The organism is Bacteroidales bacterium (genome assembly GCA_021157585.1).
Classification (GTDB): Bacteria; Bacteroidota; Bacteroidia; order Bacteroidales; family UBA12170; genus UBA12170.
Map to the genome: position 1 here is coordinate 1 of JAGGWH010000105.1, position 45,413 is coordinate 45,413.

The 45,413-nt window shown below is 33.3% G+C and carries 41 protein-coding genes; 24 read left to right on the forward strand and 17 right to left on the reverse strand.

Translation table 11 applies throughout. The features are described from left to right. Window positions 1–392 precede the first annotated feature (392 nt). The 4 genes from J7K39_07460 to J7K39_07475 all read right to left on the reverse strand — a co-directional run bounded on the left by J7K39_07460 (window position 393) and on the right by J7K39_07475 (window position 5,218). Entirely contained in the window at window positions 393–869 is a 477-nt protein-coding gene (locus tag J7K39_07460) for a WbuC family cupin fold metalloprotein (protein MCD6179725.1), read from the reverse strand. 1 nt (window position 870) lies between these two features. Continuing rightward, window positions 871–3,021: a PAS domain S-box protein gene (locus tag J7K39_07465; GenBank protein MCD6179726.1), complete on the reverse strand. Its 2,151-nt coding sequence runs from the start codon at window positions 3,019–3,021 to the stop codon at window positions 871–873. A 92-nt stretch (window positions 3,022–3,113) separates the two neighbouring features. Next, entirely contained in the window at window positions 3,114–3,914 is an 801-nt protein-coding gene (locus J7K39_07470) for a methylated-DNA--[protein]-cysteine S-methyltransferase (GenBank protein MCD6179727.1), read from the reverse strand. A 137-nt stretch (window positions 3,915–4,051) separates the two neighbouring features. Then, the gene (locus tag J7K39_07475) at window positions 4,052–5,218 is read right to left on the reverse strand and encodes an ATP-grasp domain-containing protein (GenBank protein ID MCD6179728.1); all 1,167 of its coding nucleotides are present in this window, start codon (window positions 5,216–5,218) and stop codon (window positions 4,052–4,054) included. 340 nt (window positions 5,219–5,558) lie between these two features. Here J7K39_07475 and ggt point away from each other — a divergent pair, with 340 nt between their 5' ends. The 4 genes from ggt to J7K39_07495 all read left to right on the forward strand — a co-directional run bounded on the left by ggt (window position 5,559) and on the right by J7K39_07495 (window position 13,005). Continuing rightward, window positions 5,559–7,265 carry a gamma-glutamyltransferase gene (gene ggt / locus J7K39_07480; protein ID MCD6179729.1) on the forward strand — a complete coding sequence of 569 codons (1,707 nt, stop codon included), beginning with the start codon at window positions 5,559–5,561 and terminating at the stop codon, window positions 7,263–7,265. Between the two features lie 444 nt (window positions 7,266–7,709). Then, entirely contained in the window at window positions 7,710–9,338 is a 1,629-nt protein-coding gene (locus J7K39_07485) for an indolepyruvate ferredoxin oxidoreductase (GenBank protein MCD6179730.1), read from the forward strand. A 19-nt stretch (window positions 9,339–9,357) separates the two neighbouring features. Then, window positions 9,358–9,936 (forward strand): indolepyruvate oxidoreductase subunit beta, encoded by a 579-nt coding sequence (locus J7K39_07490; GenBank protein ID MCD6179731.1) that lies wholly within the window; start codon window positions 9,358–9,360, stop codon window positions 9,934–9,936. A gap of 258 nt (window positions 9,937–10,194) precedes the next feature. After that, on the forward strand, window positions 10,195–13,005 hold the full coding sequence (locus J7K39_07495) for an insulinase family protein (GenBank protein MCD6179732.1): 2,811 nt from the start codon (window positions 10,195–10,197) through the stop codon (window positions 13,003–13,005). Between the two features lie 73 nt (window positions 13,006–13,078). On the opposite strand, the gene J7K39_07500 is transcribed toward J7K39_07495, so the two are convergent. After that, window positions 13,079–13,312 (reverse strand): DUF2202 domain-containing protein, encoded by a 234-nt coding sequence (locus J7K39_07500; protein MCD6179733.1) that lies wholly within the window; start codon window positions 13,310–13,312, stop codon window positions 13,079–13,081. Continuing rightward, window positions 13,308–13,490 (reverse strand): hypothetical protein, encoded by a 183-nt coding sequence (locus tag J7K39_07505; protein MCD6179734.1) that lies wholly within the window; start codon window positions 13,488–13,490, stop codon window positions 13,308–13,310. The genes J7K39_07500 and J7K39_07505 overlap by 5 nt, the downstream gene beginning before the upstream one ends. A gap of 154 nt (window positions 13,491–13,644) precedes the next feature. On the opposite strand from J7K39_07505, the gene J7K39_07510 reads away from it, so the two are divergent. From J7K39_07510 to rnpA, 4 genes are all read left to right on the forward strand, one after another. Beyond that, window positions 13,645–14,508 carry a DUF3078 domain-containing protein gene (locus J7K39_07510; protein MCD6179735.1) on the forward strand — a complete coding sequence of 288 codons (864 nt, stop codon included), beginning with the start codon at window positions 13,645–13,647 and terminating at the stop codon, window positions 14,506–14,508. A gap of 83 nt (window positions 14,509–14,591) precedes the next feature. After that, entirely contained in the window at window positions 14,592–15,368 is a 777-nt protein-coding gene (locus J7K39_07515; GenBank protein ID MCD6179736.1) for a DUF4271 domain-containing protein, read from the forward strand. 42 nt (window positions 15,369–15,410) lie between these two features. Beyond that, window positions 15,411–16,163 carry a uroporphyrinogen-III synthase gene (locus J7K39_07520; protein MCD6179737.1) on the forward strand — a complete coding sequence of 251 codons (753 nt, stop codon included), beginning with the start codon at window positions 15,411–15,413 and terminating at the stop codon, window positions 16,161–16,163. 27 nt (window positions 16,164–16,190) lie between these two features. Further along, entirely contained in the window at window positions 16,191–16,574 is a 384-nt protein-coding gene (gene rnpA / locus J7K39_07525) for a ribonuclease P protein component (protein ID MCD6179738.1), read from the forward strand. 33 nt (window positions 16,575–16,607) lie between these two features. On the opposite strand, the gene J7K39_07530 is transcribed toward rnpA, so the two are convergent. Together J7K39_07530 and J7K39_07535 are read right to left on the reverse strand one after the other, a co-directional pair. Continuing rightward, window positions 16,608–16,778: a hypothetical protein gene (locus J7K39_07530; GenBank protein MCD6179739.1), complete on the reverse strand. Its 171-nt coding sequence runs from the start codon at window positions 16,776–16,778 to the stop codon at window positions 16,608–16,610. Between the two features lie 11 nt (window positions 16,779–16,789). After that, complete coding sequence (locus tag J7K39_07535) at window positions 16,790–18,247, reverse strand: NAD(P)/FAD-dependent oxidoreductase (GenBank protein MCD6179740.1); 1,458 nt, start codon at window positions 18,245–18,247, stop codon at window positions 16,790–16,792. Between the two features lie 190 nt (window positions 18,248–18,437). Here J7K39_07535 and J7K39_07540 point away from each other — a divergent pair, with 190 nt between their 5' ends. The 5 genes from J7K39_07540 to J7K39_07560 all read left to right on the forward strand — a co-directional run bounded on the left by J7K39_07540 (window position 18,438) and on the right by J7K39_07560 (window position 21,960). Next, window positions 18,438–18,752 (forward strand): hypothetical protein, encoded by a 315-nt coding sequence (locus J7K39_07540; GenBank protein ID MCD6179741.1) that lies wholly within the window; start codon window positions 18,438–18,440, stop codon window positions 18,750–18,752. Window positions 18,753–18,813: 61 nt separating this feature from the next. After that, window positions 18,814–19,317, forward strand: a complete 504-nt coding sequence (locus J7K39_07545; protein ID MCD6179742.1) for a hypothetical protein — start codon at window positions 18,814–18,816, stop codon at window positions 19,315–19,317. Window positions 19,318–19,441: 124 nt separating this feature from the next. Continuing rightward, window positions 19,442–20,023 (forward strand): sigma-70 family RNA polymerase sigma factor, encoded by a 582-nt coding sequence (locus J7K39_07550; GenBank protein ID MCD6179743.1) that lies wholly within the window; start codon window positions 19,442–19,444, stop codon window positions 20,021–20,023. A 98-nt stretch (window positions 20,024–20,121) separates the two neighbouring features. Beyond that, window positions 20,122–20,586 carry a hypothetical protein gene (locus J7K39_07555; protein MCD6179744.1) on the forward strand — a complete coding sequence of 155 codons (465 nt, stop codon included), beginning with the start codon at window positions 20,122–20,124 and terminating at the stop codon, window positions 20,584–20,586. A gap of 39 nt (window positions 20,587–20,625) precedes the next feature. Continuing rightward, window positions 20,626–21,960 (forward strand): MATE family efflux transporter, encoded by a 1,335-nt coding sequence (locus tag J7K39_07560; protein ID MCD6179745.1) that lies wholly within the window; start codon window positions 20,626–20,628, stop codon window positions 21,958–21,960. On the opposite strand, the gene J7K39_07565 is transcribed toward J7K39_07560, so the two are convergent. Continuing rightward, a complete protein-coding gene (locus J7K39_07565) occupies window positions 21,961–22,773 on the reverse strand; it encodes a 4-(cytidine 5'-diphospho)-2-C-methyl-D-erythritol kinase (protein ID MCD6179746.1) in 813 nt (270 codons plus the stop codon). Between the two features lies 1 nt (window position 22,774). After that, window positions 22,775–23,206, reverse strand: coding sequence for a hypothetical protein (locus J7K39_07570; protein ID MCD6179747.1), 432 nt, complete (start codon window positions 23,204–23,206; stop codon window positions 22,775–22,777). 189 nt (window positions 23,207–23,395) lie between these two features. Here J7K39_07570 and J7K39_07575 point away from each other — a divergent pair, with 189 nt between their 5' ends. Further along, window positions 23,396–25,135, forward strand: a complete 1,740-nt coding sequence (locus J7K39_07575) for a C69 family dipeptidase (GenBank protein ID MCD6179748.1) — start codon at window positions 23,396–23,398, stop codon at window positions 25,133–25,135. 111 nt (window positions 25,136–25,246) lie between these two features. Here J7K39_07575 and gldG read toward each other — a convergent pair whose 3' ends face one another. From gldG to J7K39_07590, 3 genes are read right to left on the reverse strand one after another with little or no spacing between them, the layout of a single operon-like run. Next, window positions 25,247–26,998, reverse strand: coding sequence for a gliding motility-associated ABC transporter substrate-binding protein GldG (gene gldG, locus J7K39_07580; GenBank protein MCD6179749.1), 1,752 nt, complete (start codon window positions 26,996–26,998; stop codon window positions 25,247–25,249). Next, window positions 26,992–27,723 carry a gliding motility-associated ABC transporter permease subunit GldF gene (gldF, locus tag J7K39_07585; protein ID MCD6179750.1) on the reverse strand — a complete coding sequence of 244 codons (732 nt, stop codon included), beginning with the start codon at window positions 27,721–27,723 and terminating at the stop codon, window positions 26,992–26,994. Before gldF ends, gldG begins: the two co-directional genes overlap by 7 nt. Before the next feature lie 23 nt (window positions 27,724–27,746). Then, the gene (locus tag J7K39_07590; GenBank protein MCD6179751.1) at window positions 27,747–28,529 is read right to left on the reverse strand and encodes an SAM-dependent chlorinase/fluorinase; all 783 of its coding nucleotides are present in this window, start codon (window positions 28,527–28,529) and stop codon (window positions 27,747–27,749) included. Between the two features lie 381 nt (window positions 28,530–28,910). Here J7K39_07590 and J7K39_07595 point away from each other — a divergent pair, with 381 nt between their 5' ends. The 3 genes from J7K39_07595 to J7K39_07605 all read left to right on the forward strand — a co-directional run bounded on the left by J7K39_07595 (window position 28,911) and on the right by J7K39_07605 (window position 33,456). Further along, window positions 28,911–29,876 (forward strand): PhoH family protein, encoded by a 966-nt coding sequence (locus J7K39_07595; GenBank protein ID MCD6179752.1) that lies wholly within the window; start codon window positions 28,911–28,913, stop codon window positions 29,874–29,876. A gap of 194 nt (window positions 29,877–30,070) precedes the next feature. Continuing rightward, on the forward strand, window positions 30,071–31,015 hold the full coding sequence (locus tag J7K39_07600) for a phosphoribosylaminoimidazolesuccinocarboxamide synthase (GenBank protein MCD6179753.1): 945 nt from the start codon (window positions 30,071–30,073) through the stop codon (window positions 31,013–31,015). Between the two features lie 125 nt (window positions 31,016–31,140). After that, complete coding sequence (locus J7K39_07605; GenBank protein ID MCD6179754.1) at window positions 31,141–33,456, forward strand: hypothetical protein; 2,316 nt, start codon at window positions 31,141–31,143, stop codon at window positions 33,454–33,456. Between the two features lie 46 nt (window positions 33,457–33,502). Here J7K39_07605 and cdd read toward each other — a convergent pair whose 3' ends face one another. The 3 genes from cdd to J7K39_07620 all read right to left on the reverse strand — a co-directional run bounded on the left by cdd (window position 33,503) and on the right by J7K39_07620 (window position 36,083). Continuing rightward, on the reverse strand, window positions 33,503–33,994 hold the full coding sequence (cdd, locus tag J7K39_07610; GenBank protein MCD6179755.1) for a cytidine deaminase: 492 nt from the start codon (window positions 33,992–33,994) through the stop codon (window positions 33,503–33,505). Between the two features lie 95 nt (window positions 33,995–34,089). After that, window positions 34,090–35,385: an adenylosuccinate synthase gene (locus J7K39_07615; protein ID MCD6179756.1), complete on the reverse strand. Its 1,296-nt coding sequence runs from the start codon at window positions 35,383–35,385 to the stop codon at window positions 34,090–34,092. A gap of 209 nt (window positions 35,386–35,594) precedes the next feature. Then, the gene (locus J7K39_07620) at window positions 35,595–36,083 is read right to left on the reverse strand and encodes a transcriptional repressor (GenBank protein ID MCD6179757.1); all 489 of its coding nucleotides are present in this window, start codon (window positions 36,081–36,083) and stop codon (window positions 35,595–35,597) included. Between the two features lie 274 nt (window positions 36,084–36,357). Here J7K39_07620 and J7K39_07625 point away from each other — a divergent pair, with 274 nt between their 5' ends. Continuing rightward, the gene (locus J7K39_07625; protein MCD6179758.1) at window positions 36,358–37,491 is read left to right on the forward strand and encodes a hypothetical protein; all 1,134 of its coding nucleotides are present in this window, start codon (window positions 36,358–36,360) and stop codon (window positions 37,489–37,491) included. 11 nt (window positions 37,492–37,502) lie between these two features. Next, complete coding sequence (locus J7K39_07630; GenBank protein MCD6179759.1) at window positions 37,503–37,862, forward strand: hypothetical protein; 360 nt, start codon at window positions 37,503–37,505, stop codon at window positions 37,860–37,862. Here J7K39_07630 and J7K39_07635 read toward each other — a convergent pair. Further along, window positions 37,859–38,443: a DUF3109 family protein gene (locus tag J7K39_07635; protein MCD6179760.1), complete on the reverse strand. Its 585-nt coding sequence runs from the start codon at window positions 38,441–38,443 to the stop codon at window positions 37,859–37,861. The two genes, J7K39_07630 and J7K39_07635, sit on opposite strands and share 4 nt — an antisense overlap. Before the next feature lie 150 nt (window positions 38,444–38,593). Between J7K39_07635 and J7K39_07640 the strand changes: the two genes are divergently transcribed. From J7K39_07640 to J7K39_07660, 5 genes are all read left to right on the forward strand, one after another. Then, window positions 38,594–39,505 carry a nucleotidyltransferase gene (locus J7K39_07640; protein MCD6179761.1) on the forward strand — a complete coding sequence of 304 codons (912 nt, stop codon included), beginning with the start codon at window positions 38,594–38,596 and terminating at the stop codon, window positions 39,503–39,505. A 181-nt stretch (window positions 39,506–39,686) separates the two neighbouring features. Next, complete coding sequence (locus J7K39_07645) at window positions 39,687–41,822, forward strand: elongation factor G (protein ID MCD6179762.1); 2,136 nt, start codon at window positions 39,687–39,689, stop codon at window positions 41,820–41,822. Window positions 41,823–41,955: 133 nt separating this feature from the next. Beyond that, window positions 41,956–43,263 (forward strand): glucose-6-phosphate isomerase, encoded by a 1,308-nt coding sequence (locus J7K39_07650; GenBank protein MCD6179763.1) that lies wholly within the window; start codon window positions 41,956–41,958, stop codon window positions 43,261–43,263. Window positions 43,264–43,489: 226 nt separating this feature from the next. Further along, window positions 43,490–43,957 carry a T9SS type A sorting domain-containing protein gene (locus tag J7K39_07655; protein MCD6179764.1) on the forward strand — a complete coding sequence of 156 codons (468 nt, stop codon included), beginning with the start codon at window positions 43,490–43,492 and terminating at the stop codon, window positions 43,955–43,957. A gap of 82 nt (window positions 43,958–44,039) precedes the next feature. Continuing rightward, on the forward strand, window positions 44,040–45,413 hold a 1,374-nt coding region (locus J7K39_07660; GenBank protein MCD6179765.1), incomplete at its 3' end, for a hypothetical protein.

Sequence of the window (45,413 nt, forward strand, 5' to 3'; positions counted from 1 at the left end):
ACACCCAAATATTTTGATATATATTTTTTATTTTTTTACTATAACTTAAAATTATCTAACGGATTATATATCTCCGTTTTTACATGCGTAATATTTTCGTTGTTTTACTCGAACCGTGTTATAATAGCTTCTGAATCAAATTACACCGCTATCAGATAGTGTGTTGCAAAGCTATGCTTTGGTAGGCTAGTGTAAAAGTAGTCTTATTTTTTGTTCTTTCCAAGGTTTTCTTAATTATATCTATATATAAACTATATATGCATAATTGAGGGCTAAAGTAGAGATATATCTTTTGACTAATCCACCGCTAAGCTTAATCAGAGATTAAGCTTGATTTAAAATACAATCTCCTGACCGAGCGAAGGATGAAAGATTAATATTAACCCTAATTTCTATAATTTAATTTTTAGTCTTTTCAGAATACTGCTGATGTAAGATGTACAATCATCATCACCTTCCGCAGGAGCCCATGGCGCAAAGTTTTTATCTATCGCAGCATTATAAGGACCATCTTTTACTTCATAAGCAACAGAGCCGGCTTCTAAACAAATAATAGTATGCCAGATTCGGGGAGCAATTTCGGCTCCATAATTTCCTTTTCCGGCTTCTAAAATAATATGGTCGCTTATATTTCCGTTATCGTCAAACTCTACAACTAATATACGACCGCGTAAAACAAAAAAGGCTTCTACTTTATCAGGATTCTCGTGTTTGTGAGGTTGAATATAAGTGTTTAACTCTAACGCATTTAACATGCGTTGTAGCCTTGCGTTATCTTCTTTATGGAAATTGAAATTCTGTCTGCGACGCCGACTAATTTTTGCTTTGTCGGATGTTATAGAAATAAATTCTTCGTTAATCTTAATCATTCTATGATAATATTGGAAAGGTAAAAATAACTTTTGTCCCTACTTCTTTTTTGCTTTCAATTTTTATACTTCCCTCGTGTTTCTTTACAAACTCGTTTACCAAAACAAGTCCTAAACCACTTCCTTTTTCTCCCTCTGTTCCGGCATTAGTAAAATCACTTTCGATTTTAAATAATTTATCTATATCGTTTTCATCAATTCCAATACCATTATCTTCAACGATAATTTCGATAAAATCCTTATCGTTCTTACTTATTGTTTTCCCTAAATAAATTTTAATCAGACCGTTTTTATGTGTGAATTTAACGGAATTACTAATTAAATTTCGGATAATAGTTTTAAGCATATTTTCATCTGCTAATAACTTAATATCACTATTTATATTAACCAATATATCTATTTTTTTTGAAGACACGACTTCTGATAAAAGGTCAATAGTATTTTGAACTAAAGCTTTTAATTCGACTTCTGTAGGATTAAAAGATATCGTTCCATTTTGAGTGCGCGACCATTCTAAAAGGTTTTCAATCAAATTATACAGGTTTTTAATGCTTTTATAAATCAATTGTATAAACCGAGTCTTTTTTTCCTCTTCAATAGTTTCCGGGTATAGAGCTATTATCTCCGTTAGACCTAAAAGACTATTAAACGGACCACGTAAATCATGAGCTAATATGGAGAAAAACTGATCCTTAGCAGCATTACTTTTACGCAAGCTAAGCTCAGATATTTTTAATGAATCTTCTAAAGCCCTTAAGTCTGTAACATCTTGAATAACAGATTCCACGAAAGGATTACCTTCGTTATCAATGTGTTTTTTACTGCTAAATTTAACTAATAATGGCTTTTCGTTTGTGTTTTTCCACAAAGTTTCACCCTCAATTCTATTAGACTTTTCTGAACTTAAATTATCTATAATCGTTTTGCGTTCCTCGGGCTTAACGTAAAAATCTTTAATATTATGAGTTTGTAATTCCTCCAAACTCTTACAATTTAGTAAATCTAAAAGCTTAGTGTTAGCTAATATAATTCTACCATCAAGTGTAGTTGTGATTATTCCTATATCAATTGTATTATAAATATGTTTATATCTCTCTTCACTTTCTGCCAATGCACCATGTTGGCTTTCTATGGTTATATTTTTAAAATAGATTACATAAAATAATATAGTAATTATCAATACTAATAAGCTTCCGACAATTATAAGCGTAATAAAACTATTTATATATCTGTTGGAATAATTATCTGATGTATAAGATATTATATAGGCTACGTATTCCTTTTTAATATTAATAATGGGAATAAACGAAATCACATACTTACTTTTTTTAAGATTAACAAAAACAGAAAATGCCTGACTTTCGTTGAGTTTGTTTTGATATTTTTTCTTAATTATTCGGTCTAATTTTTCAAGTGTTTCTTTCGTGAAATTTTCATCTGTATTATCATAATGCAAAAACTTTTTTTCTTCAACCCAATTATCGGAGAGCGCGCTTTTAACATAATTACTTTTCTCATCGTCAAACACGTTTTTGTCTAGTACCGATTTTTTAAGTATAAAAGCATAAACATTATTGGCTTGTTTATAAAGCATATCATTAACAGCCCCAAACGAGATACTGGTTTCAACTGTTCCTATATGTTTTCCTTTATATGACAGTGGGTATACAAAGCGAAAGCCATTATATATTTTACCATTTTCAAAACCTTGAACCGATATTTTTTTAGCATTGGCTATTCTTACAGATTCTCTAACATCCGTTAAATCATCACCAAATTTTTCTGGCCTATGGAAACGCAAAAAACTTCTATTATCGGGTAAATGAAAATGAAGATACTTAATAGCATTGGTTTTAAGACCAAGATAAACAGGATTTAACACTTGATAGAGGCTGTCTCTTATTTCTGCTTGTCGCTTTTCGTTGCTTTTGTAGGCGCGACTGTATAATGATAGTACTTCGGGTTTATTTATTATTTGTTCAAAAACAATATCAGAAGCTAATTCATAGGTGTTAAAGATAGATTCGTAGCTGGTTTTTAGTTGTATGGTATAATCTTCTAATATATGATTCCGCTTAGATTTAAAGTTAATACTCCCAACTAAAATAAGAAGACTTTCTCCAACAAAAAAAGCCAATATAAATAACCACACTGTATTTTTATGTATCTTTCTCATTTATACATTTGCAAAATATACATTGGTCAAATATAATTAAAAAATATAAATGTCCGTAAAGCACATAGTTAGAATAAACTCATTTGTTTAGATTCTAAATCAAGCAAGGATTGCTTTAGTTTAAGTCCGCCGGCATAGCCTGTTAAATCGCCTTCTTTACTTAGTACACGATGACAAGGGATAACAATCCAAATAGGATTACTGCTGTTTGCTAAACCTACTGCACGAGATGCTTTTTTATCACCAAGTTTACTGGCTATATCTCCATATGAACAGGTTTGTCCGTAGGGTATTTTTGCCAATCTATTCCATACTTTTCGTTGAAATTCAGTTCCTTTTAAGTGAACTTTAAGACTAAAAGTTTTTCGCTTACCTTCAAAATAGCCCTCTAATTGATTGTTTACTTTTTGTGCTTGTTTACTAAGCTTTCCCTCTGAAGTGTTTTTATTCGTCGTCTTTAGATAAGTCAAACCAAAACCATTAAATCGTAATTCTAATTTACCTATTTTACTATCAATAACGACAGATTCAGATTCTTTTAGAAGCTCTTTAAGAACTTTTTTAGTATTTGGTAAAATTTTTATCCCCTTTGGTAGAGACGAAATATTGTCATCTTCAGAAATAAAATAAGCCTTTTTATTTGCGGCAAAATAGAATTGCACAATGGTATACAAATCTTTATCGACTTTAAAAATTAATAATGCAGATGTGTTATTAACAAGTTCGCGAAGTTGTGAGCCTAAATTAGTTTTACTTAATTGCTTAGGAACCGATATTAATTTAATACCATAATCATTTGTTTTGGCTTCAAGATCGAGTGGGACTTCCTGAAAACCATATAATGCCAATGCCGAACCGGTGTTTATCATAAGTTAAATGCTGCAAGGTCAAAGTTAGTAGAATTATGGGGAAATAACAATATTAAATATCTAAGCAAATATAATTATAACACAAAAATATCAAGCCTTTTTAATTATGACAATATTATCTTTTGTTGGAGTATTTTTTAATTTACAAACTCGCTTAAATCCGATTGTAAAATGTATGCTAATTCTTTAAAGTTTTCCTCACGAGTTTCAGTAAATAAAAAACCAAATATCGGGTACTTTTTATAATCGAACTTTCTTAATTCCAATGGCTTTTCAAATTTAGCCAATAGTTTTTCATAATCAAAAGATTTGATTTCCTCCGACTTTTTTCCGGTAGAATTATCTAATATTATCAACCCGAATAATTTTTCGGATTTTCCTCTTAATATATCTTTCCAATCGGGCTTTAAATTTTGAAAGAAGGCAGCATAAGGATTAAAACCCCAGGCATAAGATGCTAAGTCGGCAGTAGTACAAAAGCCGCCAAAGCGAAGAGGGTTTACTTCAATTGGTATAAGCTTTCCTTTATCATCAACACGAACCTCAACATGCAAAGGGAAATTTTTTAAATTAATCAAGTTCCCGAGGTCATTTAAGAAATTTGTAAACGGAGACAAATATGTTTCCATAACAGATTTTGAAGTGGCATAAACACGATCGCTTACGTCGTTTACAGATGCAAACTCATGTTTCATAATATTAAGAATTACCGCTTCGCCTTTTTCATTGTAATAGGCATCAAAAGCAAACTCTACTCCCTGAATATAACCTTCAATAATTAGTTCTGTACTATCTAAAACTTCTGAGGGGAAAAGGAGAGCAGCTTCTTGTATTTCTCTTTTCAGTTTTTCTTTTATTTTTGGCCATTCCTCATTGCTTTGAACAGGATATACCGCCAAACTAAAAAAACCAATAGCAGGTTTTATAATAAAAGGCTTAGGTAGATCCTCAATTATAATACTATCCAAATCTTTGGGTTTTACCGATTTATAAAACATTTCGGGAAATAGCTTTTCTGTCAATTTTCTAAAAGCAAGCTTATTTTTAAACCAATTGATTTTTTCGTGTAAATCACTTTCTTTTAAATGCTGTGCTATCCATTGAATAGCATTCTCCGAATTGGTGTAAATGCGTGCATTTGGGGTGTTCTTATAATATTGTACGGCTTCTTCAGTAGAAAATAATAGTGTTTTGGAGTCCAAATTTAATTCTTGGCTATATTCATTGTCTAATACAGGGAAATCAAATTTAGTTACTGTTTCTTTCAGATAATCAGAAACGTAGGGTTTGTCTAATATTATCATTGAAAATTATTCGTTTTAAATTTATGAGCTGACAAAGGTAATAATTTCAATGTATTTAGTGTTGAGTGATAAAAAACGGCAGGTTTTTCTTGTGTTCTATTTTCTTTGTATCACTAACTGTATTACACATAAAAGATTACAGATAACACAAAGTCCTAAAGTTACAGCATTGATTATTAATCTTTATAACCGACTATAAACCTATTTACTAGTGGAAGCTGTTTTTTGTATCTAAAATAATTTAAATTTGTCGGAATTTGTTTTTAAACAATAAAAAATATTTAATGTGCCAAGTCTTAAAATTTAAGGACGACTTGTGTCTATATAAAATTACATTCCGATGAAAAAACTTAGCTATTTATTTTTGATTTTAATTACTTTTTCGTGCACATCAGGTCCGGAAAAACAGGTGAATCAATTGAATGTTAAACAGACTGTTGAAGCAAAAAACGGAATGGTAGCTACGGCTCATCCATTAGCATCGGAAGTTGGGGCACAAATACTAAGGCAAGGCGGAAACGCTTTTGATGCTGCTGTTGCTGTTCAATTTGCTTTGGCGGTAGTTTATCCTCGTGCCGGAAATATTGCCGGTGGTGGTTTTGCTGTTTACCGTAAAGCAAATGGAGAAACAGGGAGTTTAGATTTTAGAGAAAAAGCTCCGCTTACTGCAACTTACGACATGTATTTAGATGAAGATGAAAATGTTATACCAAAGTTATCTTCTTTTGGAGTGCTCTCTATCGGAGTTCCGGGTTCGGTTGACGGAATGATAGAATTGCATAAAAAATTAGGCTCTTTACCCTTCGAAAAACTTATTCAACCAGCCATTGATTTAGCAGAGAATGGATTTATATTAACGCAAAATGATGCTAAAAAACTGAACTATTATCAGAAAGATTTTTTAAATGCCAATGATAGTACAACCTATTTTTTTAATGGAGGTAAATGGCAGGTAGGAGATAAAATTGTTCTTCCGGAATTAGCTCATACTTTAAAATTAATTCGCGATAATGGACGCAAGGGCTTTTATGCCGGAGAAACAGCGCAAGAAATGTTGGATGAAATACATTCAAGCAATGGAATTATTAGTCAAGCCGATTTTGATGCTTACCATTCTATTTGGAGAAAACCTATTGAAGGTAAATACAAAGATTATAAGGTAATTTCTATGCCGCCACCATCAAGCGGAGGTATTGCTTTGCTTCAACTTTTAAAAGGAAGTGAGCAGTTTCGTTTTGCGGAATTTGGACATAATTCAACACAAAGTATACACTTGATGACAGAATTAGAGCGTCGTGTTTATGCTGATCGTGCAACTTATTTAGGCGATTCCGATTTTTATGATGTTCCTATAGATATGCTTTTAGACTCAGCTTATTTGGCAAATCGTTTTTCTGATATCCATTTGGATAGTAAAACAGATTCAAAGGATATAAAAGAAGGAAATGTTGAAATTATTGAAAGCATAGAAACAACACATTTTTCAATAGTTGATAAAGACCAAAATGCCATTGGTATTACTACAACTTTAAATGGTAATTTCGGCTCTAAAGTTTTTGTAGAAAAGTCGGGTTTCTTTTTAAATAATGAGATGGATGATTTTAGTGTAAAACCCGGTATTCCAAATCAGTTTGGTCTGGTAGGTGCCGAAGCTAATGCTATTGCGCCGGAAAAGAGAATGCTTAGTTCTATGACCCCTACAATACTTGAAAAAGACGGAAAACTGTTTATGGTGCTTGGAAGTCCGGGAGGAGCAACTATTATCACTGCCGTATATCAAACTATTTTAAATGTGGTGGAATACGGTATGGATATGCAGCAAGCTGTGAATGCAAGCAAAACGCACCATCAATGGTTACCCGATCGTATTTTGTATGAAAATAACGGTTTAGACTCTTTGGTTATCAAGCAACTGCAAAAAATGGGACATAAGATGGAGCCTCGGTCTGCTATTGGTAAAATGGATGCTGTTTTAATTTTACCTGACGGAACAATGCAGGGTGGTGCCGATCCAAGAGGTGATGATACTGCTGTTGGAGTTAAATAGGATTCTTTGAATATTATTTCTCACTAAGTCGCTAAGAGTCGTCAAGATTTTATTGGAGGTTTTTTTCGACCAAATTTTCTTTGTGTCTCTGCGCCTTTGCGTGATATTTTTCCTTAGTGATTTTGTGACTCTGTGGTTTCTTTTTACCGCTAAGACATCAAGCCACTAAGATTTTTATTTCTTCTCTGTTTTTCCTTTGTGACTCCGTGTCTCTGTGGTTTATTTTTCACCACCAAGCCAAAAGGCACTAAGTTTTTATATTTCTTTAAAATAAATCTAAATTTCGTTTTAGCAAAAAAAGCTTCCAATTGGAAGTAAATTTTATTGTAATTTTGTACAAAATCCTTAGGGGCGGGGATGCTCGATAAAGACACTTTCGAGAAGTTAAAAAATGCCCACAAGAAATCTCAAAATAGTTTTGAGATCACGAAATAACTTTTACCAATGCAAAAATTATTATTGTTAGGTGCTGAGGCTATCGCTCAGGGCGCTATTGATGGTGGTATGTCTGGTGTTTATGCATATCCTGGTACTCCATCGACCGAAATAACAGAATATGTACAGCATTACGAATTAGCAAAAGAAAGAAACATTCACAGCAAATGGTCAGTCAACGAAAAAACGGCTATGGAATCAGGTTTGGGAATGTCTTATGCTGGTAAAAGAGCCATGGTTTGTATGAAGCACGTAGGCTTAAATGTAGCTGCAGATGCTTTTATGAATTCGGCTATTACCGGAACAAATGGCGGATTATTGGTTACTGTTGCCGACGATCCTTCCATGCACTCTTCTCAAAATGAGCAAGATTCTCGCTATTATGGCAAATTTGCTCAAATCCCAATCTTAGAACCTGCCAGTCAGCAAGAAGCTTATGATATGGCTTATGTCGGCTTTGAGATGTCTGAACGCTTTCGTGTTCCTATTTTAATTCGTATCACAACCCGATTGGCACATTCACGTGCTGCCGTTGAAAGAAAAGTTTTACTTGATCAAAACTCAATTAGTCTTCCTTCTAATCCACACCAATTTGTACTCTTGCCTAATTTTGCTCGAGTTCAGTATAAAGGTCTTTTAAATAGTTTTTCCGGATTTATCGAAGGTTCAGAAGTTTCACCTTTTAATGAATATAGAGATGGTGAAGATAAGTCGCTTGGTATTTTAGCCTGTGGTTTATCTTATAATTATTTGATGGAAAATTTCCAGAATAAACCCTTGAAATATCCATTATTAAAGATTGGTCAATATCCTATGCCTCGTTCAAAAGTTGAAAAATTAATGAATGAATGCGATGTGGTTTTAGTTTTAGAAGATGGTTATCCGATGATAGAAGAGGTTTTAAAGGGATATACCGCTAAAGAAAATATCAAAGGGCGTCTCGATGGTACTATTCCTCGCGATGGTGAATTAAACCCAAATATCGTTGCGCAAGCACTTGGTTTTGAAGAAAAGAAAAAAGATTTACTCAGCGATGCCGATTTAAAAGAACTTTTAAAAGCTCGGCCACCCGCAATGTGTACGGGCTGTGGTCATATCGATGCTTATAATGCTTTAAATGAGGCTTTAAGTGAGTATTCAGCCGGTCGTGTTTTTTCTGATATTGGATGTTATACTTTAGGAGCTTTGCCGCCATTCAACGCTATTAATTCTTGTGTTGATATGGGAGCCAGTATTACTATGGCTAAGGGAGCTGCTGATTCCGGACTTATTCCGGCGGTGGCTGTTATTGGCGATTCTACTTTTACTCATTCCGGAATGACCGGCTTAATTGATGCAGTAAATGAAAGCTCACCTATAACGATTTTAATTTCAGATAATTTTACAACAGGAATGACAGGCGGACAAGATTCTGCTGCTCTTGGTAAGCTTGAAGATATTTGTGAAGGTATTGGTGTTGATCCTGCACATATCAAGGTTTTTGTTCCGATGAAGAAAAATCACGATGAAATGGTGAGGATAATTCGAGAAGAATTAGCTTATGATGGCGTTTCAGTGGTTATTCCTCGTCGCCAATGTATTCAAACTACACGCAATGTAGAACTGAATAAACGAATTACAGAATTAAACCTTCGCTAACTCTAAAATTATAAAAAAAATGAAAACAGATATTATATTAGCAGGTGTTGGCGGACAAGGAATTTTATCCATTGCAGCTACTATAGGAATGGCTTGTATAGCTAATAATTTACATATAAAACAAGCCGAAGTTCATGGTATGAGTCAGCGTGGTGGTGCTGTTCAATCGCACTTTAGATTGTCTTCCGATCCTATTTCTTCCGATTTAATCCCAAAAGGGAAAGCGGATATTATTCTTTCGGTTGAACCAATGGAAGCTTTGCGTTATCTTGACTTCCTGAAGCCCAACGGATGGATAGTTACCAATACCACCCCTTTTGTAAATATTACTAATTATCCTGAAATCGAAACAGTTTTAAATAAGCTAAAAAGCAGAAAAAATACTGTTCTTCTTGATGCTGATAAAATTGCAAAAGAACTTGGTTCTGCCCGTTCTTCAAATATTGTGATTTTAGGTGCTGCCAGTCCCTTTATCGATATTCCTTATAAATCTCTTGAAGAAGCAATTAAGGAAATATTCTTACGCAAAGGCGATAAAATAATTAACGTAAATATAAATGCTTTAAAAGCAGGACGTGAATTTGCAGAAAAACAATAGAGATTAAACAAATGAATAAACAAAGACTTGAAAAATATCGAGTCTTTGTTTTTTTATATCTAATTCGGCTTAATTGCTAATTTTAAAATTTTGTTAAAACCTTTTATTGTATAACCTATTTCACTAAGTTTGTGTGAAAAATAACTTTTAAATAAAACATTATTAATCTCATCCTTTTGTTTAGTACAGCACATATCGTTGCATCATTCGTTAACGAAAAACGATAAACTAAATCTCTAGATTTTAAAATTAATCTTTATGAAAAAAACAATTTTAATTTTAATCAATGTCTTTTTCCTTTCGGGAATAATATTTGCTCAAGATATTGATTTAACACAAAAAGTTCCTTTCGATCCCGAAATAAGGACAGGAACACTGGAAAATGGACTTACTTATTATTTAAAACATAATGAAGAGCCTAAAGAAAGGGCTAGTTTTTATATGATTCAAAACGTAGGTGCATTACTCGAAAATGATAACCAAAATGGTCTTGCTCATTTTCTTGAGCATATGGCTTTTAACGGAACAGAGCATTTTGAAGGCAAAGGAATCTTAAATTTTCTTGAAAAGAACGGCGTTGCTTTTGGGTCAAATATAAACGCTTATACCTCTTTTGCTGAAACGGTATATAATTTAAGTGACGTTCCAACTACAAAACCGGGTTTAGTTGACAGTTGCTTATTGGTTCTCCACGATTGGTCAGACTATTTACTTCTTACTGATGAAGAACTTGATGCCGAACGGGGCGTAATTTCAGAGGAATGGAGAACACGCAGAAATGCGAGTTTTCGTATTCGTGCTCAAATGTTTCCTGTTTTATTTAAAGGCTCAAAATATGCTGTTCGCGATGTAATTGGTGATCTTGATATTATAAATAATTTCGAATACGAAACGATTCGTAATTTTTACCACGATTGGTATCGTACCGATCTTCAGGCTATTGCTGTTGTTGGTGACTTTGATTTGGATGAAGTAGAAGCTAAGGTCATAGAGCTTTTCTCTGAAATTAAAGCCGTTGATAATCGTCGCGAACGCGAAGGCTATACAATTCCCGAACATGACGAAACCTATTATGTCCTCGCAACTGACGAGGAAGCATCTCAATCTTCTATCAGCATTTATATTGTGCGTGAGAACAAAGACGAGCAGGAAAAAACATTGAATGATATGCGTGAAATGTATATCACAGATTTATATAATACTATGTTTAGGATGCGTATTTCTGAACTATTGCAAAAAGGAACTCCTCCATTTATTATTGGGAGTAGTTCAAATGGTGGATTTGTCCGTCTGTATGATGCATATTCTATAAATGTTGTTGCTAATCCAAACAAGGAAGATGTCGCTTTGGAAGCTATCTTGACAGAAACAGAAAGAGTAAGACGATATGGCTTTGTTGAAACCGAATTGGAAAGAGCAAAAACAAACTTCCTTACACAAATGGAAAGTGCGTATAAGCAAAAAGATAAAATATCAAACGATCGTTATGCCCGTGAAATCCAACGTTATTTCTTAACAAAGGAGCCTACTCCCGGTTTTGATTTCGAAATGGATTTTATGAAAAAAATTATTCCGGAAATTACTGTGGAAGAAATAAATGCTAAAGCTAAAGAATGGATAGTTGATAAAAACAGAACTATTGTTATTTCAGGTCCCTCAGAAGGTGTTACGCATTTAACCGAAGCAGAAGCTCTTGCTATTATGGAAAAAGTAAAGCAGGCTGAAATTGCTCCTTATGTTGATGAAGCAGCAGCAGCCTCTTTAATCTCTGAAGATTTGAAAGGCTCAAAAATCATTTTCTCTAAAAAACTTCCTGCTTTTAATGCTGTTGAATGGAAATTAGGTAACCGTGTAAAAGTTGTTTTTCGTCATGCCGATTATGAAAAAGACAAGGTTAGCATACGCTCTTTTAGTAAAGGTGGAAGTTCTCTTTTTGGAGATAAATACGTGCCTTCTGCTATGATGGTAAATGAATTTGTAAATGCCTATGGCGTTGGCAAATTTGATGCGATTAGTTTACGAAAAATGCTTACAGGTAAAAAAGTAGAAGTTAGTCCAAGCTTGGGCGATTTAACAGAAGGAATTAACGGCACTTCAACACCTAAAGATATTGAAACCATGTTGCAATTGGTTTATCTTTATTTTGAACAACCACGCTTTGATGCTGATGCACATAATGCACTTAAAGGCAGATATGCAGCTTATATGGCTAATTTAGCTAACAACCCTCAAAAAATTATGCAAGACTCTTTGAGTATGATTTTAACAGATTATAATTCAAGGACAAGAATAATGAATACCGAATTTTTTGACGAAGTAAGTATTGAACTTATTGAAGAAATGTACAAAGACCGCTTTAAAGATGCAAGCGATTTCACTTTCTTTATTGTGGGTAATATTGATGAAAAAACACTAAAACCTCTTGTTGAAAAATATTTGGGTTCTCTTACCGATATCAAGCGTGAAGAAACATGGAAAGATAACCATGTGAATGCACCCGAAGGAAGAACCGAGAAAGAGATTGAAATCAATTTTGCTACTCCAAAAACTAATGTAAATGTAATTTACACAAAGGATTTTGAATATACTCAAAAGAATCGTTTGGGATTATCTATAATCAAAGCAGTTTTAGACCTTCGTTATACCGAAACTATTCGTGAAGAAGAAGGCGGAACCTATGGCGTGGGTGTGAGAGTACAAACTTCTCATTATCCGGAAAGTGAAGCCACGCTTTCTATGTATTTCGATTGCGATCCTAAAAAAGCAGATCATTTAAAATCTCTTTTGTATAAGGAAATAGATAAAATTATTGCGGAAGGTCCTACGGCCATTGATTTAGATAAGAGCGTGAAAAATATGCTAAAAATACGCGAGCAATCTAAATTGCATAATCAATATTGGTCATCAGCACTTTATAATTATTATTATCACGGTATTAATACAGATGACCCTGCTAATTATGAAGATATTCTAAAGGCTTTTACTATTGAAGACATCAAAGAAATTGCAGCGGAATTTTTTACTGATGCTGATGAAATTGATGTGATTTTTAAACCTGAATCAGAATAGGTTTTAAATATTTTTATTAAACAACAAGGGCTTATAGTTAATTCTACAAGCCTTTGTTTGGTTTTGGGAAATTTTAATTTAAAGTGAAGGATGTACAAAATTCATGATCGCCATACATAATCTCATCATAATGTTCTTGAGTGATATATTGCGGTGTATATTCTCCCCCTTGTGCTTCAAGCTGACCTAAAAATCCGCGTAAATGATTACGAGAGCCGCAATCTAAAAAGTCAAAAACGGAGATTATATCTGCATTTTGAGTGTTTTCAAGATATTCTTCTAATTCGTAAATATCTACATCTTCAATAGTGCAACCAACTTTTTTCTTCCATCATATAATGCATCATTTCTAATTCTGCCGTAGTTAACTCTACTTCAACAGCTGTTTCTCCCATAATTTCTACTGTATCATCATCTTTGCTACAGGATAAAACAACCAAGCCTAATAGCATAAAAAGAGGGATTGCAGTCTTTAATTTCTTCACAATATTTATTTTTTATATTTAGGTATTACGATACTAAAATGCGTGCCAAAAAATCAAAGGGCTTAAAAAATTTATAAAATTATTTTTAAATATCTGTTGTTTTAAATTTTGATTATAAGTGTATTTTTGCACCTAAATATTTAAATAAAAAACAATGAAAAAATTATTAATCACTTTTAGCGCATTTATATTTTCGCTTAGTATTTTTGCTCAAGCGGACACTACTTATTGGAAAACTGAAGGCGATTTTTCAATACAATTTAATCAGGTAAGTTTTAGCAATTGGGCTACCGGAGGCGATAATTCCTATGCCGGTGTAATAGGCCTTAACTACAGCTTTAATTATGCTAAAGACAAATCTACTTGGGATAATAAATTGATACTTGCTTATGGAATGCAAAGTCTTGATGGAGACCTTAGAAAAACAGAAGATAAAATTGATTTTTCCAGTAAATACGGACGTAAAATAAACGATAAAATCTATTTCGGAACTTTGTTTACTTTGAAAACACAATTTGCAAATGGATATAATTATCCTAATACAACAGATTATATATCACAGTTTGCCGCTCCCATTTATATTGGAATAGGGCCCGGAATTGATTTTAAGCCTAATAAGTTTTTGTCTATATTTGTCTCTCCTGCTACGGTACAATGGGTAATTATTTCAGATACTTATCTTTCTAATTTAGGCGTTTTTGGAAATGCTCCGGGCGAAAATGTTAGAACTCAATTTGGTGCTGCTGTTAAACTGCAGTTTAAAAAGGATATTGCTAAAAATATAAATCTTGATACTAAAGTCGAGTTATTTTCAGATTATCTTAACAACCCTCAGAATATTATTATCAATTGGGATGTAATATTAGACATGAAAGTAAATAAACTTATTTCGGCAAAAATTACTACGGGATTAATTTACGATCATAATATAATTATTATGGATGACGCTGGAAATCCTTTAGGCCCCAGAACTCAATTTAAAGAAATGTTTGGAGCAGGATTATCAGTTAAATTCTAATAACTATTAAAAAAATAGATTTAGCCTGAATCGTTTTTAGATTCGGGCTTTTTTATATCAAACAATATGTATTTTTGTAGCCGATGATTCAAAAAGATAGCGTAAATACAAGTTTATTGCCTAAAGAGCTTTCTATAGGTAAAAGTAGTGATAGTATTTCGCATTTCTTTACTAATAACTCTAAGGTTGAAATGCTGGAGATTAAGCGATTAGAATACGAGACTATTCCTTTATGGATTCATCTTAGCCTTTTCTTTTGGGTCATTGTCATAATAATTGCTCGTCAATCATATACACTTCGTTTGCGCCAGATTTTTATAGCTTTTCTAAAACCAAAACAAATAAAACAATTACATCGTGAGGGTAACTTGCTTAAACAGATTTTTCCTGCTCTTTTGTTACTTTTGTATGCTTTTGTAATTTCATTATTTACATTCTTATTCCTAAATCAGCATTTTATACAATCGTTTTATTTCTCTTCAGGAGAAGGTTTTTTGTTTTTGTATACAGCTGTAATTTTATACCATCTGCTAAAATTTATTACTATTAAATTTTTCGGAATATTGTTTGACACAGGCTCGTTAAGTACTCTTTATTTGTTAGATCATTTTGTGTTTTACATAAGTGGAGGAATTGTCCTTTTCCCATTAATTATTTTATATATTTATTCTGAAATACAAGCGTTTTTATATCTTGCTGTAATTGTGTTAATTACTTTGTGGGTATTTCGTATAATTAGGGCTGTTTTTATAGGATTAGACTGTATAAATTATTCACGGTATTATTTATTTTTATACCTTTGCACGCTCGAAGTATTACCTATTTTTTTATTGTATAAACTATTTTTTCAGTTTATGTGATAAAAATGGTAAAAGTGCTGTTGTATAATTAAATTTTTATCCGTGAAATTTAAAAACGTATTAGTCTCGCAACCTAAACCTGCTGATGTAGAGAAATCGCCTTATTATATTCTTGCAAAGAAATATAGGGTAAATATTGATTTTCATAAATTCATTAAAATTGAAGGTGTTAAAGCTATTGATTTTCGTAAGGATCGTATCCCTATTTTAGATCATACTGCTGTTATCTTTACCAGTCGTAATGCTGTTGACCATTTCTTTCGTTTATCTAAAGAGATGAGAGCGGAGATCCCCGATTCTATGAAATATTTTTGTGTTTCAGAAGCAATAGCTTTTTATCTTCAGAAATATGTACAATATCGTAAACGTAAGATTTTTTATGGTCGTCAGAGTTTTGCACAACTATTAGAAATTATTGTAAAGCATAAAACCGAGAATTTTTTATTGCCTTGTTCTGATGTTTCAGAGAAAGATTTATCGCAAATACTTAAAGACAATAAAGTTAAACACAGCAAAGCTGTAATGTATCAAACCGTGTCGAGCGATTTGTCAGATATTGAAATTGATAAATATGATTTACTCGTATTTTTTAGTCCTTCCGGACTGAAATCGTTATTTGCTAACTTTCCCGATTATAAACAGGGCGATACTCTAATTGCTGGTTTTGGTCCGGCAACTTGTAAAGCTGTTAGGGAATCGGGCTTGAAATTAAGTATAGAAGCTCCTACTAAAACAGCACCCTCTATGACTATGGCTATAGAGCAATATATTGAGAAATTAATGAAGACAAAATAAGGGATCTTCATAACAAAGACCCTAAAAATGTATACCCTTAATAAAAAGGAACGTCTTAATAGTAAAATAAATATTCATCGCCTTTTTGAGCATGGATCATCGTTTTTTAGCTACCCTTTTAAAGTTTACTATAATTTTGAAGAAATTCAAGAGGTAAGTCCAAGAGCTTCTGTTCTTTTTAGTATTGGAAAAAAACAATTCAAGCTTGCGGTAGACAGAAACCGTATAAAAAGATTATGCCGAGAATCTTATCGTTTAAATAAATCTTTATTGCTTGATATTCTTGAAGAAAAACATATAAAAGCAGAGGTTGCTTTTGTTTATGTAGGAAAAACAATACCTGATTTTCAAGATTTAGAAGCTAAAATGCAAAAGGCACTCCGACAATTATCACTTATTAAGCATAAATAGGAAAGCTATCCTGTAGATTTTGTATATAATTGATTAAGAGTGACCTCTAACAACCATCAACATAATTTTTAAGTTCAGTTTAAAGAATTGATAAACTTGATAGAAAAAATTGCGACGCCAATGCATAGTCCATTTTGATGGTCGTGTAGCAAAAGCCTGTCCGGAATACGGAGTATTTTTTAATCGATCGTGTATATTAGTCATAATCTTATTTTTTATTCGGGAATTAAAGACCAACCAAATTTTCCTTTGGCTTTATAAAGAAACATATAATGCATAAAAAGTTTCATCCAATGTCCGGCTAATCCAACAACACCAACGGTTCTTGAGATGTCCCTTCCGTATTCCGGATATTTATTCCAGTCGGGAACAATTGGTGAAACAGTCATAGTAGCTGCCTGTCCGGTAAAAGGACCATATCCTGCAGAAACAATACAAGCAGCACCCATCTTAGCCATAGTAGCATGGTGAGGATGTCCGCCTTTTCCTGTTTTGATACGATAAACTACATTTTGAGCAACAATTTTTCCAATTACACCCGATGGCATACCTGTTCTTGGTGGTGTTGGAAATATAGGTGTTCCGTTTTTACTTTTCTGAGGTTTAGACATGCCATGAGGAGGAGCAAATGCAATCCCGCTAGCGTATAGATTGTCGTATGCCGGACTTTGGTAAATTAAAGGCCAATCCGATGCCAACCATTCTTCAAATGGTTTACCTGAATAATCAGCATCAACTTTCATCATTCCGTTAGCAGCAAAAACAGTATTTGTTATATCATCTCCGGCGTTATTAAATGCTTTCATATCCGCACCCTTAAATCCGGGAATTAACATTGCATAATCAAATTCTTGCTCTAAATATTCGCCTTCTAAATTCTCGTAAAATGCTTTTCCTTCTTCTACTTTATAAACTCCGGCACGCTTAATCCAGCGAATACCATATTCAGCTAAAATAGATTCTGTGAAAATTTTAGTAGGTGTAATATAGCCTCCACGCTTAATGTAAGCACCACCCATACCAAAATCGCCCAACTCATATTCATTACTAATCCATACGATATCAGCTAACTTATTTAGTTTGCGTTTATTTACTTCAAAAGCAATGTTTAAAGCATATTCAAAAGCAGCACCCTGACAAGTAGCAAGTCCATGACCTGTTCCTATAAGGAAAGTTTGGTGTTCTCCATTCTCCATCTTTTCTAGAGCCAACTGAAGATTTTTCCAAGCATGTTCAGCATGGTCGTAAGTACATACCGATTGGGTGAATTTATCAGGTCCTAAACCTTCTGTAGCTGCAAAATTTAGTTTTGGTCCGGTAGAATTTATCAAGAAATCGTAAGTAACATTTTCTTCAAGACCTTGTTTCCCTTCTTCGACATAGCGTATTTTTACATAAGGACTTTCGATTTCATTATCGCCTTCGGGATGAATAGAGATTCCCATAGCTTGTTTATAAACAATTCCTTTTTTATCATAAACAGGCTTTAGTTTGAATTTTACCTGATCAGGTTTCATTAAGCCTACGCCCACCCAAATATTTGATGGTACCCACTGATAGTGGCTGTTTGGACTCACCATGATTATATCGTGTTTTTTACCCAACAGTTTTTTTAAATACATAACAGCAGTATGACCGGAAACTCCGGCACCTAAAACTAAAACTTTCGCCATAATAAAATCAATTTAGTTTTTCGTTTTTTAGGTATTTGATTACCTATATATTGTTGCTCATTTTGAGCTATTTACAAAGCTACATATATTTTTCACTTTAGCAAATAATAAAAATAAAAAAGGCAAAATGAAATCTCTAAAAAGTATTTAAGAAAAATAGATACCTTTAAAGTCTGTTTAGATAATCAATATGGAAATAAAAAAAAATCTTGGACTTATATTTATTTTTACCTTGTTTCTTTCTTTAACGGGAAGTTTTAGTTCTTGCAAATCTTTACATTTGGATCATGCATCCCGTATGGAAAAAAAGGCTATTCGTTCGGCAGAACGTAGTAAACGAAAAGCCAATAGAAAATTTACCAAACAGTATGATAAAAAGTATAAACACCAAACTAAGATACAAAACGAACAACAGCGTAATATGATAAAACAAAGTCGGAAAAAACCTAAAAATATGGGGAAACGCAGGCGTAGCTTTTTCTTATTTCGCTGGTTGGGTATTTAGTTTAAATAAACTCAAGCTTTTTCCTGTTATTTTATTTAACTTTACACCTTAAAATTATAAAATGGACGATTTTATTTATACGCTTTTATTTGTTGGATGGATAGTTTATAGTATTTATTCTGCCGTGAAAAAAAATAAGGCTAAAGTAAATAGCTCTCAAAGCCCACCTTCTCCAACATCTGAGTCTTCAGATATTATTGATAATGTTCTAGAATCTATGTTTCATCAAGAAAAACCTTCAACGGCTTCTGTTGCTCCTCATCCTTATTCGGAGGGTGATTTTGAAGAAGAAATTCTTGATACTTATCAAAATCAGGAAGAAGTATCTGATTATGAGGAAACAGATTATTTAGATACTGTTCCTGAAGCAGATGTAGAAAGCAAAATTGACACTTATTCAGGAACCGATAATGTAGAACCCTCTATTATTTTTGAAGAAGAAAAGAATGAAATACAAAAATCGGCAATTGATGATAATGAGGAGGATAAAAACACTAACTCTTTAGACTTTGATTTACGCCAGGCTGTTATTGCGCAAGCAATTTTAGAAAGACCATATGAATAGTATAAGCGGTTTGCTTACGTTTAATTATGAATATTAAACCCTCTTATATTAAAGCTTAAATTTTAAGCTTTTGTTTTGTAACCGAAAGCACTATTTTCCGTCCTATAAATGAAAACCAGGCAAAATGGCTTTTAAAGATGATAGTTTTTACATAGAGGAGGTGCTTAAAGGCAACAGCAGTGCGTATGCTCCTCTTGTTGAAAAGCATAAAGGAATGGTTTATACCATTTGCTTTAGAATTGTCAGAAAAGCCGAAGAAGCCGAGGAGTTGGCACAAGATACTTTTTTAAAAGCCTTTGATAAATTAGATAAGTTTAGAGGAGATGCCAAATTTTCGACTTGGTTATACAGAATAGCTTATAATGCGGCAATTTCAATGACTCGCAAACGTAGGTTAGAAGTTCATGCACTTGATGATTTTGTTATTTCAAATTATTCGGAAGATGATATACGTGAGGATTTGGATGCTGTTGATGCTGAAGAGCAACAAAAAATGCTTCAAACAGCTTTGCGTACTTTATCCGACGATGATTATTTAATTATTAATCTCTTTTATTTAAAAGAATTATCGGTTAATGATATTAGTTCAATAACAGGATTGTCGGCAGCTAATGTGAAAGTAAAATTACATCGTATTAGAAAAAAACTGTATGTTAAGATGCAAGAAGACTTAGTGAAAAATGAAGAGATTGTAAACAATTTATAAATTTGTAATGATGCAAAGAGTTATTATCGAGATTTTATAATACAGCAAAGGAATTAATAACTACTTACATCTTATCGTTAAGGTAAAATTATCAAAAGATGAAAACGATAGAAAAAACAGAAGGATATCAGGAGGTTGATCAAGACACTTTTTTAAAGTCATTGTTTAATGAAAATTATCTATTGTCGCCTTCTTTGAATTTTACAGCCAATATTATGGCTAATGTTCAACAAAAAGAGAGCTTAGCATCAGAGTATAGCGTTAGTGCCGTAGGTAAAAAAATTACTTTCTTAATCTTTGGCTTAATTGCTCTTATTAATCTAACTGTGGTGTTTATCATTTGGCCTTATATTTCTGTTTGGCTACCTGAAGAGGGGATTATTCGCTATTTATTGGAGAATGTAAATACGATATTTTTAGATTATGTTATTCGTATTTTTACTCGTACTTTTTCTTTGTCCTTAATATTTATTATTGCATTAGCATCATTCTCATTATTTGGCATTGATGATATTTTAAGAAAACGTTTCCGTATTTTACAGAACAACGGTTTTATGTTTTAAAAATCATATTTTGTCTCGAAGGAAAATCTAAATTGCAATATGAAAGAAGGCGTTCCCTCGTATAATAAAATTTGGCAGGTTTCTTATCCTATAATTCTAAGCTTACTTGCACAAAATATTATAAATGTTATTGATACAGCCTTTTTAGGTCGAGTGGGAGAGGTTGAATTAGGGGCTTCGGCTATTGCCGGATTATTTTATATTGCGATTTTTATGTTGGGTTTTGGTTTTAGTAACGGAACTCAAATAATGATTGCTCGCCGAAATGGCGAAAAAAAATTCAAACAAATAGGGAGTATTTTTGATCAATCAGTTTACTTTTTTCTACTGTTAGCGCTGATTATTTTTACGTTTGTTTATTTCTTTGGCTCTCCTGTTTTAAAACAAATTGTTTCTTCCGATAATATTTTTCAAGCCTCAAAAGCCTATTTGAATATCCGTATTTGGGGTATATTCTTTGCTTTTGGAAACTTGGCTTTTAGAGCCTTATTTGTTGGTGTAACCAAAACAAAAGCTTTGGGATACAGTGCTGTAATTATGGCTGTTACAAATATTATTTTTGATTACCTATTTATTTTTGGTGAGTACGGATTCCCACAAATGGGTATCGCGGGAGCCGCTTTAGCAAGCATAATAGCAGAAGCTGTTTCTTTAGTATTTTTTGTTTTTTATGCCCGCATCACTCTTAACTTTAAAAAATGTCAGTTGTTTCGTTTTCCTAAAATCGACTTTATTATTATAAAAAGTACTTTGTCGATATCTACTTATATTATGGTGCAATATTTTTTATCTGTTGCTACTTGGTTTATGTTTTTTGTAATTATAGAACAAATGGGAGAACGATCATTAGCTGTTTCAAATATAGTACGAAGTATTTATATGATTTTGGTTATTCCTATTATGGGATTAAGTACGGCAACAACAAGCTTGGTAAGTAATGCTATTGGCGAAGGCTTTACCGATAGCGTAATGAGTATTATTAATAAAATAGTAAAAATAAGTCTCTTTAGTATTATTCCATTCATCTTACTTATTTGGTTGATTCCCGGATTATTAATTAAAATATATACCGACGATCCCGGCTTGATTGCCGATACGCTTACTTCGCTTTATGTTATTAGTGGTGCAATATTAATTTTTGCCGTTGCCTTTGTTGTTTTTAGTGGGGTAAGTGGAACGGCAAATACTAAAACAGCTCTTGGAATAGAGGTGGTTACATTAGTTTTTTATATTTCGTATTTGTATTGGATAGTAATTTTGCGTAATGTGGATGTCGCTATTGCGTGGACTTCAGAATATGTTTATATGTCGGGGCTTAGCCTGTTTAGCTATTGGTATTTGATAAAAGGAAATTGGCGACAAAAAAAGATATAATTAAAAATTTAACCAATAATATCGATAGCGTTCGGGTAATTTTATAACAATTTTTTCAGAAAAAAAAGCATATATCCCTGAACCGCTTCCACTCAGGGATACGTAGATTGCTCCCTTTTGATAAAGTTTTTCTTTTATTTCTGCTAAAAGAGGGAAATCGGTAAATATTATATTTTCAAAATCATTTTTTAAAAGCTGCTTCCAATTTTTAATAGGTTTTTTAAGAACGTCTTTGGGTAGATTGTAATGTGTCTTTACTGTAACTTTATCATAAGTATTTTTGGTAGAAATAGAAATATCGGGAATTATTAATAAGAGCTTTAAGGGATTTAAGTTTAGCTTAAAAGGTTTTAAAAGTTCGCCTCTTCCTTTTGCATATTGTGTTTTTTGTATTAAAAAAAACGGACAATCGCTGCCAATTTTTAAGGCTAATTTTATTAAAGCATTCCGGTTAATGTTGAGATGAAAAAGCCGATTGATAGCCAAAAGAGTATGAGCCGCATCAGAACTTCCGCCTCCTAAGCCTGCTCCACTTGGAATCTGTTTGTGCAAATGAATTTTTATACTTGGAAAAGTATAGTGTTTTCGTAGAATAAGTACTGATTTCCAAACTAAATTGTCTTCGATTGATATATCGAGCGGAAAGCCTGTAAGTTTTAATTCGTCCTTATTTTGATTGGGATTTTCGATAATCTCTAAAATATCATAAAGTTTTATGGGCGATAAAAGACTCTCGATATTATGATATCCGTCAATACGTTGATTTAAAATGGCTAAACCTAAATTTATTTTGGCATAAGGAAACCAAAGCATACTAATTGTGTTTTTCTTTAGAGGAATGGTGATGCTTCTTTTTTCGTTTACGTTTATTAATATGGTCAATACCCATTCTTCTTAAAGAAGAATAACGAGTTAAATCAAATTTTACATCGCGTAATAAACGCCAGTTCTTTTGCCATTGTTGCTCTTCCTTATAATTTATCAGCGTCTTTATAAAATACGACAATCCAACAATAAATCCGGCTATTGCCAGATAAACCATCTCGCGTATATCACTAGAACCGTAAGACTTTGAAATTAAAATAGGTTCAAAAAGTAAGGAATAAAATAGAAGATAAGTAAAAATAAGCAGTCCTAAATACATAGTAAAAGTGAATACATTATAAGTGTATCTTTTTAACGTATTTATATTACGTTGTTTTTTACGGGCTTTATAACGTGACTTCTTGCTGGAATGACTCGACATAAAAACTCTATTTATTTAAATCAAAAATACATAATTATTTAAGACAGATATAATAATTCTTATTGTAAATTGTCCGGATGCTATTTTGAGTCGCACCGCGAATAAAAGATAAACGGCATTATCTTGTCCATATCCACAATTCCATTATTTTTGTATTCATTATCGAAAATAATTAAAACACAATTGAATATGAAGAAAAATTTATTCGTGCTAATGACAGCTATTCTGATGTCTATTACCACAATTAATCAGTCAAATGCTTGTACCAACTATTTGATTACAAAAGGTGCTTCAACCGATGGCTCTACTATGATTTCTTATGCGGCCGATTCACATGTTTTATTCGGAGAATTATACCATTGGCCGGCTGCAACTTGGGCAGATGATGCCATGTTGGATGTTTATGAATGGGATACTGGAAAATATCTTGGGGCTATCAAGCAAGCTAAACAAACCTATAATGTAGTAGGAAATATGAATGAATACCAGGTTGCTATTGGTGAAACAACTTATGGCGGACGTAGTGAATTACACGATCCAAATGCTATTATGGATTATGGTAGTTTGATATATATTGCGTTGCAACGTTCAAAATCTGCTCGTGAAGCAATTAAAAATATTGCCGATTTAATGGATAAATACGGCTATTATAGTTCCGGCGAATCTTTTTCTATTTCGGATGCCAATGAAGTTTGGATTATGGAAATGATTAGCAAAGGAAGTGTTGAAACAGGTGCTGTTTGGGTAGCTCGTATGATTCCTGATGGTTATGTTAGTGGTCATGCTAATCATGCTCGTATTGGAACTTTTCCAAAAGCCGATGGAAAAACCAGTATTACATCTAAAAATTTAGATAAAATATTTGATACTAAAATTACAACTGTATATGCTTATGATGTGATTGATTTTGCTCGTAAAATGAAATGGTATAAAGGAAAAGATAAAAACTTTAGTTTTTCTGAAACTTATGCTCCTGTCGATTTTGGTGGTGCTCGTTTTTGCGAGATCCGTGTTTGGTCTATGTTCGATCAGCTTGTTGACAATATGGACGACTATTGGGAATATGCAAAAGGAAATATTGAACATGGCGATAAATTAGCCAATGGCGATAAAAATGTTGATGGATATGCAACTAACCGCATGCCTTTGTGGATAAAGCCAAATAAAAAAGTTAGTGTTCAAGATATGATGCATTTTATGCGTAATCACCTCGAAGGAACTGAATTAGATATGAGTAAAGATGTTGGAGCAGGACCTTTTAACGTTCCTTATCGTTGGCGTCCACTGACTTGGGAAGTAGAAGGAGAGTCTTATTGCAACGAACGCGCAACAGCTACTCAACAAACAGGATTCTCTTTTGTAGCTCAATCGCGCTCTTGGTTACCCAACGAGATAGGCGGTATATTTTGGTTTGGTGTTGATGACGCATCAAGTTCTGTATATATTCCAATGTATTCCAGCATAACAAAAGCCCCACATACTTTTGAAAGAGACAATGGTAAAATGATGGTTTGGAGTGATGACGCTGCTTTTTGGGTGTTTAATCAATTAAGTAATTTCGCTTATACTCGTTATAATACAATTCATCCTGAAATTGCAGAAAAGCAAAAAGCCTTTGAAGATGGATTTGTTGCTGCAACTAAAGAAGTGGATAAGGTTGCTCTTACTCTTTTAGAGAAAGATACAAAAACGGCAGTAGAATACCTTACCAATTATTCTTGTACCGAAGCCGATAAGGTAACTTATGCTTGGAAAGAGTTTTACCACTACTTATTTATGAAGTATATGGATGGTAATATTAAAACAGCTGATCCCGGAAAACAAAATCCTAAGTTAAAACAACCAGGTTATAGTAAAGAATTTTTAAAACAAATTGTTGACGAAACTGGTGATAAATTAAAAATGCCAAAAGAAAAAGGCGGTCACTAAAACTTAATTAAGTCAGGGTTTCACTCTAAATGAAACCCTGACTAATTTTACATTTGAAGTGATAGAAAAAAGAAAGCCCTTGAAAATTAATTCAAGGGCTTTTGTTGTTTTCTATTTAACCGTATATCTCACTTTTTTGATATAGGTCAATATTAGACCTAAAAAAAGCATTAAAATCAAAGGAGTAAAAACATTAAATATCTGAATAAGAATTTTATTCTTTTCCACTTTGTTTTTGTCGAGCAGGCGTAAAGTAATTTCTCGTGATCGGATATTTATAAGTCCATTATCCTGACAAAGGTAATTCATAGCATTTATTATAAAATCTTTGTTTCCATAGGTTCGTCTTGTAAACTGATCGAAACCCAAAGGCAAAGGATAATGCTGATTATAATGTATTTGATTTTTAATTATATCGCCATCGGCACTTACCAGCATGCTTGTTTTTTCACTCTCATTTTTTCTTGGTGGAAGGCTAAATTTATCTTTTAAAGCAGGAGTAATTCTATTAGCAAACAGGCTCTTAAACCGTCCGTCTAAAAGCACCACAACGTCTTGAGGAGGAGCTTGGTAATTAGCCGCATCGGGTTGCTCTTCCAATAAAGCCAAATCAATAACAGCAGGCGTTGCCACCAATCGCGAATAAAGTGAAGACTTTAATAAAATAGTTTTTTTAACATTATTCACAGCTACTGTATCTAAAGTAGAAGGAAATTCCGTCATTATACTATTCAAATTTCGTACAATAGGATGCTGCGATTGCGGCATTAAAACCGGAAAATATAACCAAGGAAGCAGCTCTTGTTGGGCTTGTTTACCAATCATTCCTGTTACAATGGGAATAGAACGGGAATTAAGATCGAGTAATAAATTACTGTTTAAACGCACTCCGTATTTAAATAATTGATCGTCTAAATTAAGCTCGTTTTTAAGAGCAACTGTTTGACTGCTATTTTTTAAACTATCCATATTTGCAATAACAGGATCAATCAGCCAAAAAACTTTTCCACCATGCATTATGTATTGATCAATAACATATTTGTCACTTTCGGAAAATGCTTTAGTGGGTTGTGCAATAATTAAAGCATCTATTATAGGTTTATCCAATACTTTTTGGGTAATGGTATCAACGGCAAACACACTACTCATTCTACCATCTATTCTCAAACTACCCAAGATATAAAATTCGTTTAAAGATTTAACTATATCTGCAACGTAAGCGCCTTTTAACTCGCCATGCCCATCTAAAAAAGCGACAGTAGGTTTTTTATTATCTTGTATTTTCAGCAAAGCCGATGCTAAGTTAAATTCAAGCGTTTCCACAGAATTATTTAGTATTCGTTCCGGAGACACTCCCATTTGTGTATTCAGTAATTCAATGGGAATCTCGTAACCCTTATACTCCAAAATAATCCCCGGGAAAATTAATATCTGACTATTGCCATCTTTTTTATTTACGTGTAAATTGGTTGGTTGCAGCCCTTTTTTAACAAGTTCCTGAATTAATGTTTCGCGTTTTTTGTTATCGGCTATGCCTGTAGGATTTATGAAAGTATATTCTATATAATGACTATGAGCCTTAAACTCTTCCAACATATCTTGGGTTTCGTTACGCAATCTTTTGAAACCTGCCGGAAAATCACCTTCTAAATACACTTTAAAATAAGCATAATCATCTAATTCTTTGAGCATTTGAATAGTGGCATCCGAAAGAGTATATCTTTTTTCCTGAGTAAGATCAAAGCGCAAATAAACTTGAGATACTATTAGGTTTATTAGAAAAATAGCCACTATTCCAATGAAAAGTCGGATTAAACTTTTTTTCTTGTTTTTCCTCGTTTGATATTTCTTTTTATCTACCATTTTCTTCGACTTAAAAGGGTGTGAGTAAATAAAAGAAACAAAGCTGTCAGGCTAATAAAATATATCAAATCGCGTAAGTCAATAACTCCACGGCGAATGGATGTATAATGCGCCTGTATTCCTAAGGATTGTACAAACAAATCAAAATTTCCGAATAAATCGAGAGAATAAATTATCTCAAATCCCAAATAAGCAAAAGCAGAAATGCTAATACCAATTATAAAAGCGATAATCTGGTTGTCGGTAATAGCCGATGAAAATAATCCAATGGCCACAAAAGCCGAAGCCAAAAATATTAAACCAATATACGACCCCCAAATAATTCCTAAGTCTAAGTTTCCATAGGGAAAACCAAGCCAATAAACACTCAAAACATAAATTAAACTGGGAATTATGGCTATAATAACTAAGCTTAATCCTGCTAAGTATTTTGCTCCTATTATTTGCAAATCGTTTAGCGGACGAGTAAAAAGCAATTCAATAGTTCCTGTTTTTTTCTCTTCTGAGAACATTCTCATGCTTATGGCAGGAATTAAAAATAGAAATACAAAAGGAGCTAACATAAAAAACGGATCGAGGTTAGCATAAGCAAAATCAAGGATATTGTATTCTGTAGGAAAAACCCATAAAAACAAACCCGTAATAAGTAAAAACACCAAGATTACAACATAACCAATTAGTGTATTTAAAAAAGCTGCTATTTCTTTTTTGTATAGTGCAAACATGAAAACTACAATCTTTTTGCGCTTTAAGTAAGTACTTCTATTCGTATTACATCATCAATTCCTAAGCCCAACAAACCACTTGCTTTTCCTTTGTTTATAGAAATTTCGAGATAGTTTTCCGAATCGAAAAGAGCTAATAATTCACCCTCACTAACATCCATATACGATTTGCTAATATTGGTGATTTCGTAGCTTCCGGCACGTAACAGAATCTTAAATTCCCTCCCTTTAACAACTTCTTTAAACGAATCTTCAGTAATATTGGTAATCACATTCTGATAACTATCTATATAAATAACTTTTCCTTTTATCAGATTAGTTTCTATAACGGGTTTAAACGATATTTTATTAGTTAAAAACTCTCTTTTTTCACCAAGAAGCATAATATCGTTACCTTCAATTAAATGCATAGCCGCCTGAACAAACACATCTTTAGTCGAAAATGAAAAACGGTTGGAAGTTTGTATAATATCAAGCTCAATGATTAGTTCCGGAGTTTCGTCAAACATTAAAGCAAAAACACCATTGTCGGCACCAATAAAATAATGCTTGTTATATTTAATTAAAACATGCGGCATTTCTATAGACGCTTCGGTATTTACACCTACAATGTGAATAGTCCCTTCAGGAAAATTTTTATAAGCACTTTTTAAAATAAAGGAAGCTTGATTCAAATCGAAAGGAGGTATCTGATGCGATATATCAATTAATGTAACCTCAGGAATACTGCGTAAGAAAGCCCCTTTAACAGAAGCCAAATAATGATCTTTAAGACCCCAGTCTGATGTTAGTGTAATAATTGACATTTGCTTAAATTTTATGTACGAAATTTTGTTTTCAAATGTACATTAATTTTATTATCCATAAAAATACTTAAACGCATAAAAAATTAAACTTTTAGTATGGTTGTTACTTAATTAAGTAATCTATTTACACACTCATAATACAATACATTTGTTGTTCTTGTATAAAAAAACAAGCCAAAAAATCTATTCTCATAAACTCTTTTTAATAAGCCAAGCTCGGTATAAAGAATATTTTACAAATTTTCTCCGGTAAATCATTATTTTTCAGAAATTTGCTATGGTTTTATAATAATTGGAATACCGTTAATGAGCTATTTAAGGTTTTCTCTTATTAGTCGTTTTTAATCGTTATAATATCTGTAAACAATTAATAATATTTCTATGGGAGAAAAAATACTTAGTGTTAAAGGTTACGATCCGCTATCAATCTTCGGTATTAACGAGAATAATTTAGAAGTTATTCGTAGTTTATTTCCACAACTAAAAATAATTGTTCGTGGTGAAATGATTAAAGTTATAGGTTCTGATAAATCAGTTAAAACTTTTGAAAATTATTTTGATCAGGTTTTATTACATTTTGAACAGTTTCAATCAATTTCCGAATCCGACCTTAAAATGCTTGCTGATAAAGATATTAAAGTAGGAGAAAAAGCACTTCCTAATGATGTTTTAGTGCATGGAAGAAATGGCGCTCAAATTAAAGCACGAACAGAAAATCAGAGAAAAATGGTAGATTCGGTTAATAATAACGATTTAACTTTTGCCATTGGTCCTGCCGGAACAGGAAAAACATATACCGCTGTTGCTCTTGCTGTTAGAGCATTAAAAAACAAAGAAGTTAAAAGAGTTATTTTAGCTCGTCCGGCAGTAGAAGCCGGCGAAAATTTGGGGTTTTTACCCGGCGATATGAAAGAAAAACTCGACCCTTATATGATGCCTCTTTATGATGCATTACGCGATATGTTACCCGCATCCAAGCTGGAAAAATATTTAGAGGATGGAACTATTGAAATTGCTCCTTTGGCATATATGCGTGGTCGAACACTGGATTATGTTTTTGCCATTCTTGATGAGGCACAAAATGCCACACAAAATCAACTAAAAATGTTCTTAACACGAATGGGGAAAACGGCAAAATTTATAGTCACTGGAGATATTACACAAATAGATCTGCCAAAAAAACACCATTCGGGTTTGGTTCAGGCAACTAAAATCTTAAAAAATATTCCAAACATTAAAATAGTGGTCTTAAACAATAGCGATATTGTACGTCATCCCTTGGTTGGAAAAATAATAGACGCCTATAAAACAGAAGAAACCCAAATGGGATTTCATGCTAAATTATAAAAAACAAAAAGTGATAATTCATTGATAATATATATCTTTACATTTTAAAAAAGCTCAAAATATATAAATAATTATAATGAGACGGGCATATATAAATTATCGTTTACTACAAAGGGTAATGGTTGTTTTTCACTTGCTATTTCTTCCGAATAATCGGAATCGCTTATCTGTCCAGAACATAAAATTATAAACAGATGAACACTATTGTTAAATCAGATTTTAATTTTCCGGAATTAACCAATGTATATAAAGGCAAAGTTCGCGATGTATACACTATTCGAGAAGAGTTATTAGTTATGTTGGTTAGCGATCGTATATCAGCCTTTGATGTAGTTTTACCCAAGGGAATACCGTATAAAGGGCAGGTTTTAAATCAGATAGCATCAAAATTTTTAGATGCTACTGTCGATATTGTTCCAAATTGGAAAATGGCCACCCCAGATCCTATGGTTACTGTGGGAATACAATGCGAACCCTTTCCAATAGAAATGATTATCAGAGCCTATTTAACCGGATCTTCGTGGCGTTCTTACAAAAATGGAGCTCGCGAAATTTGTGGTATTCCAATTCCCGACGGTATGCGCGAACATCAGCGTTTTCCAGCTCCAATTATTACTCCAACAACCAAGGCAGAACAGGGTGCTCATGATGAGGATATTTCAAAAACCCGCATCTTACGAGGTGGATTAGTATCGCCCGAAGATTATGCTTTACTTGAAAAATTTACCACAAAACTTTTTGAACGAGGTAGTCAAATGGCAGAAGAACGCGGACTTATTTTGGTTGATACTAAATACGAATTTGGGAAAAAGGACGGTAAAATTTACTTGATTGATGAAATCCACACTCCCGATTCTTCTCGATATTTCTATAAAAACGAATACGAAGAACGTTTTGCTAAAGGCAAAAATCAAAAACAACTTTCTAAAGAATTTGTGCGCGAATGGCTGATGGATAATGGATTCCAAGGTCGTGATGGTGATATAATGCCCGAAATGACAGATGAATTTATTACCTCTGTTTCCGAAAGATATATTGAACTATACGAACAAATTACCGGTGAAAAATTTGTAAAAGCAGATACTTCAGATATTTTAGCACGTGTAGAAAAAAACATTCTTTCTTATCTGAAGAAATAAAATACCAAAATATCAAGAAAAACGTTATAAAAGCTCAGATGAAATATCTTCGTCGGAGCTTTTATATTTATCTTATAATTAAAAGTCGAAAAATTGATTATTATTGTCGCTAAAATATACCCGGAATGAAATACACCACACTTATTATACTTTTTCTTTTTCAAACTTATTTTCTTTCAGCTCAAAATATTCCTCTTGGTCATTGGCGCGACGAACTACCTTACAGCCAGCTTACATCTATTACAGAATCAGAAGATTTTGTATACGCCGCTACACCCTACAGCATCCTCAGTTTCCATAAAAAAGAAGCGGTACTCGATCGTATTTCTAAAGTGAATGGCTTGAATGATTTCGGGATTAGTACCATTCGTTATAATCCGGAATACAAAACACTGTTTATTGCTTATACCAATGCTAATATTGATTTAATAAAAAACGGAGAAATTGTAAATCTATCTGATATAAAGCGAAAAACCATTTTAGGTAATAAAACCATTAATGATATTTTCTTTATTAATCAGTTTGCTTATTTATCTTGCGGATTTGGAATAGTGGTTGTTGATATTGAGCGCGAAGAAATAAAAGACACCTATTATGTTGGAGAAAATGGAGAAAATGTTGAGGTTTTTGATTTAGATGTTTTAGACGGAGAATTTTTTGCAGCAACGGAAAACGGTATTTACCGAGCAAATATCGATAATCCAAACTTAGCAAATTTCAATAATTGGATTAAGCTAACTCATTTGCCTTTTCAGGATGCTCCCTATAATCATATTGTGGCTTTTCAGGATGAGCTTGTTGTAAATAGGTTTACTAATAGCTCTAAAGATCAGATGTTTGCCATAACATCAAACTCGTGGAAGGAAATGATATCCCCTATTAACGATAAGGTTTTAAATCTTGATGTTAGTAATGATAAATTATTATGTTCACATAAATATTCTTTAGGGATTTTTAATTCCGATTTTTCATTTGATCGTAAAATATATACTTATGGCGAAGGCTTTGAAATAACTCTTCAGCCTAATGCTGTTCTTACTTCTTCTGACGGGAATTATTATATAGCCGATAGAGCTCAGGGCTTAGTTAGTTCTCCGGATTTACAGCATTTTCAGAGTCATATTTTAAATGGACCACGTACTACAAAAGTTTTTGATATGTCTGTTGTAGGATCAAAAGTTGTAGTTGCTGCCGGAGGCAGAACCGATTCTTATGGGAATGTGTATATGAAAGACGGCATTTTTACTTATACAGATGGCTTTTGGACTAATTATTACAAGGGCAATGTACCCGCTTTAGACACAGCTTACGACTTTGTTTGTGTTGATATAAATCCTAATAATCCCAACGAATATGCCGTTGGAACTTGGGGGAAAGGATTATACACTTTTGATGAAAACGGTTTTGTAGAAGCATATGGAAGACATAATAGCAGTTTAACTCCCAATTCTATCTACAGTCATATTATGCGTTTGGGTGGTGTTGCCTACGATTCTAAAAATAATTTATGGGTAGCTTCCGCTGAATCTAATGCTCTTTTGCATAAGCGTGAACCTTCAGGAGAGTGGACTCCCTTTGAATTTGGTGCTTGGAGTTCATACAACATAAAAGATATGTTGGCAGATAATAGAGATTATTTGTGGATGTCGGTACGTATAGGCGGAGTATATTCACTTTTAGTATTTGATGAAAGTCGGCCAACAGGTCAACAGCTTAAAGGCTTGAGTACGGCTGTTGGAAGTGGAAATATACCCGGAACTATGGTATTGTCTTTAGCTTGCGATTTAGATGGCGAAATGTGGATAGGAACGGATAAAGGTATAGGTGTTATTTATCAAGCAGAGAATATTTTTTATGGAGGAGATTATGATGCTCAAAAAATTATTGTAGAACGCGATGGTTACGCTCAATATTTGCTCGATAAAGAGAAAGTAAAAACCATAGCTGTTGATGGTGCTAACCGTAAATGGATAGGAACAGAAAGGGCAGGAGTATTTTTACTTTCTGCCGACGGTCAGGAAGAATTGCTTCATTTTACAACAGAAAATAGTCCGTTGTATTCTGATAATATCACACAAATTGGAATAAATGATGATGGCGAAGTATATATTGGAACCGATCAGGGTTTGATTGTTTATAAAGGAACGGCAACCAAAGGAGAAGAAGAAAATATTTTTGCAGATGTTTATGCTTATCCCAATCCCGTGCGACCAGATTATGTAGGTCCAATTGCCATTAAAGGTTTAAGTCGAGATGCTTTTATAAAAATTACAGACATCAGCGGACGCTTGGTAAATGAAATTAGATCTGATGGCGGTCAAGCTATTTGGAGTGGCAATAACCTACAAGGAGATCGTGTGCAAACAGGTATTTATTTAGTTTTTATTGCTAATACCGACGGCTCAGAAAGCATAGTAACAAAAATTATGTTTATACATTAAATTGTATAAAATCGAATATTATTCCTCAAATAAAAAGAAATATTATTTATATTCCTTTTAGCTCTTTAGCATTAAAAGTAAGCGGTAGTAAATCGGAAATACCATTAATTATTTGAACCTTCCCTCCGGGTTCAGATAAAATAACGCGCATCTTTAGTTTATAAAGATGTTCATATTCTGCCATTACTTGGCGACAAGAGCCACAAGGGGCAAGAGGTGCAGTAAATTTAATCTGATCTGAATCTACAGCAATTGCAATAGCCAACATAGGAGTATTGGGATAATTAGCAGAAGCATAGTACATAGCAACACGTTCGGCACATAAACCGGAAGGATAAGCTGCATTTTCCTGATTATTTCCCGTTACAATCTTACCATTTTCTAATAAAACAGCAGCACCAACACGAAATTGAGAATAAGGAGCATAAGCTGATTTACAGGCTATCTGAGCTTTATTAAGTAATTCTCTATCCGAAGTATTTAATTCATCGAAACTCTGATAATCTTCTATTTCAATAATATGTTTTATTTTTTTCATCAGTATCCTTTAAGTAAATGCAAGCAGATAAAAACTCTGTGTTTATACCGTTTGCGGGGCGCAAAGTTACAAAAAACCAAGTAATTCCCGAATAATTATTTATTACGGAATAATGTTTGCGTTCTATCAGGACCAACAGAAATTATAGAAACAGGAACTTCAGCTTGCTGTTCAATATAGGTGATATAATCCATAAGGCTTTGAGGTAAATCTTCAACTTTCTGAATTTTACTAATATTTGTTTTCCAACCTTTAAAAGATTTATATGCAGCTTGTAATTTAGAATCGTTTATTTCATAAGGGAAATAGTCTATTTTTTGCTCACCATAATTATATTCATCACAAATATTTATAGTCTCAAATTCATCCATTACATCGCCTTTGGTAATAATCAAATCACTAACTCCATTAAGCATAATGGCATATTTTAGTGCGGGTAAATCGAGCCATCCGCAACGTCGTGGACGACCGGTAGTTGCGCCAAATTCATGTCCTGCTTTTCGCAAGTCTTCTCCAATTTCATCAAATAATTCGGTTGGGAAAGGACCATTTCCTACACGAGTACAATAGGCTTTAAAAACTCCAAATACACGACCTATCTTTTGTGGTGCAACACCCAAACCGGAACATACGCTGCTAACAATAGTGTTTGATGAGGTTACAAAAGGATAACTTCCAAAATCAATATCTAACATTGTACCCTGAGCGCCTTCTGCTAAAACAGTTTCGCCTGCTTTTAATGCCGAGTTAATAAAGTGTTCACTATCTACGAGCGTTATTGATTTTAGAGTATCTAAAGCCTCCATCCAGCCTTTTTCATATTCTTTAAATGATTTTCCGTCAATTTGAAAATTATCTAAATCGAAATTGTAATTATTAACTATTTCAAAATGTTTTTCTCTTTTCTGATTATACCTCTCTTCAAAATTATCCAACAAAATATCTCCAACTCGTAAGCCTGTCCTACTAATTTTGTCGGTATAAGTCGGGCCTATTCCTTTTAATGTTGATCCAATTTTATTTCCTTCTTTGGATTCTTCGTAAACAGCATCGAGCAGGCGATGAGTTGGTAAAATTAGATGTGCTTTTTTAGAAATATACAAATTCAGTAAAGGGTTTATTCCACTAACTTTTAATTTTTCTATTTCTTGCTTAAAAACATACGAATCTATTATTACTCCATTTCCAATTAAATTTTTGGTTTTAGAGTGAAAAATTCCGGAAGGAATAGTGTGTAATACATGCTTTTGTCCGTTAAACTCAAGTGTATGACCGGCATTAGGTCCGCCCTGAAATCTGGCAATAATATCGTATTTAGGAGTGAAAACATCTACTATTTTACCTTTTCCTTCATCGCCCCATTGCAAACCTAAAAGAACATCAACCTTCATCTATTATTATTTTTTACCTAAAAAGGCGTTATTAAAAAAATTAAATAAAAGTCTGAAAAATACGACTTTTAAAAGCGAAACAAATATAAGGATAATATGTGGTACGAATTCAGCTTATTTTTTAGAAAAACAAACTCTCCGGCAAGGAGCAAATGGAATACTAATATGAAATCTTTTGATTTTTATTTTGTAAAAATCAAGCTTGTTAATTAAGGATGCTTAACTGTTGCAACTCTTGCAGCTGCGGCTTTTTTTGTATTACAGCTTCCGTAAAAAGTAAGGGAATGACTGCTGATGGTAACACCTAAAAGTTTTTCAACCGAGTCTTTAATTTCCTGTAGGCGTGGATCGCAAAATTCTAAAACAGAACCATCATCAAGACAAATAAAATGGTCATGTTGGCTAAATTTAAATGATTTCTCAAACTGTGCGCAATTATTTCCAAATTGATGTTTGGTAACTAAATTACACTCCAAAAGCAATTCCATGGTATTATATAGGGTAGCTCTACTCACTCTATACTTATTGTTTTTCATGGTTACATAAAGAGCCTCAATATCGAAATGACCATCAGTATTGTAAATTTCTTTTAAAATAGTATAACGCTCAGGTGTTTTTCGCTGTCCGTTTTTTTGTAAAAATTCTGTAAAAACTTTCTTAACAGCTTCGTAAGTTTCTTTTGTATTCGTGCTCTTCATTCGCTTTTTATTGTTGAATTAACGCCCCTTTGATAAGAATCATTATAACGCTACACATTCATCTTATTCAAATTAACAAATACTTTTGCGATTACTAGAATTTAATCGTGGGCATAAAGATATGAATTTTTTTTTATTTGGATTAATTACAAATAACTAATTTCTGATCAACAAATAATGCGATATAAATCAACTATTTTGCTCACAAAAGTGACATTAAAAAATAAATACAGTTAGTTCCAATTGCGCTTGTAGTTTTTTTTAATTTTGAACTATGAATCTTTATAAGCTTCCTCGTTCTACTAAATTATTCTCCCGTAAAAAACATATGCAAAAACATAAATTGCCAAAAAGGAAACAAATAACTATTCGCGACATAATAAATAATTACCGTTTATATCGTGCCGATTTACGCAAATACAAAGCACAAAAGAAATATCAAAAAGCGATACAAAAAAAACAATTACAAGAAGAAAGAAAAAACAAAACCGACAATCCATTTTATCAACTACTTTTTTCAAAAGAACACAGTAGAAAGATAGTAATGGACGCGGAAGGAAATATTTTATATCGCCCTAACAATCTAAATTCTTTCTTACATATATTAAATTCCACTCTCAGTTTTTTAGTCGCATATATTTTAATTTATATGCTTTATCAGTTTGCGGTGATGTTTACGGCATCATTTCAAGAAATTTACGGTACACTTTATTACTATAAGCTGGATTTTAATGCCCACTCCAGTAATTGGACTAGATTAAATATTATTGCTGTTACCTTGTCCGGTCCTTTAATTTCTTTAATTGTTGGCTTATACTCCTACAACTATCTGTTTTTCAAAGCTCGTAATTATTATTCACTACGTTTATTTTTTTATTGGACAGGATTACTGGGAATAGCTTATTTCTTTGCCGCTTTCATTTCGGGAGTAATTACAAATAAAGGCTTTGGCTTTGTGCCCTTATGGTTGTTTTGGAACGATTTTACAAAATTCTTTTTCGCGCTTATTTCTTTAGTAAGTTTAATACTTATTGGTTACTATTCTGCAAGCAGGCTGCAAGCCACTTCAAACAATAGTTTTAGAATACAAAAAGAAAATCGAGCTTTATTTTTTCTACATCAAACACTACTCCCCTATATTTTAGGTTCTTCAATAATATTTTTAATAAAAATACCAAATAATCAGGCGTATGAAACTTTAGTTTTAGTTTTTGGGATTTTATTAAGCGGCTCTGTATTATTTAACTTAAAAGCCCCCGATTATCCATTTTTTAAAACAAATAAAAGAGCACTCTTAAACTTTCCTTTATTATTGTTTGCCTTTGTAATACTTTATAGTTGGCGTACTTTTTTAGCAGATGGTCTTTACGTTGTCATTAAGTTCTTAATTGAAATTACTCCCTTATAAATTATCAAAATATGAAAAAAGTATATACGCTTTCCACCTGCGATACCAGCAAAAAAATACTAAAGCTATGCAATATCACTAATCTGTATTTTGAAATCAAAGATATCAAGACCTCTTCTATTACTCAAACAGAACTCGAAGAAATGCGTTCTTTTGCCGGATCTTACGAAGCACTATTTAGTCGCCGTTCTCGAAAATACAAGAGTATGGGTTTAAAAGATGTAGTACTAAAAGAAGACGATTATAAACGGCTTATTTTACAAGAATACACATTCTTAAAACGACCTGTAATTATTGATAATGATAAAATTTTTATCGGTAACAGCAAAGCGAATATAGAGAGATTATTAAAACATATGACTGATAATTAGCGGTTTAACACCTCATCATATCTACCTGAATTTACTTCTTCTTCTAATGTTTTATACCAGTCTTTTCCGTATTTGCGGATAAGTGGCTCTTTTAAAAATTCGTAAACAGCTATTTTTTCCTTTTTTCCTTTTATACGAGCTAAATCGCAAATATCCCAATGGTGATAATTTACCGCTTCAAAATCTTTATATTCAGTAATTCTGATAGGATATAAAGAGCAGGAAATAGGTTTTATATTTGGTATTGCTTTATCTCGATAAGCTTTTTCTATAGCACAAAGCGCAATATTATTCTCAAAATAAACAAAAGCACATTCCCTATCATTTACCAAAGGCGTTACTAATTCTCCATCTTCATCATAATCGTAAACGCCATTTTTCTTTATTACTTCCCTCCCCTTATCTGTCATATAAGGTAGGATTCTATCTATATAATCTTCGAGCTGACTAATCTCATCAACATCTAATGGAGCTCCTGCATCTCCTTCAACACAGCAGTCACCATGACATTTTGATAAATCACAGCTAAATTGCTTTTTAATTACTTCTTCTGAAATGATTGTATTCCCTATTGAAATCATGCGGCAAAAGTAGTTTTTTTTGAGAAGAGAAAATTATAATAATAGGAATTGATTTTTAAAGATTAACAGTTATTTCTTTTTAGACTACAACAAAACACAAAGAATAGAATACATCAATTAATTTGTACATTTGCGCAAAATAGCAAAAAAATGAACAAAAAACCCACTCTACTTATTTTGGCCGCCGGTATTGGTAGTCGTTATGGCGGATTAAAACAACTCGACAAAGTCGGGCCAAATGAAGAAACCATTATAGATTATTCTATTTATGATGCTATTCAAGCTGGTTTTGGAAAAGTTGTTTTTGTTATTCGCGAAAATATTGAAGCCGATTTCCGTGCCTTTTTCGACGAAAAACTTAAAGGGAGAATAGAAGTGGAATATGTTTTTCAAGAAATCCATAAAATACCTGCTGGTTTGAGTTTTAACATAGAAAGAGTAAAACCTTGGGGTACGGGACACGCTGTTTTAATGGCAAAAGATGCAATTAAAGAAAATTTTGCCGTTATCAATGCCGATGATTTCTACGGCAGAGAAGCCTACCAAACCTTAGCAGATTATTTTAAAACAGAAGACAGAAGCGATACCGATTATTGTATGGTTGGTTATGAGTTAAAAAATACTCTTTCTGAAAACGGATATGTGTCTCGTGGGCAATGCAAATCTGACAAAAATAATTTTCTGCTTGACGTAATAGAACGAACTCATATTGAACGTAAAGATGATACTATTGTTTTTCAAGACGAGAATGGAAATCACATTAAACTTAAAGAAGATACTTTAGTTTCAATGAATTTTTGGGGATTTACTCCTTCGTATTTTGAATTCTTAAATGAGAAATTTAGTCGTTTTATTCCCGAAAATGCAAATAATTTAAAAGCCGAATTTTATATCCCATCCGTAGTAAACGATCTTATTGAAGAGAAGCGTGCACGCGTTAAAGTTTTACATTCAAAAGCTAGTTGGTTTGGTGTAACTTATAAAGAGGACAAGGATAGTGTTATGAAAAATATCCAACAGCTAATCAGTTCTGGAAAATACCCTGTAAAACTTTGGTATTAAAAGCTTTTAGGCTTTTCTTTCCTTATCATTGTATAATATTTCTCACCTTAAAAACTACTGAGAAAAGCAGTTTTTAACTCTTATATTTTTCATTTTCTATAATCGATTATTCGCTTATTTATTGTAAGTTTGTCAGCCTTGTTGAAAAGACAATTTTTAATCTACTCAAATACAATAAAATATGAAAGTTTATCAAACAAATGAAATCAAAAATATTGCTCTCATTGGAGGGGCCAAAAGCGGTAAGACCTCTTTAGCCGAAGCAATGCTTTTTGAAGGTAAAGTGATAAACAGAAAAGGTAATGTTGATGATAAAAATACTGTTTCTGATTATCGTGAAATCGAATTAGCAAAACAAAATTCTGTTCACACTACTTTAATGTATACCGAATATGATGGTACTAAAATAAATATTTTAGACACTCCCGGTTTTAATGATTATGTAGGTGAACAAATTTCTGCTTTATCAGTGGTTGAAACCGCGGTTTTAGTTAATAATGCAACTGTAGGCGTTGATGCTACAACAGAAAACGCATGGCGTCAAGCAGAAAAAACAAATACTCCTGTTTTATTTGTCGTCAATCAACTCGACCAAGAAAAGGCCAATTTCGATCAGGTAGTTACTCAATTAAAAGACTATTTTGGCGATAAAGTATCTATTGCTCAATATCCTGTAAATACCGGAGAAGGTTTTAGCAGTATCATCGACTTAATGCTGATGAAAATGCTTAAATTCTCAAAAGATGGTGGCGCACCGGAAATTTTAGATATCCCAGCCGATGAATTGGAAAAAGCCGAAGAGTTACACCTGTCATTAATAGAAAATGCTGCTGAAGGTTCGGAAGAATTAATGGAAAAATATTTTGAGTCCGACACTCTAAGTATTGAAGAAATGCGCGAAGGAATTCGTTTAGGTATGCGTACACGCGCTATCTTCCCTCTCTTTGCTATTTCTGCAAAAGAAAATACTGGTGTTACTCGTTTATTGGAATTTATTAAATTTAGTTGTCCCACACCAAATGGTGTTGCCGGCGAACGCAAATCATCCAGCGGAAAAATATTTAATGCAAATCCCGACGATCCTACCAATTTATTTGTATTTAAAACATCTATAGAGCCTCACTTAGGCGAAGTTTCCTACTTTAAAGTATATGGTGGAGCTGTTGAAGAGGGCATGGATTTAATAAATACGCGTTCGGAAAATAAAGAACGTTTATCGCAATTATTTATTATTGTCGGTAAAAACAGAGAAAAAGTATCTAAGGTTTGTTCCGGAGATATTGCTGCTACAATTAAATTAAAAGATACTCGTACTAACGATACTTTGGCTAATCCAAAAGCTTCAGAAGAGGCATTATCGCCTATCGATTTTCCTGAACCAACCATTCAAATGGCTGTTAAAGCAATAAGCTCTTCCGATGACGAAAAAATGGGTAGTATTCTTAACGAAATGCATAAAACAGATCCTACTTTGCATGCCGGATTATCAAGGGAATTACGCCAAATGATTATCCAAGCGCAAGGAGAATTGCATTTAAATACCGTAAAATGGTATTTCGATAATATCCATAATATCGATATTGAATTCTTTGCTCCAAAAATTCCTTATCGCGAAACAATTACTAAATCTGCTCGTGCCGATTACCGACATAAAAAACAATCAGGAGGTTCAGGTCAGTTTGGTGAAGTACATATGCACATTCAGCCTTATGTAGAGGGAATGTCTGATCCAACAGATTTTCCTATTAGGAATAAAGAAGAGCATGATCTTCCTTGGGGTGGTAAATTATTATTCCATAACTGTGTTGTCGGGGGGTCTATTGATGCTAGATTTATGCCTGCTATCTTAAAAGGAATTATGGAACGTATGGAACGTGGTCCTTTAACAGGCTCTTACGCTCGTGATATAGCTGTTTACATTTATGATGGTAAAATGCATCCTGTTGATTCAAACGAAATCTCTTTTAAACTGGCCGGGCGTTTTGCTTTTATTACAGCATTTAAAAATGCTAAACCTAAGATTATGGAACCTGTTTATGATGTTGCAACACGTCTCCCTGAAGAAATGATGGGTGCTGCAATGACTGATTTACAAAGTCGTCGTGCCATTATTATGGGAATGGAAGCCGATGGTAAATATCAGGTAATACGTGCTAAAGTACCTTTGGCCGAAATGCATAAATATGGTACAACTTTAAGCTCTATTTCTTCGGGTAGAGGTACTTATTCGATGAAATTCGATGCTTATAACCAAGTGCCTTCCGATGTTCAAGACAAGCTGCTTAAAGCTTACGAAGAAGAGCAAGAAGAAGAATAAACACTTTTTCTTTTCAATAATAAAACCCCGATTGTACTTTTCAGTTGGGGTTTTTGTATAATTTATTGACTTGTTAGGGCTATTTTATGCACTTTTGTACAACCAAATTTTTAACACAAAAAATTAAAATAATATGATAAATATTAGACTCTCTGTTGATGCCGCAAAATCATTTGTTTCTTCAGCACAGATTAATGCTTTTCAAGGCAAGGTAAGTGATGCTCAGAAGGCACTTATTGAAAAAACAGCTGCAGGAAATGAATTCCTAGGCTGGGTGGATTTGCCCTCTTCTATTGAAGATTCTTTCCTAGATGATATTATAGCTCAAGCTAAAACAATTGCTCAAAAAGCCGAAGTGTATGTTATAATCGGGATTGGAGGATCTTATTTGGGTGCTCGTGCCGTTATAGAAGCGCTACAACATCATTTTAGCTTGATGATGCCCGGAAAATATCCGCAAATAATTTATGCTGGTCAGAATATTAGTGAAGACTATCTATCTGATTTAATGGAGATACTTGATAAAAAAGATTATGCAGTAAGTGTTATTTCAAAATCAGGAACAACAACTGAGCCGGCACTTGCTTTTCGTCTGATCAAAAATCATTTGGAAAAAAAATATGGGAAAGCCGAAGCGGCAAATCGTATAATTGCCATTACAGATAAAAAACGAGGTGCTCTTAAAATATTAGCCGATAAAGAGGGCTATAAAACCTATGTCGTTCCGGATAATGTTGGAGGAAGATATTCCGTTTTAACGCCGGTTGGACTTTTACCTATTGCGGTAGCAGGCTACGATATTAAAAAGCTCGTTGCTGGAGCCAGAGAAATGGAGGCTTTTCTGAAATCCAATACGGAAATAGAAACTAATTCCGCAATGCTTTATGCCGCTACTCGTAATGCATTATATAAAGAGGGGAAAACCATCGAAATAATGGTGAATTACGAACCCCGTTTATATTTTTTAAGTGAATGGTGGAAACAGCTTTATGGTGAAAGCGAAGGCAAAGAAGGAAAAGGGATTTTTCCCGCAGCAGTGAGCAATACAACAGATCTTCACTCTATGGGACAATATATTCAAGATGGTAAACGTAGCTTATTTGAAACCGTTTTGTCAATCGAAAATAGTCGTAAAACATTAGCCATTCCTAACGATAAAGAAAACCTTGACGGTTTGAATTATCTCTGTAATAAAAGCATAACAGAAGTAAACCAAGGTGCAGAAGAAGCAACACGACAAGCTCATACAGATGGCGATGTGCCAAATCTTCGGATTTCGATTCCGGAAATCAATGAAGAAAACCTTGGACAGCTACTTTACTTTTATGAATTTGCTTGTGGTTTAAGTGGATATACTCTTGGCATTAATCCATTCGATCAACCTGGAGTTGAAGCTTATAAAAGAAATATGTTTACTATTTTAGGAAAGTCGGGTTATTAGATTACGGATACCCTTATTTTTGTAATTTACTTATATTAAGTAATTTGAATGTGATTTTAAGCCTGTATAAAGGCTTAAAATCACATTTTTTTTGGATAGAGTTTTCCAAGTTATGCTGTTAGTAAGTATCGCTATACCGAATTCTCAAAATTTGATTTTTAGCTAAGTTTGTTTCTGTTGAGGTAAAATTTGGCAAAATGCTAAATTTCAAACTAAAATTATACAAATGAAACGACTAGTATTGCTATCAATTTTAAATCTCTTTTTATTATCGAATAATAATGCACAAGAAGTTATAACAACAGCCGGAGATTATTATTTAGCTCCCTCAGGCTCTTTAAGCTGGACATTTGGTGAAACGATAACAGAGACTTTTTCGACTGGAATAAACGCCTTGACCCAAGGGTTTAATCAATCACAGTTATCGGCAACAGCTACTTACCAACTCCCCACTTTAGATTTTAATATTAAAGCATATCCAAATCCAACATCCAATTTTATAATATTAGAAACGGATAAAATTCGCAAACTGGAATATCAAGTTTTCAATCAACAAGGCAAACTTATAATCCAATCTGAACTGTCTGATTTTCAAACAAAAATAGATTTTCAAGAGCTTATTCCCGCCATATATATCATTAAAATATTTGAAAATAATATTCCTCTTAAACAATTTAAAATTGTTAAACAATAAACTTACAAAACTGAAAATATTCACTAAGCGAGACACCAAAATCAGCTGCGACTTTAACTTATCGAATTAAATAACAATACATATGAAAAAAATTACTCTACTATTTTTCGCTCTTTTATTACAATTTCAACTCTTTGCACAAAACAGTCCTGGATTTAAATACCAAGCCCTTGTTCGCGATGACAATGGGGTAGTTCTAACAAAGCAAGCGGTAAGTCTCCAGATTAGTTTAATGCAGGGCATTCCTAATGGATCTGCTATTTATTCTGAAACCTTTTTGACTGAGACAAATGACTTTGGTCTTATCAATCTGACCATTGGACAAGGCGAAACCGCTGATGATTTTATGGCTATCGACTGGGCTAATGGTCCGTATTTTATTGAAATTGCAATGGATATTCATGGAGGTGTCGACTATCAGCTTTTTGGGATAAGCGAACTAATGTCTGTTCCTTATGCGCTTCATGCTAAAACGGCAGAATCTGTTGAAAACTTAACTATCACCGAATCAGATCCTGTTTTCTCTGCTTCCGTTTCATCCCATATTACAGCTAATGATACAACAAACTGGAATGCTGCTTTTGCTTGGGGAAACCATCAAAGTATGGGATACGTGACTTTAGATGGAGTTGAGACACTTACAAATAAAACATTAACAACACCTATTATTTTTGAGCCTATCGGTATAGAAAAAGCTGATGTTGGCTTGGGAAATGTTGATAATACAGCAGATAGCTTAAAACCCATAAGCAAAGACACCCAAGCAGCTTTAGATTTAAAAGAGGATTTAATAAACAAAAGTACAGACGAACTCCTTTCAGAGAACTCGGATACTTTATACCCTTCTCAAAAAGCAATAAAAACTTATGTTGATACAAAAAGCAATGCTGTTGAAACAGCATTAGATGAGGAGATTGCTCGTGCTACCGCTGCGGAAACAGTAAATGCTACGGCCATTTCCGATGAAGAGAGCAGAGCTTTAGCTGCAGAGGAAATCATTACAACCGCCCTTACGGATGAAGTTGCTCGTGCAATAGGAGCTGATACAACACATACAAATGCAATTACAGCAAATGCAATAGCTATTGATGAGGAAGTTTCCCGAGCTATTGGTGCGGATACTACTAATACGAATGCCATTTCAAGCGAAGAAGCAAGAGCTTTAGCTGTCGAATCTAATCTTGCAGCCGATATTGCAACTACAAATACAGCTCTTGCAGATGAAACTTCTCGTGCTATCGCTGCGGAAGCAGCAAATACTACTGCCATTTCCGATGAAGAGAGCAGAGCTTTAGCTGCAGAGGAAATCATTACAGCCGCCCTTACGGATGAAGTTGCTCGCGCAATAGGAGCTGATACAACACATACAAATGCAATTACAGCAAATGCAATAGCTATTGATGAGGAAGTTTCCCGAGCTATTGGTGCGGATACTACTAATACGAATGCCATTTCA

Excerpts from the sequence above, each read along its gene's own strand:
- J7K39_07460 (MCD6179725.1), bottom strand. The coding sequence starts at position 869 with ATGATTAAGATTAACGAAGAATTTATTTCTATAACATCCGACAAAGCA.
- J7K39_07470 (MCD6179727.1), bottom strand. The coding sequence starts at position 3,914 with ATGATAAACACCGGTTCGGCATTGGCATTATATGGTTTTCAGGAAGTC.
- J7K39_07475 (MCD6179728.1), bottom strand. The coding sequence starts at position 5,218 with ATGATAATATTAGACAAACCCTACGTTTCTGATTATCTGAAAGAAACA.
- ggt (MCD6179729.1), top strand. The coding sequence starts at position 5,559 with ATGAAAAAACTTAGCTATTTATTTTTGATTTTAATTACTTTTTCGTGC.
- J7K39_07485 (MCD6179730.1), top strand. The coding sequence starts at position 7,710 with ATGCAAAAATTATTATTGTTAGGTGCTGAGGCTATCGCTCAGGGCGCT.
- J7K39_07490 (MCD6179731.1), top strand. The coding sequence starts at position 9,358 with ATGAAAACAGATATTATATTAGCAGGTGTTGGCGGACAAGGAATTTTA.
- J7K39_07495 (MCD6179732.1), top strand. The coding sequence starts at position 10,195 with ATGAAAAAAACAATTTTAATTTTAATCAATGTCTTTTTCCTTTCGGGA.
- J7K39_07510 (MCD6179735.1), top strand. The coding sequence starts at position 13,645 with ATGAAAAAATTATTAATCACTTTTAGCGCATTTATATTTTCGCTTAGT.
- J7K39_07515 (MCD6179736.1), top strand. The coding sequence starts at position 14,592 with ATGATTCAAAAAGATAGCGTAAATACAAGTTTATTGCCTAAAGAGCTT.
- rnpA (MCD6179738.1), top strand. The coding sequence starts at position 16,191 with ATGTATACCCTTAATAAAAAGGAACGTCTTAATAGTAAAATAAATATT.
- J7K39_07530 (MCD6179739.1), bottom strand. The coding sequence starts at position 16,778 with ATGACTAATATACACGATCGATTAAAAAATACTCCGTATTCCGGACAG.
- J7K39_07535 (MCD6179740.1), bottom strand. The coding sequence starts at position 18,247 with ATGGCGAAAGTTTTAGTTTTAGGTGCCGGAGTTTCCGGTCATACTGCT.
- J7K39_07540 (MCD6179741.1), top strand. The coding sequence starts at position 18,438 with ATGGAAATAAAAAAAAATCTTGGACTTATATTTATTTTTACCTTGTTT.
- J7K39_07545 (MCD6179742.1), top strand. The coding sequence starts at position 18,814 with ATGGACGATTTTATTTATACGCTTTTATTTGTTGGATGGATAGTTTAT.
- J7K39_07550 (MCD6179743.1), top strand. The coding sequence starts at position 19,442 with ATGGCTTTTAAAGATGATAGTTTTTACATAGAGGAGGTGCTTAAAGGC.
- J7K39_07555 (MCD6179744.1), top strand. The coding sequence starts at position 20,122 with ATGAAAACGATAGAAAAAACAGAAGGATATCAGGAGGTTGATCAAGAC.
- J7K39_07560 (MCD6179745.1), top strand. The coding sequence starts at position 20,626 with ATGAAAGAAGGCGTTCCCTCGTATAATAAAATTTGGCAGGTTTCTTAT.
- J7K39_07565 (MCD6179746.1), bottom strand. The coding sequence starts at position 22,773 with ATGCTTTGGTTTCCTTATGCCAAAATAAATTTAGGTTTAGCCATTTTA.
- J7K39_07570 (MCD6179747.1), bottom strand. The coding sequence starts at position 23,206 with ATGTCGAGTCATTCCAGCAAGAAGTCACGTTATAAAGCCCGTAAAAAA.
- J7K39_07575 (MCD6179748.1), top strand. The coding sequence starts at position 23,396 with ATGAAGAAAAATTTATTCGTGCTAATGACAGCTATTCTGATGTCTATT.
- gldG (MCD6179749.1), bottom strand. The coding sequence starts at position 26,998 with ATGGTAGATAAAAAGAAATATCAAACGAGGAAAAACAAGAAAAAAAGT.
- gldF (MCD6179750.1), bottom strand. The coding sequence starts at position 27,723 with ATGTTTGCACTATACAAAAAAGAAATAGCAGCTTTTTTAAATACACTA.
- J7K39_07590 (MCD6179751.1), bottom strand. The coding sequence starts at position 28,529 with ATGTCAATTATTACACTAACATCAGACTGGGGTCTTAAAGATCATTAT.
- J7K39_07595 (MCD6179752.1), top strand. The coding sequence starts at position 28,911 with ATGGGAGAAAAAATACTTAGTGTTAAAGGTTACGATCCGCTATCAATC.
- J7K39_07600 (MCD6179753.1), top strand. The coding sequence starts at position 30,071 with ATGAACACTATTGTTAAATCAGATTTTAATTTTCCGGAATTAACCAAT.
- J7K39_07605 (MCD6179754.1), top strand. The coding sequence starts at position 31,141 with ATGAAATACACCACACTTATTATACTTTTTCTTTTTCAAACTTATTTT.
- cdd (MCD6179755.1), bottom strand. The coding sequence starts at position 33,994 with ATGAAAAAAATAAAACATATTATTGAAATAGAAGATTATCAGAGTTTC.
- J7K39_07615 (MCD6179756.1), bottom strand. The coding sequence starts at position 35,385 with ATGAAGGTTGATGTTCTTTTAGGTTTGCAATGGGGCGATGAAGGAAAA.
- J7K39_07620 (MCD6179757.1), bottom strand. The coding sequence starts at position 36,083 with ATGAAGAGCACGAATACAAAAGAAACTTACGAAGCTGTTAAGAAAGTT.
- J7K39_07625 (MCD6179758.1), top strand. The coding sequence starts at position 36,358 with ATGAATCTTTATAAGCTTCCTCGTTCTACTAAATTATTCTCCCGTAAA.
- J7K39_07630 (MCD6179759.1), top strand. The coding sequence starts at position 37,503 with ATGAAAAAAGTATATACGCTTTCCACCTGCGATACCAGCAAAAAAATA.
- J7K39_07635 (MCD6179760.1), bottom strand. The coding sequence starts at position 38,443 with ATGATTTCAATAGGGAATACAATCATTTCAGAAGAAGTAATTAAAAAG.
- J7K39_07640 (MCD6179761.1), top strand. The coding sequence starts at position 38,594 with ATGAACAAAAAACCCACTCTACTTATTTTGGCCGCCGGTATTGGTAGT.
- J7K39_07645 (MCD6179762.1), top strand. The coding sequence starts at position 39,687 with ATGAAAGTTTATCAAACAAATGAAATCAAAAATATTGCTCTCATTGGA.
- J7K39_07650 (MCD6179763.1), top strand. The coding sequence starts at position 41,956 with ATGATAAATATTAGACTCTCTGTTGATGCCGCAAAATCATTTGTTTCT.
- J7K39_07655 (MCD6179764.1), top strand. The coding sequence starts at position 43,490 with ATGAAACGACTAGTATTGCTATCAATTTTAAATCTCTTTTTATTATCG.